Here is a 41,647-nt window from a genome sequence, read left to right as displayed (position 1 = left end):
ATAATATTATTATGTAAACTTAAGATTTTAAAAGGAAAATATAATAATTAATAGAACATGTAGAAGGAGATGCTTAAATATTTTGAAGGATGGGAGATTATTATGGAGCATTTACAATCAATAGCACAAGCTGTTATAAGTGGTAATAAGGAAAAAGTAGTGAAGTTTATAAAGGCGAGTCCAAGTATTGTTAACGAATGTAGTGAAGATGGCTAGACACCACTTCATTTAGCAGCTTATTTTGGACAGAAAGAAATAGCGAGTTTTCTTTTAGAAAGCGGTGCAGATTTACATAGTAGAGCGAAAAACGAAAATGAAAATACACCTTTGCAAGCGGCAATTGCGAACAAGCAAAGTGAACTTGTCGCTTTCTTAATTGAAAAAGGATCAGATGTAAATATTATGCAAAGTGGTGGCTGGACAGGACTCCACGAAGCAGCATTATTAGGAAATGAAGAAATAATTATGTTGCTCCTTAAAAATGGAGCTAATAAGATGATTAAGAAAAATGATGGGAAAACAGCGTATGATATTGCATTAGAAAAAGGATATAATCACCTTTTACATCATTTGAAACAGGAAGTGAACTTATGATGAATAAATGGAGTGTTGGTATATTTTTATTTAATGAAGTAGAAGTGTTAGACTTTGCAGGGCCATTTGAAGTTTTTTCTGTGACTGAGGTGAATGAAGAAAAAACATTTACTGTTTATACAGTTAGCGAGAATGGGGAAATGATTACAGCAAGGAATGGATTGAAGGTACAGCCAGATTATAGTATTGAAAATTTACCACCAGTGGATATTTTAATAATTCCGGGTGGACTAGGTGCTAGAAAATATGAAATGAAAAATGAAATAGTAATAAAATGGATTCGCCAACAAATGAAAGAAGTAAAGCTGATGACTTCAGTTTGTACAGGAGCGCTATTACTGGCGAAAGCAGGTTTACTGGAAGGTTTAAAAGCAACAACACATTGGGCTAGTATTGAAAAGTTTAAAAATGAGTTTCAAAATGTTGAAGTTATAGAAAATGTAAAGTTTGTAGATGAAGGACATATTATAACATCTGCCGGAATTTCAGCTGGAATTAATATGGCATTTCATATTGTGAAAAACTTGTTAGGTGTGCATGTTGCGGAGGACACAGCGAAGCGAATGGAGTATGATATTAGTTTGCCAAATTAAAAAGCCCGGATTGGGCTTTTTATATTGAATGAATATAGTTAAGCTCTTCATCACTCAAAATAGGGCGAACAGATGCATTTGCATTTTCTTGTGCTTGTGTTCCTGTTTTTGCACCAGGAATTACAACACTTACTGCCGGATGAGAGAGTACATAGCGAAGTGCAAGTTGCCCTAGGGTCTGATTTTTATTTGAGAGCAGCCGAAGTTTCTCTACGGTTTGTAAGTCTTCTTGAAACCAAGTTTCATTTGGCCAATCTTTGCGTAAATCTCCATCTGGAAAAATTGTTTTATTTGTGAATTTTCCAGTTAAAATGCCCATTTTTAATGGACCACGAATAACAGCTCCTAGATTTTTCTCTTGTAAGAATGGTAATATATCTTTTTCTGGTTTTCGATTTAATATATTGTAATCAAGTTGTACGATATCAATTTCGTTGTTGTTATTGAAATGATGAATGTATTGTAAATCATGAGTCGAAACACCGACTGCTCTTACTTTGCCATCACGTTTTAATATGTCAAATGCACGTAGAAATGCTTCTGTTTCTCTACGATTATGCCACCAAATATGACAAAAATAAAGATCAATATAATCTGTTTGAAGACGTTGTAAACTTGTTTCGAATACGGCGATGATTTTTTCGGGAGTATCATATACAGGAACTCCATTAGGGTCGTAGTGATGTCCGATTAAACCACCTTTCGTTGATAGGATAATATCATTACGATGTCCTTTAATCGCGGTAGCTACCAACTTTTCACTATGTCCTAAACCATACACATCCGCAGTATCAATAAAATTCACACCACACTCAATTGCTTTTTTTATAGCGGTTATAGATTGTTTATCGTTAACAGGTCCCCATTCATCACCACCGATTGCCCATGCGCCAAAACCTATTTCAGAAACAGTTATTCCAGTTTTACCTAATGTGCGGTAATGCATATTCCCCCTCCTTGTAAGCATGTTATAACATGGATATGTGGGGAAGGAATTTTGTGTGTGAAAAAACTCTTCTACAATAGTAGAAAAAGAATTACAGAAACTACTATTTTATAGCAGCATGTATAAAAAAAATCGGTGTAAATATGGAAATGTCGTCGAATGCTATCTTTAATTGGTTAATTTATGGGATATTTTTGTGAAGGAGTTTATTTTATAAGAATAGAATTTAGTTTAGTAAGAAAACGTGCCGATGGTAGTGAAAAATATGGGTTAGGGGGATTTGAATGAGGAAACTCGAGCGAGTAAATGTTCCTAATATACCAGAGCAATTATCACAACCTAGTGACAAGCGTAGGATAAATAAAAAGAAGTTAAGGCGACTTATTTTAATGGTCCTTTTTATTGCGGCAACTACTCTATATGTTCAATATATTTTAACGAAACAACAAGAAGTAATTGATAAAAAGAAAGATACGATTACGGATCAAAAGAAGCAATTAGTATCTTTAAAGAAAGATAAAGATTCTTTAAAGACTAACATAGAAAATTTAACAGACGATGAGGAAGAAATTTTGAAGTTAGCGAGAAAAGAGTATCAATTTTCTAAGTCAAATGAAACTATATTTGTGATGCCAAAGTAATAAAAACAGTTAGCCATTGAACTGCACCCCCAATTGTTAGACACCGTCTAACAATTGGGGGTGCAGTTTTTTATGTATGAATGTCATGGTACAAGGAACAATCACATATTGTAGAAATGAAGAGTTTAAGCTATTTTCATAAATATGGAATATGCACTAAAATAAATATTGTTAAAATTCTGTCAATTATATTATAATACAAGGTAAGCGGATACATTTTTTAATCAACGTTGAGTTCCTCGCTCATACGACTATTAAGAAACCCGTTATCCTCGTATAAGAAAGGAAGATAGCTGTGTACGCTTCAAATACAATTTATATCGTAGGGGATGCGAAAGCACCTCAAAATAATCCCATTACTGAAAAGTTTAAAAGCTATTTCGTAGCATTTATACTTGTTAAGGATACAGGGGAAATTGTAGATGCAGACTGCTCAGCGACAATTGCATTAACATCTCAATTTGTTAAATATTTATTTCTACATAAAAATATAAATGACCCGGCGTTAGTAATGGAAGTAAAGAACCGATATTTCGGTTCTTCTCAAAAAGCGTTACTTGTAGCGCTAAAAGATGCACAGAAAAAATATAATCAGATTGCTGCTTTGTCTACTCAATCATAGACAAAATCCAGCCGTAAGAATCATTCTTATGGCTGGATTTTTTTATTTCACATTATCGTCCTACATCAAAAGTGAACGAAAACAAAGTAGAGAGATAGAAGAGTAAATGCCCAATAGGTTTACTTAATAATCCGTGGGTATAAATCTCCGGTGGATTAAAATTTCACTTCATTGGAGAATGAAAGGATGAACAAAATGAAAATTACAGATGTAAAAGTAAATCGTAGACGTGTAAAACTGCATACATCGTTTAAAACCGCGCTTCGTACTGTATCAGAAATTGAAAGTATAGATGTTTATATTCATACAGACGAAGGAGTGATTGGTAAGGGGGCTGCAGCCGCAACGCCAGTTATTACGGGGGATTTCACCAGCGGAATGGAAGAAGCGATTTTAGGACCGATGCGTTCATGTTTAATTGGTCAAAATATCATTCAGTTTCAGCAGTTACTACAGGGCATTCAAATGAGTTGTATTGGAAATTCAAGTGCCAAAGCAGCGGTAGATATCGCTTTATATGATGTATATTGCCAATATCAAAATGTGCCGTTATATGCCTTGTTAGGCGGGAAGAAAGAAATTCATACCGATATTACAGTGAGTGTGGATGAGCCTGTATTAATGGCAAAAGAAGCGAAGAAACATATAGAAAAAGGATTTCAAACATTAAAGATTAAAGTGGGTAAAGAGGCGCATTTAGATTTGGAACGTATTGAGGCAATTCGAAATGTGGTACCAAGAAATACGATATTACGTTTAGATGCGAATCAAGGTTGGAGTCCAAAAGAAGCGGTCTCTATTATTCAAGAAATGGAAAATCGTAATTTAAATATAGAATTTATTGAACAACCAGTACACGCGAAAGATTGGGATGGGTTAAAGTATGTCAAAGATCGTGTGCAAACGCCAATTATGGCCGATGAAAGTATATTTTCAGCAAGTGACGCATTAAAGCTCGTTCAAGGAAGATATGCAGACTTCATTAATATTAAATTAATGAAATGTGGTGGTATACGTGAAGCATGGCGTATTGCAGATATCGCAGAAACAGCTGGTGTGAAGTGTATGGTGGGCAGCATGATGGAATCTTCACTTTCCGTTAGTGCTGTTGCGCATTTAGCGGCAGCGCATCCTAATATTCATTATTTTGATCTTGATGCACCGCTTTGGTTAATGGAAGAGCCAGAAGGAATGACTTATTCTGGATCAAAGGTAAACCTTCAATCGACAGTGAATAGTAAGTCTTAGGAGAAGAGACTAGTAAACTATCTTTTAAGGGGGATAAATATGAAAAAAGTAGGAACTGCATTTTTAACAACTTTATTTTTATTTTCATCGTTTACATCGGCAAATGCTGAAGAAAAGAAGGATAATAAAGCATTTATAGATGTATCTGCTGCAACGTTATGGACAGTACCTGATTCATTAAGGCCAATCGATACACCGAGTACAACAAATCCAGTGGATCTATGGAAATGGACGAAATCAATGACACTTGACGAGAAACTATGGTTAACAAATGCAAATAAATTAGAAACACAAGCGTTACTCGGTCAAGAAGTAACTGTTATTGATAAGAAAGGCGAATGGGTGAAGGTATTAGTGCATGGACAGCCAACACCCCGAAATGAAGAAGGTTATCCGGGCTGGATGCCTGAAAAACAATTAACATATAATCAAGAATTTGCAGATAAAACAAATGAACCTTTTGTCTTAATAACCAAACCAACAGCGATTTTATATATAAACCCTTCTGAAAAACATAAATCACTTGAAGTCAGTTATAATACAAGACTGCCGCTATTAAGTGAAGACACAATTTCATACCGTGTATTGTTGCCAAATGGGCAAAAAGCATGGATACGTAAAAATGATGGAACAGTTTACCAATCTCAAACTGATATTCCAACTCCGGCGGCCGATGATTTAATTAACACAGGGAAAATGTTTTTAGGATTACCGTATATATGGGCTGGTACAAGTGGTTTTGGATTTGATTGCTCTGGCTTCACGCATACGATCTATAAATCGCACGGCATTACAATTCCGCGAGATTCTGGACCGCAATCAAGAGCAGGAGTTGCAGTTGATAAAGAAAATCTACAAAAGGGAGATTTAATTTTCTTTGCACATGATCAAGGGAAAGGTAGTGTCCATCACGTCGCAATGTATATTGGTGATGGCAATATGATTCACTCACCAAGAGCTGAAAGATCGGTAGAGATTATACCGCTAAATACACCAGGATATATAGAAGAATACGCTGGTGCTCGTCGTTACTTACCTTAAAAATAGAGGGGGTTTTTAAATGAAAAAAGTTGTTCGTTACTCATTAGTTAGTACTCTATTAGTTTCTTCATTTTTAGTTGGCTGCGCAAAAGAAAAAACTGCAACAAAGCCGAAAGATGAGAAGAAAGTATTACAGTTACTAGAAACGGGTGAAATTCCGTCGTTAAATTCAGGGAAAGTAACAGATGCAGTCTCGTTTAACGTTTTGAATAACGTAATGGAAGGACTATTTCGTCTATCGAAAAATGATGAAGAAATTGAAGCCGGCGCACAAAAATATGAAGTGAGTAAAGATGGAAAGACATATACATTCCAATTGCGTGATGCGAAATGGTCTAACGGAGATCCAGTAACCGCCCATGATTACGTATACGCTTGGAAGCAATTGATTAATCCAGATACAGCTTCTCAATATGCATACATTGCGTACGATGTAAAAAATGCTGAGAAGATAAATAAAAAACAACTAGGTCTAGATGAATTAGGAGTAAAAGCGAAGGATGATAAAACATTCGTCGTAGAGCTAGAACATCCTGTACCGTATTTTACGAAATTATTAATTTTACCATCCTTCTATCCAATTAACGAAAAATATGCGAAAGAGCAAGGTGATAAATATGGATTAGAAGCAAATAAAGCGGTATATAATGGACCGTTTACATTATCAGAGTGGAAGCATGAAGCTAGCTTTACAATGAAGAAAAACGATAAGTATTGGGATAAAAAAGAAGTGAAGTTAGATGAAGTAAACTATCAAATTGTAAAAGAAATTTCAACTGCGGTAAATTTATATGAAACAGATAAAGTTGATAGAGCTGTTATTTCTACAGAATTCGTAGATAAATATAAAAATAATAAAGAGCTAAAACAATATACAGATCCAGTTATGTACTTCTTCCGATTTAATGAAAATGTACCGATTCTTAAAAATAAAAATGCACGTCTTGCGCTAAGTACAGTTTTTGATAAGAAGGGACTCGCAGATTCATTTTTAAATGATGGATCGGTTGCAGCGAACTATTACGTACCAAAAGGATTTTTAAAGGGCCCAGATAAGAAAGATTTTAGAAGTACGTCTGGTGAGTTTAATAAGACAAATGTAAAACAGGCGAAGGAATATTGGGAGAAAGCAAAACAAGAGACAGGTACAAATGAAGTGACTTTAGAATTATTAAATTATGACTTAGAAAACTTTAAAAAAGTTGGAGAGTACATTAAAGAGCAGCTTGAGAAAAACTTACCAGGATTAAAAGTGAATGTGAAATTACAGCCGCATACGCAAAAATTAGCACTTGAGAAGAAGAAAGAATATGAAATGTCGTTATCACGCTGGTTACCAGATTATCCAGATCCAATGACTTACTTAGAAGTATTCCTTTCTGGAAGCAGTGTTAATAATACAGAATATGCAAATCCAGAATATGATGCATTAATTAAGAAGATTAAAACAGAATTAGGTAATGATGAAAAGGCTCGCTGGAAAGCAATGCAAGATGCTGAAAAAATGCTACTTGATGATGCAGTAATTGCACCGGTATTCCAGCGTGGATTATCTTACTTACAAAAACCATATGTGAAAGATTTATATGTACATCAATTTGGTCCAGCTACAAGTTTAAAATGGGCAGATTTACAAAAATAAAAGAATGGGGAAACAGACTTCACGTATGTGATAGTCTGTTTTTTCTTATTTAAAGTTAGAAAAATAGTTCATGGTATAATTTATTAGTCTGTAAACAGTATTTGGAGGGAAAATGATGTCTATGTTTGAAGAAGAGAAAGTAATTTATACAAAAAGATTATTTATGAGGAAACCAATTGTAGAAGATATTGATCAGTTTTATAACATATTAAAAAAAGATACTGTTGGCAAATGGCTGGCTAAATCAAGAGGAATGTCGAAGGAAGAAACAAATGATTATATTGGGCAACTTATCTTACATTGGGAACAGTATGACTTCGGGGTATGGTTGTTATTTAATAGTGAAACAGGAAAGCTTTTAGGACATTGTGGTTTAAGAAAGGTAGATGAAACAGGTGAAATAGAAATTATGTATCTTCTTGACCCAGAACATTGGAGGAATGGGTATGCATTAGAAGCAGCAGAGGCTTCCATTAAATATGTAATAGAGACTTTGAATGTAACAAGAATAATTGCTAGAGTTAAAGTAGCAAATGAGAGCTCGAAAAAACTTTTACGAAAGCTCGGGTTTATATATACTCATGAAGTTGATCATAGCGGGCGCTTATTATCATATTTTGAACTCCATACATCATCCAAAGAATTCTAGACATTTCATATATTTTTTCATTGTTAAAAAATAAAATTATTACTAAAATTCCAGTGTGAAATTTATGTAGAATCTTGTATAATTAACATGTTTCTATGGAAACATTTTCTTGCGCTATTTATATAGGGCTTAATAGAACAAGGAAGGAAATACATACATGTATATAATAGATAAATAGAATGGAACATGTATAGAGACAAAGGAGAGAAAAGATGACGTGTCAAAAACAAGGGTTACAATTTAATAACGATAGAAAGAGGGACAGAAGATGAAAATGAAGCATGCTTTTGGTCCTATAATTTTAGCGTGTGTGCTTTTTTTCATTATCATTCTAATCCCATCGAAAAGTTTAGTATCGCTTATTAGTGATAAGAAGGTAGAAGATGCGGCAACTTCTTTACAAAAAGAGAAATTACAAAGTGTTTTCTTACAGCAAAAAATGTTAGAGAATTCACAGTATTTACCGATGTACGGTTCATCAGAATTTTTACGAATGGATGCATATCATCCGTCTAATTATTTCAAAGTAAATCCAGCTGGTTTTACACCGTTTTTAATTGGAACTGGTGGTACACAAAGTTTAGCTCATATTTTAAATATGACATCTACTATGGATGAATTAGAAGGTAAAAAAGTAGTGTTTGTTCTTTCACCACAATGGTTTACAAAGACTGGTGTATCACAAGGGGATTTCACTAATAATTTCTCCAAACAACAAGCATATCATTTTATTTTTAATGATGAGATAAATCCAGGAATGAAGAAGCAAATCGCGAAACGGCTATTAGATTATAAAGTTGTTCAAGAAGATGATATATTAAAAAATTCATTAGAAGGTATTGTATATAATGATACGAAACATAACATAAAAGCAGGTTTAGTTAAACCACTTGCTTATATGCATCGAAATATTTTAGATCATAGAGATTTATTTAACTCTTTATTTAAAATCGAACCGATGAAAGAGAAAACAAATATCGGACTTCGTTCAATTTCTTGGGAAGACGCACGTAAACACGCAGAACAAGAAGGGAAAGCAGAGTCTACTACAAATACATTCGGAATTGAAAATCCGTATTATCATAAGAATAATCTGAAGAAAAAACTAAAAGGTTTAAAAAACTTTAGAGCAAATGAAACATATGATGAATCACCAGAATACGATGATTTACAAATTATTTTAGATTTATTTAAAGAGAAAAATGTCAAACCACTCTTTATTTCTGTACCCGTAAATGGGCCTTGGTATGATTATACTGGCTTCCCGAAAGAACGCCGTGAAGTGTATTATAAAAAAGTTCGAGAACAGGTTGAGAAAGCAGGATATCCAGTAGTTGATTTCTCTGGTCATGAATATGATAAGTATTTCTTAAAAGATACGATTCATTTGGGCTGGAAAGGTTGGATTTATTTTGATGAAGCAGTGCATAAATTTAATTCTGAGAAATAAAGTATAGAAATCGGAATGGCTATGAGCCGTTCCGATTTTTTTAGTATAGAGGATTTTGGTGAGGACAATTTGGGAATGCATGTATATCTTGAATCTGTCCATAATCATAATGTTTCATTGCGAACTGGGCTTGATAAAGGTATTCATACACATATAATTGACCATCATGCGCTGAACATAATACACCAGAAGTTCCTTGCCCATTTATGAAAGAGATACCGATAGGGCGTCCGATTAAGTATGGTATTTTTTGCCGCCAATGCATAGGGGAATCACTCCTTTTTGAGATAATATACGAAAGAAATGATTGAATGGTTGCTTATCCATGTAAATGTAGATGGAAAGGTGTTATATAATTCCTGAAGATTAATATAAATAAAAAACCGCTATAATTCTGAATTTATAGCGGCTTTTTTATATTCTTAAGCAAGATTTTTACGCTTTTTTGCCCATTTTTTTATAACGAAGTATAAAAGTATAAGTACGACGCCACCAATTGCGAATGATTTCACATACGGACCAGCAATATCGTTAATATTTTCCCAATTTTCACCTAGCTTTTCACCTAAATAAATGAAAATGATAGACCAAGGGATAATCGCAAGTGCTGTTAGTGTAGTGAAACGTAGTAAAGGCATTTTTGTAATACCAGCAGGAATTGAAATCGCATGACGCACTACTGGAATGAAGCGTGCTGTAAAAATGACACCAGTTCCGTAACGATTAAACCAATCTTCTGCAGCGTCTATTTGCTTTTTATGTATGAAAATATATTTTCCATAACGTTCTAATATAGGGCGTCCACCATATCGTCCAAGCCAATAAATAAAGATTTGGGCAATAACACCGCCAATTGTACCGAATACAACTGCGCCTATAAATGAGATACTTCCATTGAATACTAAGTATCCTGCATAAGCAAGGACAATTTCACTTGGGATAATCTCAATCATAAGTCCAAGCATAATGCCCCAATAACCTAATCCTTCAAAAAACGTTAATACTGAATGAATAAAACTACTTAACATTGTTGCACCTTCTAGTTTATGAATTTTTGAGTATAAGAACCTTTTATTTAATTGCATAAAAGGTTCACCATATGTAGATTATACCTTATTTACATAGGGGATTGCTATTTCAATTCTTTTATGTCTCTCATAAGTATTATAGTAAAGTATATAAGCTACGTTTTCATGAAGGGTTAATGAAAAGATTATTAAAAATTTCTCATAAAAAAATAGAAGCATTTCTGCTCCTATTTTTTAAGGCTTCACATCTAAGTTCTGTAAAAATAAAGTTGCTGTTACGTAACGCTTTGCTAACATTTGTACATAAGCGGTATGTACAGAAAGGGTCGCAATAATAATAGCGTTACGAATTGCTTCGCGTTGTTCGTTATTAATTTGATCGAACTTACTTGCGATTTTATCAGCTTTTTCTTTTACGATGTTTTCAATTGTATGAACGGTATCTGTTGCATTTAATTGTAAGCAATTCCCTTGATTGAGTTCTTCAAATAAAGAAGAGTATGCTACATATAAATGAACAGGATTGATTAAATCATCACTTCGATCGGCTGGGTCATTTACAATAAGGCGTAATAGCTTACGAATGGATTCAAAATCAAGTGCTGTTTTTAAATCTTCGACAATAAATAGTAAGGCTGCTTGTTCGATTGAATATTTTTTCCCTTTTTGAGGAGAGCCAATCATTTCTTTTATATCTCGTTTCACCCAGTTTTGCATAGCAGTTACAGAGAAACTTGTGTTTTCAATCTGATTGCCAAGCGCAACTATTTCATTTAAAGAAAAACCGACATCAGTATCGTCAATTTTAATCAGCTTTTCAAAAATAGGTGAAAGTGCGGTAGTAATAAAAGCTGTAACGCTTTGTCCGCTTTCAATATCTTTTTTATGTGACTTTGCCCAAGCTTCTTGTAAAATACCGAGAGGCTTTTTCGTATTCCATCCTCTTAGTGATAGAAGAAGGGTAGCCATTTCGTTTCGTGTGAGATGAAATGTTTCCATCTTTTCACCTCCAAAATAATAAAAAGTTCTTATGAACTTATAATATGTTTTGTTTCATTTAAAGTCAATTCTGTTTTGCTTAATTTTTCCTTTGTGACCAAACTGTTGAAAGTAAATAATACTTGCATATTTCGACAAAAGTTCATATAATAAGTTCATAAGAACTTTTAAAATGTTCTTAAAAACAAATCTATCATTCTGAATTTACTAGAAAGATAGATTTCACATATATCTATATAAAAGGAGAATGGATATAATATGTTGAAAAAACTTGTAGCAGTAATGACAGCATTCATGGTTATCTTTGGGGCTAGCAGCTTTATGTTCGTAGATCATGCAGCAGCGAAAAGTTACAAATCTGGTAAAAAATCATTTACACCAAGTTCAGGTCAAAAGTCAAAAGTTGATTTAAACAAAAAAGACTCAAATGTAAATTCTCAAAAAACGACTCCAGATTCAAAAACGAAAGCAACAAACACGGCACCAAAAAGTAATAAAGGAAGCTTTATGAAAGGTTTATTACTAGGTGGTCTTGGTGGTTTACTAATGGGTAGCTTATTTGCAAATATGGGAGCTCTTGGTTCTGTATTAGCGTTTATGGTAAATATGTTAGTAATGGCTGGTATCGTAATGTTAGCAGTTCGTGCATTTAAATACTTCAAAGACCAACGTAAGAAGAAGGCAGATGAAGTAGCATGGAAACAATAAAAATTTCTGAACAAGAGCTTATAAATGCGCTTTGTATATATATCGCTGAAAAAAGACAAGTGGGTCCAGAAGAAGTATTAGTTGAACTCATGTATGATGACGACTACGGTTTCTCTGCGGAAGTAGAGGTAAATGGTCGCCAGCAAATTTTAATTCAAGCAAACTTAATCGAAGCTTTACGCTTATTGCTTGACAGAGAATATAATGTCAATCCATTCGCAGCGAGATTACAACTTGAATTAGATGATGAAGAAGGCATTTACGCATTAGCGAAATTTAATAACTCAGATGAGTAGAGAAGAGAGCTGTTGAGAATAATCTCAGCAGCTCTTTTTAGTATGTGCATATGTAGATGAGTAATCACGCCAAATTTCATTCATCTTTCGTCTACCGATATCTACCATCGGATTAAACTGAATTGCAGATTTCTGACGAACAAAGTGAACGTTTTGAATGGCGTGAGATAATTGTTGGTCGACTATATCACGTTTTTTGCTTGCATATTTAGCAATAGATAGACCTGCAACTGTTCCTTGCGCCATCGCAATTTTTCCGCTTTCAATGCCTGTAATATTGCCAGCTACAAATAAACCAGGAAGAGGAGTTTCCATTGTTTCGGAATGGAGAGGAACGTGTCCACCTAATTCTGAAATGTAATGGAAGGGACAACCAGCTACAGCTGCAAGTTCGGCAAGTGGGTATAATCCCCCGGCAATACAAACAAAATCTGCTTCATATATTTTCTCTGATCCATTAATAACATTTCCTTTAGAGTCAATATTAGCAACACGTACACCTTCAACTTGATCTGTTCCGATAATTTCAAGAGCTGCTTTCCGAAGGTGAAGTGGCGTTCCGTTTATTTTCATTCCGCTGTTTGGATAGAATGTTAATCCAGCTTTTCGAACCCAATCATATTTCATAAAGTGGCTACCTATTCGCAAAATAGCAGAAGGAGCGAGATGTGCTGCATTTAAAAGAGAGTTTAAAACTTCTTCAGGTTCACCAGCTTTTTGACTTAACTCGCTTTTCTCAGGGAGTACAATATGATCCACTGTAATTCCCGCTAATTGCAATTCACTTAAAATGGCGAAAGACAAAATGTTAGCACCAATAATAATTCCTTTTTTTCCAACTTGCACGCGATGAACATTTGTCATAACTTGAGCTGCTCCAATTGACATCACTCCTGGAAGTGTCCAGCCAGGAAGGGGAATAGAATATTCCGCAGCTCCAGTAGCAAGTAGTACGAAAGGCGCTTCTAACGTACCGATATTAGTATGTACAAACCAATTGTTTTCATCTCTATCTAAATTATAGACCGAAACACCGCACCTGATATGTACTGAAAGTGATTCTGCTTCTTCATGAAGTCGCTTCGATTCTTTTATTCCGTTCCACCATTCTCCAGTAGGCTCTTGATGCAACTGTCCTAACAATCTCCCGCCCGGCTTCATAAATTCATCAATAACGAGCACTTTTAGTCCGAAACGAGCACAAGAAATAGAAGCAGATAATCCCGCTGGCCCTGCACCAATAATAATTACATCACTCATCGTTTTTTCACCATCTCTCTCACGATATTCGGATGCTGTTTCCCGCTTTCAACAACCATGTTTTCTTCTACAACAGTTAAGCATGCGCGTACATTTGTTTGATTATTTACTGTCATGCGGCATTCGGAACAGTGTCCGATATTACAATAAATACCTCGCGGTGTTCCGCTATCTTCATGAACTCTTAATGTCCTAATTCCATTTGCTAACAGGGCAGCAGCTATCGTTTCATGTTCATATGCTCCGTATTGATGACCGTTAAATTGAAAGGTAATACGCTCACTACTTTGTAAAGTACCTAAAATAGGGTGATGTGTAATTCTACTCATTTACTTTCACCTACCGATCCAAAAGTAACTGCACGTATTGGTGGTTGATATTTTAACGGTAGTTCATTAAGAGTTACGTCAGGATTCGCATTTTCAATCATTCGATCTATCATTATTCTGCATGTGCGACCACCGCAAAATCCCATGCCAGCACGTGTTCTTAGTTTTAATTCTCTTGCCGAGCAGTTATATTCAGCAATTGTCGATTGAAGTTGCCCATATGTAACCTCTTCACAACGACAAACGATTAAGTTGTTTTTATTTGTCATGTGTATTCCTCCTCTAGTTCGGTTTTCACAAATTATATATGCAAAAATCATGCCAATATAGAGGAGGAGAGGGCTATCTGTAAATGCCTGATCGGTGCATACTGCTTCTTTATTGAAGTCCAAGTTTCTTTAAACGGTTATATAAAGTAGCCCTTGTTACGCCAAGTTGTTTTGCGCATTCTAATTTATTCCCATTTAAAATTCGTAAAGCCCTTTCAATAACTTTTTTCTCATGCTCATCCATCTCTTCTTGTAAAGAAAGGATTGTATTATTGTTGCTGAGTAATAGGGAATGAGCTGTATGGTTGTCTAAAGTTTCAGTCGTATGAAATGGTAAATATTCTTGTTTTATAATTCCGTCTGTTGCGAATACCACAAGCCGTTCAACAACGTTTCTAAGTTCGCGAATATTGCCTGGCCAATTGTAATGAAGCAGTTCATGCATAATGCTTGAAGGTAAGTCACGAATTGGTCTGTTATAGTTGATTGAAAAATCGTTTAAGAAAGAATAGGTTAATTCAATAATATCCTCGCGTCTTTCGCGCAGCGGTGGAATCTGCAAGCTAACTACATTTAAGCGGTAATATAAATCTTCTCGGAAAGTTCCTTTTCTCATTTCTTCTTGTAAATCACGATTTGTAGCAGCGATAATACGGAAATCAATATTAATTTCTTTTTCACCACCAACTCGGTAATAATTTCGCTCTTGCAGTACACGTAACAGTTTTACTTGCATATCAAGTGGCATTTCACCTATTTCATCAAGAAATAAAGTACCGCCTTGCGCGAGTTCTATTTTACCTTTTTTTCCTTTACTATTTGCTCCAGAAAACGCCCCACGCTCGTAACCGAATAATTCACTTTCAAATAACGCTTCTGGAATTGCCCCGCAGTTAATCGAAATGAAAGGCGCCTTCGCTGCCTCACTTGCTTCATGAATTGCTTTCGCAAATACTTCTTTTCCAACTCCGCTTTCCCCAAGTATTAAAACAGTTGATTTCACCGAACAAACTTTTCTAGCTAATTGTATCGTTCTTTGTATAACAGGACTTTTCCCATTCATCGCAAGGAATGGATCGGATTCATCTTTATACTTTGCCACTTCTTGTTCTAAACGGTGCATTTCATGTGACATATTAAATAGTTTTTCATTTAAAGCGACTTGATTTGTAACATCTGTTTCTGAAACGACTGCTCCTATAATTTCATCATTACAATAAACTGGATTTGAATTAATTAATACAAATAAATCGGGACGAGGCTGATGGAACTGAGCGACTATGCTTTTTCCATCATGTAAAGATTGTAAAATTTCCAAGTCTTTATAATCAAAAAAACGAGTAATCGGTTGCCCAATAATCTCATTATGGTTGACTGAAAATATTTTTTCAGCACCATCTGTCCAAGTTCGAACACATTCTTTACTATCAATTACTGTAACAGAAGAGTCAGTTGTTTGTATTACAGTGTCATAAAATGACTGTAGTTCATTGTAGGACTTATAAAGAAATGGAATCATTTGCTGAGAAGTTATACAGCATATCGGCTCATCGTTTTCGTTAAGGATGATAACAGCTAATTCATAAGAAAAAGCGTCAATTAATGCAGTGAATGAGTCATCTACATAAATAATTGCGCAATTATATTCTTCTGTAGTAGAAGGGAGGTAATAAAACCTTTCGTTTATTTTCTTAATGCGATCAAGGCTACATGTATGATTGATTAAAACGCTTTCCAAAAATTCTTGTATAGTCGGAAATGAAAATTCCATAATGTCCTCCTGTTATGTATAAAAATTTTGACAGTGATAAAAAAATAATACACCTATTTACTATAAGTTTAAAATATTTTTACAAATAAAAATATTATTTATAAAAATTGTATATGTACAGAATTGGCACGTCAATTGCATAAAAGAAAGTGAGAGGCTAGGAAAGGAGGAGTATATTATGAGGCACTGCGACGTTTTAATTATAGGTGGTGGAATAATAGGGTGTTCTATCGCTTATTACACTTCAAAATACGGAAGAGACGTAACAATCATTGAAAAAGGGGAATTTGTCAGCGGGACGTCTTCACGGTGTGATGGGAATATTTTGGCCATTGATAAAGACCCGGGATTTGATAGTCAAATGTCTTTAGTAAGTCAAAAATTAGTAACTGATTTAAGTGAAGAATTAGAGCATTCATTTGAATATAGAGCACCAGGAAGTATTCTCGTATGTGAGTCAGACGAAGAGATGGAAGCTGCGCAGCAATGGGTAAATCGACAAAAAGAAGCTGGATTACCGTTTCGAATGCTTGATAGGCAAGATATAAGAGAAGAGTCGCCTTTTTTTGCTGATGATTTATTAGGCGGTTTAGAATGTGCGACGGATTCAACTGTGAATCCATATCTCCTTGCTTTCTCGCTTCTGTCAGAGGCACAAAAGTTTGGCGCAAAAGCCTTTAAGCAGACGGAAGTAAAGGGTATGGAAATAGAGACGGATGGTTCATTTGTTGTAGAAACTACGAATGGAACTTTTACAGCACAACAAGTTGTAAATGCAGCCGGTGTGTGGGCTCCTAAGATTGGTCAGATGTTAAATATAAATATACCAATTGAACCGAGAAAAGGGCATATTATTGTAGCTTCAAGGCAACAACACGTAGGATGCCGTAAAGTAATGGAATTCGGTTATTTAATTTCTAAATTTGGCGGAAAACGAAAAGTGGATGCTTTAACTGAAAAATACGGGGTTGCGCTCGTATTTGAGCCTACTGAAAGTCAAAATTTCTTAATTGGTAGTAGTCGTGAATTTGTAGGATTTCATACGAGGATAAATAATGAAGTCATTAAATGTATCGCAAATAGAGCAATTCGCTTTTATCCGAAAATGGCAGATATGATGGTAATTCGTTCTTACGCTGGTTTACGTCCGTGGACAGAAGATCATTTACCGATTATTTCACGAGTGGAACATATTCCGAATTATTTCATTGCCGCTGGACATGAAGGTGATGGGATTAGTCTTGCAGCAGTTACTGGAAAAGTAATTGAAGAGTTATTAAATGAAAAAGAGACAATTATTCCTATTGAACCACTTCGTTTGAGTCGTTTTACAGAAAGGGTGTTAAACGGATGAGGTCACAAAGAGTCTTTACGACGATTGATACACACACAGGTGGGAATCCAACGAGGACATTAATTAGTGGACTTCCAAAGTTGATTGGAGAGACGATGGCAGAGAAGATGTTACATATGAAAAAGGAGTATGATTGGATTCGAAAATTGTTAATGAATGAACCGCGTGGTCATGATGTAATGTCAGGAGCATTATTAACAGACCCATGTCATCCTGAGGCTGATATAGGTGTTATATACATAGAGACAGGTGGATATTTACCGATGTGTGGTCACGATACAATCGGTGTATGTACAGCGTTAGTTGAATCAGGTTTAATTCCGGTAGTTGAACCGATTACTTCTTTAAAACTAGATACACCGGCTGGCTTAGTTGAAGTAGATATTGCTGTTCAAGATGGAAAAGCAAAAGAAGTATCTTTCTGTAACATACCAGCTTTTTTATTGAAAAATATTACTGTACAAGTGAAAGACATTGGGACTATAGAGGCTGATATTGCGTATGGAGGGAATTTTTATGCCATTATTGATGCGAAATCAGTAGATCTAGAATTAGTACCAGAAAATGCATCTACAATCATCGATAAGGCGATTCATATAAGAAACACAATTAATGAGAAGTTTGAAATCACTCATCCAGAGTATTCGTTTATAAGAGGATTAACACATGTTGAATTTTATACAGATCCTACTCATGAATGTGCGCATGTGAAAAATACAGTTGTTGTACCACCAGGCGGAATAGATCGATCTCCATGCGGTACAGGAACATCTGCGAAGCTAGCTGTATTATACGCTCAGAAAGAAATCGAAATTGGTGAAGAGTTCATTCATGAGAGTATCGTTGGTTCTTTATTTAAAGGATATGTCATGAATACGACACATGTTGAAAATATTGAAGCTGTCATAACGAAAATTACGGGATCAGCTTGGCTTATGGGTATGCATAGATTTTTTTACAATGAAATGGATCCACTTAAAGAAGGATTTTTGCTAATTCCGCCGATGGAACATGAAACGGAGGATATAAAATGAACATTCAAAAAATGTATACAGCAGTAGACGTACATGTAAATGGCGAGGCATTTCGTGTAATGAAAGACGTACCATGCAAATACTACTACAGTTTGGAGCAATTAAATGAACAATTTTCAGGTGAATTAGCAGAAGAGATGAAGCTTTTATTAAATGAACCACGTGGTTTTATCGGTTTGAATGGGTGTATTGTCGTTCCATCTATCCATAATGAAGTGGATGCAGCTGTATTATTTTTTAATCATGAAGGTTCGATTCCGCTTCATTATGGAGGCATTGTTGCAGTAATAACGATGTTACTCGAAAGTGGTTATTTAAAAAAGAGAGAGTCCAATCAATATAAAATTGAAACGTTATCTGGAATATTTTTAGTTCATGCGTATGTAGAGAATGATGAAGTTATATCGGTTTCGTTTGAAAGCAAACTATGCTATATGATTGAGGAAAATTTACAGGTTGGTAATGTAAGTTATTCTCTCATACAAGCAGATAAAGTATATGCAGTTGTAGAGAAAGGTGCGTATTCGCCAGAAATTCGCATGGAAAACATTTCTGAATTGAAAAGATGGGGAGAAGCTACACTACAGACTATACAAAAACAGTCGCTAATAAAAAGGCTTATTTTAGTAGATCCTTCGCAAAAAGAAAAGAACCATATAAAGTCGATTACATTTCATGAAGATAACTTTATCGTACGTTCGCCAGGTTTTGTTTCTACTATTGTTTCCTATGTTCATGCGTTATTTAAAAATGATTATATGGCGGATAAACCTTTTAAAAATGAAAGTATATTTAATAGTTTTATAACTGTGGAGAAAGTGAAGAAGGAGGAACTAGGATACATTTTCCGTTTTGAAAGTAGAGGGTTTATTACAGGGATGCAGACATTTCTATTAGACCCTACGGATCCGTTTCCGGCAGGTTTCTTATTAAAATAAAATGTGATAGGGAGAGATAAATATGCAAAAAATTAAAGGGGCATTTCCAGTATTAATAACACCGATGGATGAATTTCAGGAAATTAATTGGGATGGGGTAAAGCAAAATGTAAATTACTTTATCGAACAAAACGTTGCAGGTATCATCATTAATGGAAGTACAGGAGAATTTGTAAGTTTATCAAAAGAAGAACGATTTAAAATGGTAGCAACCGTGTTGAAAGAAATTGATGGCCGTATTCCAGTTATTGTTGGAACTGCAGCAGAGACGACGAAAGAAACAATTGAATATACGAAACATGCAGAAGCGCACGGAGCGGATTGTGTATTAATTATAAACTCTTACTATTGTAAACCGAAGGAAGAGGAGATTTATTTTCATTTTAAAGAAATCTCAAACTCTGTAAATATACCAATTATGTTATACAATAATCCATTTACTTCTGGTGTTGATATGAGTACAGAGCTAATGCTCCGTATTGGAAAAGAGTGTAGAAATGTTACACATATTAAAGAATCTAGCGGAGATATTCGAAAAGCGAGAGATTTAGTAAGACAAAGTGAAGGGGCTTTCCAAGTCTTCTGTGGTTCTGAAGATTTAGTTATGGAATCATATTTAGTTGGTGCCTCGGGATGGGTTTCAGTAGCAGGAAATATTGTTCCCAGTCTCGTTACAAAAATGTATGAGCATTTTCAAAATGGTGAATTAGAAAAGGCGTGGGAAATAAACGATGCTATTTTACCACTTTGCGAGTTTCTTGAAGGATCAGGGAAATATGTTCAAATCGTTAAACGTTCTATGGAATTACATGGGCAAGCGGGAGGACCTTCTCGCTATCCAAGACTAGGGTTAACTGTAGAAGAAGATCAAAAGCTTCAAACGATTTTATCAAATATTGCAGCTCATGCAGCTGTTTAAATAAGGAGGAGAACATAATGTTAAAGACAAATATTGAGCTGAAACCAAAAGTGGAAGCGTTTTTAAATGAAGAAATTAAAATGTTTATTAATGGCGAATTTGTTTCTGCTATTGGCGGAAAGACGTTTGAAACGTACAATCCAGCAACAGAAGAGGTTCTAGCAGTCGTATGTGAAGCGCAAGAAGAGGATATTGATGCTGCAGTAAAAGCGGCAAGATCTGCATTTGAATCTGGCCCGTGGGCAGAAATGACTACTGCTGAAAGAGCGCATCTTATTTATAAATTAGCAGATTTAATTGAAGAACATAGAGAAGAATTAGCGCAACTAGAAGCTTTAGATAATGGAAAGCCATATCAAGTAGCACTTGATGATGATATTTCAGCGACTGTAGAAAATTATCGTTATTACGCAGGATGGGCTACAAAAATTATTGGGCAAACAATCCCGATTTCAAAAGATTACTTGAATTATACGAGACATGAACCTGTTGGTGTTGTAGGACAAATTATTCCGTGGAATTTTCCGCTTGTTATGTCTTCTTGGAAAATGGGAGCTGCACTGGCGACAGGTTGTACGATTGTATTAAAGCCAGCAGAGCAAACGCCTTTATCTTTACTATATACAGCGAAACTCTTTAAAGAGGCTGGATTTCCAAACGGCGTTGTAAACTTTGTATCAGGCTTTGGTCCTGAAGCAGGGGCTGCAATTGTAAATCATCATGACATTGATAAAGTTGCTTTTACAGGATCTACTGTTACAGGAAAGTATATTATGCGTCAATCTGCAGAAATGATTAAGCATGTAACGTTAGAGCTTGGCGGAAAATCACCAAATATCATTTTAGAAGATGCGGACTTGGAAGAAGCGATAAATGGTGCATTCCAAGGTATTATGTATAATCACGGTCAAAATTGTAGCGCAGGATCACGTGTATTTGTTCATCGTAAACATTATGAAACTGTAGTAGATGCACTTGTGAAAATGGCGAACAACGTAAAACTTGGAGCAGGTATGGAGAAAGGAACGGAAATGGGTCCACTCGTATCTAAGAAACAACAAGAGCGTGTGTTAAATTATATTGAGCAAGGGAAGAAAGAAGGTGCTACAGTTGCGGCTGGTGGCGAACGTGCGCTTGAAAAAGGTTATTTCGTTAAGCCAACTATATTTACAGATGTTACAGACAATATGACAATCGTTAAGGAAGAAATATTTGGACCAGTTGTTGTCGTACTTCCATTTGATTCGACAGAAGAAGTAATTGAACGAGCGAACAACTCATCCTATGGCCTTGCTGCGGGTGTATGGACGCAAAATATCAAAACGGGTCATCAAGTAGCAAATAAATTAAAAGCAGGAACAGTGTGGATTAATGATTATAACTTAGAAAATGCAGCTACACCATTTGGTGGATATAAACAATCTGGTATTGGCCGCGAATTAGGTTCATATGCGCTTGATAATTATACAGAAGTGAAAAGTGTTTGGGTAAATATAAAGTAATAGGGCGTTTTACTGATAAAAATTGAGGGATGAAATAATGAAAGATGCGGACAACTAGAAAGTTTGATAATAGTTGTCCGTTTTTTTATATACAAAATTGCTTTTCCAAAGAATGATAAGGGGGATTTGGATGGAGAATTTAGTAGAATGGTTAGTAGGGCAAGTGTGGAGTATCGGTTTAGTTGTTTTTGCATTAGGGGCAGGCGTATATTTCACGATTGCAACACGCTTTTTGCAAATCCGTTATTTTAAAGAGATGATTAAACTATTATTTGAAGGAAAGAGTTCAGAGACGGGAATATCATCTTTTCAGGCATTTTGTTTAGCCTTATCAGGAAGAGTTGGAATTGGTAATATTGCAGGGGTAGCGACAGCAATTGCTTTCGGCGGTCCTGGAGCTGTATTTTGGATGTGGGTAATGGCTTTGTTAGGGGCAGCGAGCGCGTTTGTAGAATCAACATTATCTCAAGTATACAAAAGTAAAGTAGGGAATGAATATCGCGGCGGTACTCCATATTTCATTGAGAAAGGTTTGAAAATGAAATGGTTTGCAGTCATTGTAGCAGTAGTTGTAACACTTTCATATGGCGTGTTATTACCAGGTATTCAATCTAGTAGTATCGCAGTTGGATTTGAAAACTCTAATGGTATTAGCAAATATATAACTGGTATATTTTTAGTCATGTTACTAGCAGCAATTATTTTTGGTGGTGTAAAGAGAATTGCTGGCGTTTCTCAAATGCTTGTTCCATTTATGGCAATTGGTTATGTAATTGTTACATGTATCATATTAATTGCGAATGTAACGGAGATTCCAAGGATGTTTGCTTTAATTTTCTCTAGCGCATTTGGTGTAAATGAAATGTTTGGTGGAATTGTTGGTGCAGCTATTGCATGGGGCGTAAAACGCGCTGTATTTTCAAACGTTGCTGGTGTCGGAGAAGCGACGTATAGTTCGGCGGCTGCTGAAGTATCGCATCCCGCAAAACAAGGATTAGTTCAAGCGTTTTCCGTATATATCGATACAATTGTCGTATGTACAGCGACAGCTCTTATGATTTTAATAACAGGTATGTATAATGTTATACCTGAAGGGAAAACCGCCATTGTACAAAACATAGGAAATGTGGAAGCTGGTCCAATTTATACACAACAAGCAGTTGAAACTGTGATAACAGGGTTTGGTCCAATATTTATTTCAATTGCGATTTTCTTTTTTGCATTTACAACGTTACTCGCTTATTACTATATCGCTGAAACGACACTTACTTATTTAGATCGTCAACTGAAGTATGGCTGGTTAAAACCAGTTTTAAAATTTGGATTTTTAATTATGGTTTACATCGGTAGCGTTGAATCAGCGTCGCTTTTATGGAATCTTGGAGATTTAGGAATCGGTAGTATGGCATGGTTAAACTTAATCGCAATCTTACTTTTAAGTAAAACCGCATTAAAAGTGTTAAAAGATTATGAAACGCAGAAAAAAGAAGGGAAAGATCCAGTATTTAATCCTAAAAATGTGGGGATTGAAGGATTAACATTTTGGGAAGAAAGAAGTAAAGAGGTTGAAAGAAAAAGTTCTAGAGAAAAAGTTATTGTAGATGATAATTTAAAATTATAACTTAAATTAACTAAAAATTCTTAATTTAAAAGAAGGTATATTGCCTCCATTTCATCACATACTACAATAAGTATGGATAATATGACTGGAGGGAATAAGATGGAACATGAGCAACATAGTTCGATAAATGATATTCTACATCATTATAAAGAAGGTATAGGTAGTTTTACAAATCAAATTCCTGAAATCGCTGAGACATATAATGCGTTCACGCAAGCTTGTTTTCAAGAGGGTTCTTTAACAAAAAGAGAAAAACAACTTATTGCATTAGGAATTAGTTTAGCAACGCAAGATGAGTATTGTACAATTTATCATACAAAAGGTTGTCTTGATCAAGGATGTTCGGATAAAGAGATTCTAGAAGCATGTGGTGTTTCAGCAGCATTTGCTGGCGGAGCTGCGATGAGTCAAGCGGTAACTTTAGTGCAAGAGTGTTTAACAGAATTGAAAAATCAAAAGCATTGAATAAAAAAACGTTTTAAACTTTATGTTTAAAACGTTTTTTATGTGAAATTAAATTTGAGTATAAAAATTATCTAGGATGGGTTCAATTTATGGTTATACAATAATGGGAGAATTTTAAATTTAGTAGGAATGAGAAATAACAACTATTTATTTAATTTTAAGGTTTTGTAAAAAGCTTCAATTGCTTCATATAATCAATGGCTTTTGTTTTATTTTTCTGTTTAGAAACATAATGTGCCTCATTAAAATCTCTATAGTAACTGTTAACTACTTCTTCAGAAAGAGCACCGTCAGAGATAGCTCTTTTAACCGCGCAGTTTGGTTCGTTTGTATGTGAACAGTTAGAAAATTTACATCTCATAGAAATCTTTTTTATATCTTCATATCCAAATTCAAAATTCCCCTCAAGGTTTATCAAGTCAAATCCTATTTTACTAATAAGAAATCCCTCCATTTTTGAAAGAGTCTTTTAGAAACATAAATACAAATTTTATCGTTTTCAATTTGTATTTACTTTAATATTCTATATCTTCATAAATAGATTTTTCTACATCAGGAAGAACTGTGTATATACTCTTACCGATTAAAGCTTCTAATTCTTTCTTAATCGCATAAAACCCTTTCCAATGTAAAGATGTATGAGATGTTGTACCATGACGCAAACCAACAGAAATTAATCTTCTTTCCAGCGTAGTAAAGCCATCCGCATCAGCAAGAGCGTCACAAAGAGTAATTACTTTATTGTATAAGTCGTAGTTACAATGTTCATTTAATATTTCAACTAATCGGCTTCTCATATGGTCAGGAACGAGACTCCATTCTGCTGCGATATCTATATGTTCATTTTTGCATGGGAATGAGTGTGTCACACAAATAACAGCGTTTCCTGTATACCCTAAATCATTCATATACATATAACCATCATAGGAATGAATGACCGATTTGGTAAAACCTTTGTATCTTCCGATATCATGCAAAAGGGCAGCGTTATATGCTATGTCAGCATCTAGCTTGTACCCTTTTTTTATAAGTTCTATAATTATGTTTTCAGTTGCATGAGCAACATGTAGTGAATGTTCAAACCAAGGGCCCGGGTTTTGTTCATATGCCCATTCGAGTAATTCTTTTGCGTACATTCTATCTAATATATATTTCATATCGTTATCCTTTCACAAAAAATCATATCTTAACTATAAATTCCTCTTATTATTTCATTATTCCTTCTTTAAAAATTGTTACAATGAAACAAAAGGGGGATAAGTAATGCGAAATTTAGTAATTGAAGAAATTAAGAAACTAGAAAATGATATAGAAGAACTTTCGAAACTTTTGAAAATGGTTGTAAATGATGGGGCATCAATTGGTTTTTTGCCTCCACTGGAACAAAAAGATGCAACAAAGTATTGGCAAACAGTATTAGCGCCAGAAGTGATATTGTATGTGGCTAAAATAAACAACGAAGTAGCAGGGAGTATTCAATTACAATTAGTTACTAAGCCTAACGGAATTCATAGAGCTGAGATTTGCAAATTAATGACTCATCCAAACTTTAGACGAAACGGTATTGGACGATCGCTTATGCAAAAAGCAGAGGAACGAGCAAAGCAAGAAAACAGGTCTCTTTTAGTATTAGATACTAGAGAAGGAGATCCTTCCAATAAATTGTACAAATCACTAGACTACCAAGAAGTTGGAACAATACCAGGGTATGCAATTTCTCCGAATGGAAAGTTAGATGCTACGGTTCTTTATTATAAAAACATTTAAGTTATAATCAAACGGGGAGAGTGCTTAATTATTAGTAAGTGAATAATAAACGACTATTTTTAACACCGTCTATATTTTTCTGGCGGTGTTAAAATAGTTAATTATAATCTAATTAACGCACTAAATGAATTTGAGAAAGTTTTTAGAGGGTTCTTTTAGTAATGATTCTCGTCTTATAATAAATGTAGAGAAGATGACTAGCCGACTATAGTTATTTTCGCTTTATTATGGGAAGGGGATGAAAGAATGAAAAAGAATAGTTTACAAAAGATGAAGAAAGTTATTTTAAGTGGTGGCGTATTACTTACGGGATTATTAACATTTGGGTTTTCAGAAAAGGCTTCAGCTCATGGATATGTAGAATCACCAGCGAGCCGATCTTATTTATGTAAGCAAGGTGTAAATGTAAATTGTGGACCAATTCAATATGAACCACAAAGTGTAGAAGGGATAGGTGGATTTCCACAACTAGGACCTTCTGATGGACAAATTGCAGGGGCTGGTCATTTTCCCGCTTTAGATGTTCAAACTGTAGATAGGTGGAAGAAAGTTACGTTAAATGGCGGGACGAATACATTCAAGTGGAAACTAACGGCTCCTCATAGTACGAAAGAGTGGAAATATTATATTACGAAAAAAGGTTGGAATCCAAATAAACCTTTGACGCGATCAGATTTAGATTTAGTGCCATTCTATGTAAAAAATGACGGTGGAGCTAGACCAGGGACAACAGTAACGCACGAAGCAAATGTACCAACTGACCGTAGTGGATACCATCTTATTTTAGCTGTTTGGGAAATTGCAGACACTGGAAATGCGTTTTATCAAGTTATAGATGTAAACCTTTTGAATAATGGCTTATCCTCAAATTTTACTTTTAACAATGTAGTGCAAGCTCCTACACTATTTTAATTGAAACATACATTTCGATCATCTAATTCATTTTAGATGATTTTTTTTATGAAAATGATGAAAAATATAGAAGAAAGTGCAATTATTTATAAAAAAATATGCTTTAAATATTGTCATATTTGCTTCTTTAAGATATCCTTTTCATGAAGAGGTGGAAAACATGGAAAAAGTACTAGTTTTCGGGCATAAAAACCCAGATACAGATGCAATTTGTTCTGCAATTGCTTATGCAGAATTGAAAAAAGAATTAGGAATGAATGCTGAGCCTGTACGTTTAGGTGAAATCAGCGGTGAAACTCAATTTGCGTTAGACTATTTTAAAGTAGAAGGACCGCGTTTTGTTGAGACAGTAGCAAGCGAAGTGGACAACGTTATTTTAGTTGACCATAACGAGCGTCAACAAAGTGCTAACGATATCGAATCAGTTCGTGTGTTAGAAGTTATTGACCATCACCGTATTGCTAACTTTGAAACAAGCGATCCTATATACTATCGTTGTGAGCCAGTTGGCTGTACAGCTACAATCTTAAACAAAATGTACAAAGAAAATGGCGTAACAATTCGTAAAGAAGTTGCAGGTTTAATGTTATCTGCAATCATTTCAGATTCTTTACTATTCAAATCTCCAACTTGCACAGAACAAGATGTAGCAGCTGCTCGTGAATTAGCGGAAATCGCTGGTGTAGATGCAGATAACTACGGCTTAGAAATGTTAAAAGCTGGTGCTGACTTAAGCGGAAAAACAATGGAGCAATTAATCTCTCTTGATGCTAAAGAATTCCAAATGGGTAATGCGAAAGTTGAAATCGCACAAGTAAACGCTGTTGATACAAACGACGTTCTTGTACACCAAGCGGAACTTGAAAAAGTAATTTCTGCAGTAGTAGAAGAAAAAGGTTTAGACCTATTCTTATTCGTTGTAACTGATATCTTAACTAACGATTCTGTCGGTCTTGCGATCGGTAAAGCAGCAAACGTTGTTGAGAAAGCATACAACGTATCACTAGAAAACAATACAGCTACTTTAAAAGGTGTTGTATCTCGTAAAAAACAAATCGTACCAGTATTAACAGAAGCATTCCAAGCTTAATCGTATTGCGTACAGATGAACAGTAAGGACAAGTAGTCAGATTGGCTATTTGTCCTTTTTTATTTATAATAAGCAGAAATTTTTAACTTTTAAACAGTCGCATTGTGTATGCTTAATGGTATGGAAGTATTGAAAAGTAAATTACAGGGGCTTTTTGAAAAAATATTGCATCTGTTTCAAAATTAGAGAGCTGGATTTCGGAGGAACTGCGTTTAAACGCTGAAATACAGATGTTGCGTTTAACTTTTTAGAAGAAAGGATATAAAGTTTTGATTAACGAATTAAAATAAGGATAGCGTTAGCTATCCTTATAATCGTTTATTCGTAAGATTTTTTCTTGTTTATATAAAATGTGATTATCGTAGTAATGAAGAAAATAGGTATCGCATACACTTGCCCAACAAATAACTTCCAGCCGACATAATTATAGCCTTCAGATGCTGGGATGATAACGGAAATAACGCAAACGATAAAATAGACTAATAGTGCAGGAATAATATTTTTCATTTTTATGAACCTCCTTTATTGTTTTATTAATACATACTTGCATTATAATTTAGTTTCATTATTTTGAAGAAAAAATGAAAAATTTTTTATGGTATTATAATATTTGCAATGAGAGTAATCTATAGTACGCATATGGTAAAATGTGTAATTTTAACTTTCAGAATTATTATATAGTATCTCGAGAAAAAAATGTACAAAATAACGAATTTTATTTACCAAAGTAAAGGGAGTAGAAATATATATGAAAAGGCTATGTATAATTCCATGCGGAAAAAAGAAAATTTGGGATAAACATTCAGACTACGGACCGATGGAAGCAAAAGATGTATATATTAGTCCGTTCGGAAAAGCATGTCAGGCGTACGCAACTATGTTTTTCGAAAACTGGGTTATATTATCAGCGAAACATGGATTTTTAAGACCAAGTGATATTGTATTAGAAAACTATGATCTTGCATTTGATTCAAAAAGCGATGAGGTAATAAGTATAGAGCAATTACAAAAACAGATGGTAGATAAAAGTTTACTACAGTTTGACGAAATCGTCTTACTAGCAGGGAAGAAGCATAAAAAAGTAGTGACAAAGTTATATCCAGAAGAAATGATTACATATCCGCTAGAGGGGTGTAAGGGAATTGGGTATATGTTGCAGAGGTTGAAAGAAGCTGTGAAGGAAAGGGAGGAAATATAGGTGTAGTTTCAGTGATTTTAAACTCTATTTATTTAGGGAGCTGAAAAGTAAAATAGAGTTTTTAGGCATTGCCGAAAGGGTGATGCTTTTTTGTTCGTGTCGTCATTCATGTAAAAGTAATTTAGAGAATAAATCATTCGATTTATGAAGCGATAGCTTTTTTATATCGAAAACAAATTGCATCACTTTTAGAAAATATAGGACGTATGGGCACAGTTAAGATTGTAAGTGGGAATAGCAATAAGACAAGTTTTGAATAAGATATTAAGAAAGGAGATGTTGATGAATAATGGCTAGATATAGTTTGCACGGAGGACACAATAGTATTGTTCAAGGTGCTAATTTCGGGAATCGGAAAGAACACGTTCTAGATAGGCAAGTTAAAGATGCCGTGGCGGCTAAGTTAAGAGCCCTAGGACACACGGTTTATGACGATACGGACGAGGTAGGGGCAACTCAATCACAAAATTTAAATAATATCATTCGGAATAGCAATTCCCATGCTGTGGATTTAGTTATTTCTTTTCATCTTAATGCAAGTGATGGAAATGGACAGGGTGTTGAGGTTTTATATTATGATCAGAAAGATTTGGCGGCTAAAATCTCAGCTCAACTAGCAAAAGATATTGGATGGCGTGATCGAGGTGCGAAACAACGTACAGATTTAGCGGTATTAAATGGAACGAAGGCACCGGCTATTCTTATTGAATTAGGGTTTATTGATAATGAATCCGACATGGCAAAATGGAATGTTGATAAAATCGCTAATTCTATTGTATTTGCTCTTACAGGACAAACTGGAGGAGGTGCAGCGGATTTGCTCAAAGTAAAAACTGGTGGTGTAGCATTTAGTAATTTACAAGATTTGGCTCAAGCTATGGTTGATGCGGGTATTGATGGACAAATTGTCGTTCAAAAAGATGGCATTGGTTATGCTATAACGAATGGCTATCCGTCCGGGAATATCGATAAATTTACAGCTTGGTTAGATGCACGTAAATGGTACTATGAGTACGTCAGATAAAACGAAAATTGGTTTGATTAAAAACTAAAAATTGTCTTATTTTTAGTTAACAAGTATATTAAGTAACTATAAAAATATGGACAATTTATATGTAAATTAGTACACAAAACCACCTGTCAGAAAGGTGGTTTTATTTATCAAGCTATTTGCGGGAAGTAAAATTCTTACCTCAAAATTCGGATGAAGCTAAGAAATTAGGTGGGAATTACACTGCTCGTAGCCTCCTACTAATTATCGTTTCACTTTATATAGTTTAGAGTTTTGTAAATCTTTACTTATTAAACCCGTAATAATATTTTGTTTTCTCAATACATAAGCCGAATTTTAAATTATTACCCAATAATATAATACCTCTCATACTATTTATTAGTTGATAATAACAAAAAAACAAGCTTTGAATATAATAATGAAAAAGGAGATGTTAAATAATGGGTTATATTGTAGATATTTCGAAATGGAATGGCGACATTAACTGGGATATCGCAGCACCACAATTAGATTTCGTAATTGCACGTGTGCAAGATGGTTCAAACTATGTAGATCCTTTATATAAAAATTATGTACAAGCAATGAAAGCAAGGCATATTCCGTTTGGTAATTATGCGTTCTGTCGTTTCGTTTCAGTAGAGGATGCACGGATAGAAGCAAGAGACTTTTGGAACCGTGGTGATAAAAATGCAACAGTTTGGGTAGCTGACGTAGAAGTAAGAACAATGAACGATATGAGAGCGGGTGCACAAGCTTTTATTGATGAATTACGCAGATTAGGAGCTAAGAAAGTCGGTTTATATATTGCTCATCATATGTATGCTCCATTTGGAATGGAAAATGTCAATTGTGATTTTGTATGGATTCCTCGTTATGGTGGTAACAAACCGGCGTATCCATGTGATATTTGGCAATACACAGAGACAGGCAATGTGGCTGGTATCGGCAAGTGTGATTTAAATAAGCTGATTGGAAATAAGCCGTTAGCTTGGTTTACAAATCAAATTGTTGAGCCGATAAAAAAACAAGAAGGGGTTGGAATTATAGTGAATAAATATAGCAAAGTAGTTACTTATGAATTTGGTGTAAATTTAATTTCTGACATGATTCAAATGATGGATAAGCTTGGATATACTTCTAAAATAATATCTCGTGGAGATAACCAAGGGCTTGTGTATTTCGAAACAGATTATCGTCAAGGGAACGAACTGGACAAAGCAACTGCTTGGTTAGATATGAAAGGAATTAAATATTTTTATACAAAAGAGTAGTTTGCAAAAATAAGAGCCGTCATGTGACGGTTTTTATTTTTATTTAATCTTTTAACTCTACTTATAATATGGAGAAAATAGACTAATAAACAAGCCTTTGTATACTTTCAAACATAGAATATGATGAATTCTATCAAGGAGGAAGCATATTTATGAGAAATACTTGTCATTGTGGACATTTTCAAGATTGTAATAAATTTTGGGATGATTTAATGTTTGGGAGATGTAGATGTAAGCGCAATGATTTTCACGAGTGTTGTTGCAAAGAGAAACCGAAGTGTGAGTGTGAAAAATGTCATTGTAAAACAAAAGCGAAATGCCATTGTAGGCATGAAGAGGAAGGGTATTAATAATAAAAAAGAGTACGATGTGTACTCTTTTTTTGGGTGATTATATTCCATCTTGAACAGATTTCTTTACAATTACCCATTTGTCTTTCTTTTTAACCGTTATAGCTACATTAGTTCCATTAGATTCCTTATAAAAGATATATCCATTGTTTGAGTTTACATATGTAACTGGTTCACCTATGCAATCTCGCGAGCAGGATTTGTTGACTAGTTCAATTAAGGATAGTTCACTTGGATCGGTTTTACTGGCTTCTATAACAGCATCAAGGCTTGTTTTTCGATAACCTTGCAAGTTTATATGAAAAAGCTGCTCTATTTCTCCTGTAATGCTAGTGTTCATTACTTCTACTGAATTCTTTTTTTCTTGAAGAAAGCCGTTTTCATAAAGTAATTTTGTATAGCCAATCCATGCTATTAACACTAGCATGAAAAACATACCCGTCATTTTAAGTATTCGAAGTCGTTTGCTTATAATTGTTTCTGAGTATTTCATTCACTCTAATCCTCCAATGTTTTTAATTTAAAATATGCTTGGATACATACTTTTAGAAGAGGATGAAAGTTAATGAGTTTTTAATAAAAAAGAAAACATCCAGGGTTAGATGCTTTCTTTTTTTGGTATTTTTGGCTATCTGTTAGTTACTTGTTTCATAAGTGGTCTTATTTCTTTAACTGGTGGTTTCTTATCATAGGCATCAACGTAAGAAAAGTAATAGTTTAAGTTTCTTAGAAGACCTTTTCCTATTTTTGCACTTAAGAAAGGAAAGACTTGTCCGGTATAATCATCGAGAGATTTACAGTAATATTTTTCATCTAAATATATACTGTATTTACATGTTAGTTCTACTAAAGGATTCCCTTCATCATCAAATACTTCTTTAGAATCAATAATATCTATTAGTGCAAATTTTTCATTTAAGTAAACTTTCTTTTTTTTCTCGTGTTTATTTGTAAGTATAAAAACGAGACCAATCGCGTTAATCAAACTATTTCCTCCTATAAAAAACGGATATTAATAAAATATATCGATATAAGCTAAATGTAAAGAGGAGAGGTGAAATATCATGGAGAGAAAACTAAATAAGCCGATTGGTGAGAGCTGATAATCAGTGGGGGATGAACAAACCCCTCACTGATTAAAGTTTCACTTTATTGAAATACTTGCGGGAATTGTTTTACGATTGCGTTTGTTATCATGTCAGCCATTTCTAATGCTTCTTTTTCAATTTTATCGTAAAGTTTTACTCCTGCTTCATAATCTTTATTTAGGAAGGCAAGTGCTTCTGCTTTCGTTAGTGCTAAATGTTCATAAAACATTTTTCTAAATTCTTCTTTATCTATATATGGGTTGATTCTGTTAAGGAATTCAATAATTGCGTCACCATTAGCGTACCATTTTTTCTCTATAGCGGCCGCTGCATTTTGATTACCAGCTTTTGCGGCTTTAACAAGATCCGCTGCAATTACTAAGTGATCTTTAATTAATGCACTATATTTTTTCACTGCATCCTCACCGTAAAATGGTTCAAGTGATAGTCCCATATGTGTTGCGTTTTGTAGAAGTCGTCCAACAGTAACATTAACATCTGGTAAATTAAATACTATACTTATAATAGCCAATCTCGTCCAAGCGACGTGTTGTTCCCATAAAGAACGCATATACCCTTTTAAAAAATTCTCATTTTTACTAATTCGGTAGTTCCGTACGGATAAATCATAGTTTACATAAGGGTTATGGTAGGGGGAGTAATACGATTGCCAATAAGAATACATAAATAGTAACACTCCTTTGAACATGTATAACTCAAAGTATGATGAAGATTTATTTTTAGTTACGTGTCCTAGATTATTTTTAGGGAATTTGAAATGGAGAAATTCAATGAATGGTGTTGTGGTATATATGAATAAATTGAATATAAAGTAAAAGAGGGTCTGTAAGGGAAGTTGCAGACCCTCAAAAGGGTATTGCCGAGATGTCGGACTCGACTACGTAATGTTATCATAAAATTCTTTTGAAAAAACCTGGTAAATGTGTCCAAATGAAATTGGGACCTTCATACAGTCAAAGGGACCTGCTTCCCGCGGCAGGCCCCAATAACTAGATAATGTCGATGAGCAAAAAACTCATCTGGAGTACTTTTATAGTAACAAGTAAAATGTGTTTTGTGTATTGAGAAAGAAGAATTGCATAATTATATGTGAACAATTTAAATCCCAACAATTTATGATTATCATTAATTGTTGGGATCTAAATATGGTTATAAAATGGAGAAAAGACTTGGAAGTGAGATCGAGGTACACAGAAGTATGTAATCATGAAAAAGACCTGCTAATATAAGCAGGTCAACTTAAGGGGTTTATCCAACAGATTATTATATATGGTAACAACTGAATTGTAGTAAGTCTATACATTTAATATTGAGAAAAATTCTGTGAATGATATATTTTTTGCACATATATTAACGTCTAAAAAGTTGAGAAAGAAAATTAAAAAGCTTTTTATAAGAGAATAATGGCTGGTACTTATAGTATGATTCATATTTCCGCGCATCATTATTAGAGAATTGGAGTTTTTGTGTTTTCGTTTTTGCCTTGATGGAACTCATATTACGATGTTTCATATAGTAACCTCCTGAATTTATATGTATACGATTAGTAGTATTCAAGAAAGGGAAATAAAATGAACATTTAAATTGAAACTCTTTCTTCTTGTGTACTGGATTTACGTTATAAATGTTGTAAAACATATAAAATAATGATGCTAATTCATATTAAATAAGTGAAGAAACATAGAATAATGAAAAAACAATAAGCATCTAATCATCCCTTTCAAGTCGCATAAGTGATTGATATAATAGAAGTAGATGAAAGATAAAGAAAAGCGGGTGACTCTTTTTTGTTTACTAAAGCACAAGAACTTTTAGCGTCCTACTTTGGTTATTCTTCGTTTCGAAGAGGACAAGATGAAACAATTAAAAATGTACTAGATGGGAAAGATACGGTTTGTATTATGCCAACGGGTGGCGGTAAGTCGATTTGTTATCAAATTCCGGCATTAGTATTTGAAGGAACGACGTTGGTTATATCGCCTCTAATATCACTTATGAAGGATCAAGTAGATACATTGGTACAGAATGGCATTTCAGCTACATATATTAATAGTTCTATATCTATTGCAGAAGCAAATCAGCGAATTCAATTAGCGAAACAAGGACATTACAAGTTACTTTATGTGGCGCCTGAGCGTCTTGATTCGATGGAGTTTGTTGATCAACTTATTGATATGAAAATCCCTATGATTGCGATTGATGAAGCACACTGTATTTCACAGTGGGGACATGATTTCCGTCCAAGTTATTTACATATACATCGCATATTAGATTATCTTCCAGAAAAGCCGCTCGTATTAGCATTAACAGCAACAGCAACACCGCAAGTACGTGATGATATTTGTAACACACTTGAAATTAATCAAGAAAATACAATTATGACAACGTTTGAGCGTGAGAACTTATCGTTTTCTGTCATTAAAGGGCAAGATCGAAATGCATATTTGGCGGATTATATTCGTCAAAATCAAAAGGAATCCGGGATTATATATGCAGCTACTAGAAAAGTAGTCGATCAGTTATATGAAGATTTGATGAAGGCAGGTGTTTCTGTATCAAAATATCATGCTGGTATGAGTGATAGTGATCGAAATGAGCAACAAGAACTCTTTTTACGAGATGAAGTAAGTGTAATGGTAGCAACATCTGCATTCGGGATGGGTATTGATAAATCGAATATTCGTTACGTAATTCATTATCAGCTTCCAAAAAATATGGAAAGTTACTATCAAGAAGCAGGACGTGCTGGTCGTGACGGATTAGATAGTACATGTATATTGTTATATTCTTCTCAAGATGTACAAGTACAGCGTTTTTTAATTGATCAATCAACTGGAGAATCACGTTTTTCAAATGAACTTGAAAAATTGCAAAATATGACCGATTACTGTCATACAGAACAATGTTTACAATCATTCATTTTGCAATACTTTGGAGAAGAACCGAAAGAAGATTGTGGACGCTGTGGTAATTGTACAGACAATCGCGAGAGCATCGATGTGACAAGAGAATCACAAATGGTTTTATCATGCATGATTAGAACGAACCAACGCTTTGGAAAGCAAATGATAGCGCAAGTATTAACTGGGTCGAAGAATAAGAAAGTTATTGAATTTAATTTTCATACTTTACCAACGTATGGGCTTTTATCGAACCGTAGTGTAAAAGAGGTCAGTGAGTTTATTGAGTTTTTAATTTCAGACGAGTTAATTGCAGTTGAACATGGCACTTATCCGACGTTAAAAGTAACTGAAAAAGGGAAAGAAGTATTACTTGGTAAAGAGAATGTTTTACGAAAAGAACGAGTAGAGACAAGACAAATTGTTCAAGACCATCCTTTATTTGAAGTGCTTCGTGAAGTACGTAAAGAAATTGCACAAGGAGAAGGTGTACCTCCGTTCGTTATTTTCTCTGACCAAACATTAAAAGATATGTGTGTGAAAATGCCGCAAAATGATTCTGAATTGTTGACGGTAAAAGGTATCGGAGAACACAAACTTGTGAAATATGGCTCGCACTTCTTACAAGCAGTTCAGCATTTTATTGAGGAAAATCCAAATTATGCTGAAACGATTAAGACAGAAGTAGTTTCAGAGCGTAAAAAGTCAGGAAAAGCATCCGCAAATTCTCATTTAGAAACATATGAAATGTATAAACAAGGTATTGATTTGAATGAGATTGCAAAAGAACGTAACTTATCAAGACAAACAATTGAAAACCATTTAATTCGCTGCTATGAGGATGGAATGGAAGTAGATTGGCAAAGCTTTGTTCCAGCAGAGTATGAATCTCTTATTGAAACTGCCGTTCAAAATGCAGAGGGTGGGCTGAAATCTATTAAAGAACAGCTTCCGAATGAAGTGAGTTACTTTATGATTCGTGCTTATTTACAAATAAGAAAGTAGAGACATATAAAGGGGATAAGAATTTATGTATCATGTGTTCGTTTATGGCACATTAAGAAGAGGACAAACGAATGCTCATTATATGCAAGGTGCAACATGCATCGCAGACAGAGCTTGGACATATGGAAAATTATTTGATACGAATGAAGGATATCCGGCCATGACTTATTCGATTGAAGAACAGGTGTATGGAGAAGTTTATGTAGTAAATGATGAGATATTGTGTAAGTTAGATGAACTAGAAGAATATACAGGTAATGCGGAGACTGATTTATATGATCGAATCACGCAAACAGTATATGTTGCTGATAGGGAAATTGAGGCATATGTGTATATCGCTCAGAATAAAAAGATGTTAAAGAAAGTGATAGACTCTGGTGACTGGCTTATGTATCAAAAAATATAATAAGGTAGTTTTAAAAATTGGAAAGCAGATAATGACGAATTCATTATCTGCTTTTTATTGTGTGAATAATTGTCGTTCTCTTTCTATTCTTATAGTTCTTAGTACGATTCCAATTCCGAGAAATAAAACAGTAGCAGCGACCCCGCTAGTAGGATTTAACCAAAAATCACTACTGTTTGTAAGAGTAATAATCCCTGTTATTGTAACTAAAACAGTAGAAACAGCATCCTCGATCGCATGCATGATAACACATGGCCAGACGGATTTTGTAAGTCTATATATTTCAACATACATAATTGACCAACAAACCATAAGGATACAGCCAGATAAAAGCATATTTAATCTTGAGATGGATTCAAAATATTAAAAATATTCATTCGAAGAGCCTCCTTTACTTTTATTTATCCTACTATTTGTGGGCAGTAAAACGCCCATTGATTAAAGTCTTTAATTTTTACAATATTTGTTAATAGATAAATTAAATAGGAGACAAATAGAAAGTAGTATCTTTTGTATGCATCACTATACTATATGTGTATTTGTGTGATTTAGATGTTGCATATTCTTTTTAAATTAGAAAGATGAAAAGTAAGTTTTTTCGGAAAATTTAAACGGAAACTATTGACTTTATGATTGGGTTTTTAATACAATGATACTTCGACTGAAAAATTAGAACGGACAGGAGGGAATCGTCGAAATGAGCAACATATTTGAAGATGAGTTACAAAAAATGAAGGATACTTTACATACGATGGATGAGCAATTGGATAAGCTTGAAAAAACCCCGGTTTATTATGGAGAAGATTTTAAAGAGCAAATTCTTGAAAGTATGAGGGAGTCTAATAGACAAAACTTACGTATTGGTGTGCAAGAGCCGTACTTTGGAAGGTTAGATTTTCAGGAAGATGGAAAAGAAGAAGTTATGCCGATTTATATCGGAAAAGTAGGGGTTTCGGATGTGGACACGATGAAGCCAATCATTATTGATTGGCGGGCGCCTGTCGCAAGTATGTTTTATTCATTTACCGGTGGAGAAGAATTAGCATTTTATCAATCACCAGATGGGTTAGTAGAAGGTGATGTGTATTTAAAACGAAACATTTCCATTCGAAAAAGAGAACTTGAACGTGTTGTTGATACATATGTAAAAGGAAATGAAGATGTATCGCATGCCGATGATTTTCTTCTATATCGATTAGGTGAGAATAAAGATAATAAGCTAAAGGATATTGTTTCAACGATTCAATCGGAACAAAATGATATTATTCGAGCGGAAAGAAATTTACCATTACTTATTCAAGGGGTTGCAGGGAGCGGAAAGACAACAATTGCTTTACATCGCCTTGCTTTTTTAATTTATGAATATCGTGAACAACTAGAAGCAGAAAGAATGATCGTATTTGCGCCGAATAGTCTGTTTTTAGACTACATTTCGAGTGTACTTCCTGAATTAGGTGTAGGGAATATTAGTCAAACAACGTTTCCGGATTGGGCATTACGTACGTTAGATGATTCAGTGAAACTAAAGCAGACAGAAGAAAAATTGAAAGAAGCATTTTCAATTAATCGTGATGAAAAGAAGATAATGCTAGGTAAATTAAAGGGTACGTTGGAATTTAAGACGTTTATTGAAGAGAGAATGATCCAATTTGAAAATGAGTTAGTTCCGACAAAAGATTTTGAGGCGTGGGATAGAGCGATTATTCCAGTAGAAGATATTAAAAAATGGATGCAAGTTGAATATAAACATTATCCTTTACAGAAAAGAAGAGAACGATTAGTAGGACGAATGAAGCGCTGGATTGAAATTGAACTTAAAAAATTCGGGGAAACAAACGAGAAAAAATTACTTAAAAAAGAAGCGACTAAGAGACTGAACGCATATATGAAGTTTTGGCCGAAAATGAGTGCTCTTTCACTGTATAGTTCAATAGTAAAAAGTAAAGAAATACTCGAGGTATTACCTGAAGAACTTGTTAAAGAAACAGAAAAGAGTTGTCGTAAAAAAGAAGTGTATGTAGAAGATTTACCAGCTTTAATATACATACATCATCGTATAACAGGGATTGAAATCGGGCAGAAGTTTCATCACGTTGTTATTGATGAAGCGCAAGATTTTTCGCCTTTCCAAGTTTATGTATTAAAAGAAATTACATTAGGTAATTCTTTCACTATATTAGGTGATTTATCGCAAGCGATTTATGATTACCAAGGAATTGAAGATTGGAATGCTTTTAAGGAAGTATTCCAAGAAACCGGTTATTATGAATTGACAAGAAGTTATCGTTCTACAAAAGAAATTATTGAATTTGCAAATGAAATAATTAAAAATGCAGAAATCCCAGTAGGACTCGCAACACCAGTCTTCCGCAGTGGAGAAGATGTGAAAGTAATTCATGCGGAAAATCAATTTACTGAAATTGTGAAGACGGTAAAACATTTGCAAAATGCAGATGTGAAAACAATTGCGGTAATCGGAAGAATAGAAGATGAATGCCGTGATATATATGTGGAATTAACAAATGCAGGATTAACGGTAAACGTAATTGAAGCAAACCAAAGTAAATATGAAGGTGGTATATCAGTAGTACCTGTCTATTTAGCGAAAGGTTTAGAATTTGATGCGGTGCTTTTAATTGATGTGGATGAAGAACATTACAAAGACACAAAACATGATGCAAAGTTACTATATGTTGGATGTACGAGATCACTTCATGACCTATGGATTTTCCATAGTGGGGAAGCGTCACCTTTAATTAAAGGATTAAAATAAAGTGAAACTATAATCAGTGGGGAGTTTTACTGCAAGCTAATGTGGGATAAATATAAAAAGAGGGTTTCTATTACTGTCTACTTAACAGGGAGATGACTATGAAGACCCTCTTTTTATATTGAAATTAATGTTCAATTTTAAACGAATAAAGCCATTAATATTAAATCTTGATAGCTACCATCCAATTTTACACCCTTTGCTTTTCTACCCTCTTCAAAGAAGCCTAGATTCTTATATAACTGGATTGCACCTAGATTATCTTCCATTACCTCAAGACAAACTTTTTCAATCTTACTGTTATTTTTAGCCCAATTGATTAACGTTTCTAGAAGAGCTCTTCCAATACCATAATTTCGATATTCGGGTAGTATGGTCATCGCAAAAGCCCCTTGATGACTAATTTTTTCTTTGTTTCCGTTCTTAAAATCTATTGCACCGACTAACTTACCATCAACTTCAGCAATAAACTGTACATAATTTGGATTTTCATGATAAGCTTTTAACGTTTTTTGAATAGCATCGATACGCACCTTTTTTACATCCTCAACCGTACTTAGCATGTATGGAGCGTTTATTAAAGCTTTTGAAGCAGAATCTAGTATTCTTTCTGCATCCCGTTCTTTAGCTTCTCTAATTATTATTGTTTTTCCATCCTTAGATTTATAAGTAAAAACATTAGTTGATAAGATACTACACACACCCTTTCGGAATATAATTAGTTGAATTTTTTAACTATCGTGCAATTATTAAGTAAGAAAAAGTCGTATCACCTTTTTCTGCAATCGCTCTACTTCAACTTAATGACGATTATTTCAAATATTTTTAATTTTTACAAGGATTTATTCCGTTATATAGCCCGATTGTTGAATAACATGATTGGCGTTTTTTAAACAACTTTATTATCTCTGTACACGATGAATTAACGACTTGAGCTGTTGTGTAAATAATATACAATGACCTTTTCTAATTCCTTAGTTTGTTCTTTTTCCCGTACACGAACGGCATCTACTGGAATTTGTGTATGTTTTAACCAATCTAGAATAAGGTGTAGTTGTTCTTGTATTTGCCCAATGTTTTGCTCCTTTATGTCCTTATTCTGAATTCTATCAATTAATTGAAGCATATAGGGAAGTTTTTCTATACATTCACTTAAATCTCCGCAATAACCTGAAGGGAATTCATGTGTACCAAATTCTAAAGTATTGATGTAATTAGAAACTAGGTATATCATGGCTTCTTGTTCGGTATCACCACCTAATTCAATCGCTTTTCGAAGGGATTTTTCTAAATCGTCTTCTTTATTGCTAGAGTCCATATAAATTCCTATCCATCTAAAAGGTCTTGAATCAAATGGGTTGTTTTCTGTCCATCTATATAGAATGTCAATTAGAAAACTATTTAGTGAGAAAGTTAAGACCTCATCTTTTTCGTTTAATACATCTAAAATAGTAAACAGCGAAATGGCAAACTCTTCTTGATCTTTTGATTCCCATTTCTTTGCATTTGTAATAAATGTCTCTAAATGTTTAAAAGCTAATTTTCGAAGTCCCGCTTCGCGATGCTGACAGTAACAAATAAAATCATGCCAATGCTCAGTTGTATTCATATGTATAATAATAGTTTGTAATGCAGTGAGAGGTTTATCCATTATAAGTCCCCAATCTATTAAGCACGTGTTGAAAATTTAGTGTTATTATATCATTACATAAATTAAAGTAGGAAGAATTTAAGGTGGATTTTATTGGTCACGGGATCCAATCGATTGGTAATGTAGCGGTTCTAACAGGAGTCATTATTGACTTTGAAGATGAAACGTAAAAAAGTTATTATGTTTATCTGAATATTGAGGGAATACAAGAATTTTATTTATTTAATTTTCAGAAAAGATAGACTAAAACATTAATAAATGGTATAATTTCCTTGTTATTGGAATTA

At 34.3% G+C, this 41,647-nt stretch carries 43 protein-coding genes and 2 pseudogenes; 28 read left to right on the top strand and 17 right to left on the bottom strand.

Going from position 1 to position 41,647, the window contains the following annotated elements; translation table 11 throughout:
* The first annotated feature begins 102 nt into the window (after positions 1-102).
* Together ACQGSG_RS10715 and ACQGSG_RS10710 are read left to right on the top strand one after the other, a co-directional pair.
* Positions 103-594, top strand: a pseudogene (locus ACQGSG_RS10715) (ankyrin repeat domain-containing protein).
* The gene (locus ACQGSG_RS10710) at positions 591-1,187 is read left to right on the top strand and encodes a DJ-1/PfpI family protein (RefSeq protein WP_000981435.1); all 597 of its coding nucleotides are present in this window, start codon (positions 591-593) and stop codon (positions 1,185-1,187) included. Before ACQGSG_RS10715 ends, ACQGSG_RS10710 begins: the two are co-directional and overlap by 4 nt.
* 19 nt (positions 1,188-1,206) lie before the next feature.
* Here the strand turns inward: ACQGSG_RS10710 and ACQGSG_RS10705 are convergent, their stop codons facing one another.
* Complete coding sequence (locus ACQGSG_RS10705) at positions 1,207-2,133, bottom strand: aldo/keto reductase (RefSeq protein WP_000559359.1); 927 nt, start codon at positions 2,131-2,133, stop codon at positions 1,207-1,209.
* A 284-nt stretch (positions 2,134-2,417) separates the two neighbouring features.
* On the opposite strand from ACQGSG_RS10705, the gene ACQGSG_RS10700 reads away from it, so the two are divergent.
* The 7 genes from ACQGSG_RS10700 to dltD all read left to right on the top strand — a co-directional run bounded on the left by ACQGSG_RS10700 (position 2,418) and on the right by dltD (position 9,426).
* A complete protein-coding gene (locus ACQGSG_RS10700; protein WP_001228371.1) occupies positions 2,418-2,774 on the top strand; it encodes an FtsB family cell division protein in 357 nt (118 codons plus the stop codon).
* Positions 2,775-3,069: 295 nt separating this feature from the next.
* Positions 3,070-3,396 carry a DUF3870 domain-containing protein gene (locus ACQGSG_RS10695; protein ID WP_000271312.1) on the top strand — a complete coding sequence of 109 codons (327 nt, stop codon included), beginning with the start codon at positions 3,070-3,072 and terminating at the stop codon, positions 3,394-3,396.
* A 186-nt stretch (positions 3,397-3,582) separates the two neighbouring features.
* A complete protein-coding gene (locus ACQGSG_RS10690; RefSeq protein WP_325842870.1) occupies positions 3,583-4,644 on the top strand; it encodes a dipeptide epimerase in 1,062 nt (353 codons plus the stop codon).
* A gap of 39 nt (positions 4,645-4,683) precedes the next feature.
* Positions 4,684-5,685, top strand: coding sequence for a C40 family peptidase (locus ACQGSG_RS10685; protein ID WP_087875453.1), 1,002 nt, complete (start codon positions 4,684-4,686; stop codon positions 5,683-5,685).
* Positions 5,686-5,704: 19 nt separating this feature from the next.
* Complete coding sequence (locus ACQGSG_RS10680; protein WP_000758254.1) at positions 5,705-7,327, top strand: peptide ABC transporter substrate-binding protein; 1,623 nt, start codon at positions 5,705-5,707, stop codon at positions 7,325-7,327.
* Positions 7,328-7,442: 115 nt separating this feature from the next.
* Positions 7,443-7,976 (top strand): GNAT family N-acetyltransferase, encoded by a 534-nt coding sequence (locus ACQGSG_RS10675; RefSeq protein ID WP_325842869.1) that lies wholly within the window; start codon positions 7,443-7,445, stop codon positions 7,974-7,976.
* A gap of 268 nt (positions 7,977-8,244) precedes the next feature.
* Entirely contained in the window at positions 8,245-9,426 is a 1,182-nt protein-coding gene (dltD, locus tag ACQGSG_RS10670; RefSeq protein WP_000782304.1) for a D-alanyl-lipoteichoic acid biosynthesis protein DltD, read from the top strand.
* A gap of 40 nt (positions 9,427-9,466) precedes the next feature.
* Here dltD and ACQGSG_RS10665 read toward each other — a convergent pair whose 3' ends face one another.
* The 3 genes from ACQGSG_RS10665 to ACQGSG_RS10655 all read right to left on the bottom strand — a co-directional run bounded on the left by ACQGSG_RS10665 (position 9,467) and on the right by ACQGSG_RS10655 (position 11,453).
* Positions 9,467-9,691: a hypothetical protein gene (locus ACQGSG_RS10665; RefSeq protein WP_325842868.1), complete on the bottom strand. Its 225-nt coding sequence runs from the start codon at positions 9,689-9,691 to the stop codon at positions 9,467-9,469.
* Positions 9,692-9,848: 157 nt separating this feature from the next.
* Positions 9,849-10,454, bottom strand: coding sequence for a DedA family protein (locus tag ACQGSG_RS10660; RefSeq protein WP_088352022.1), 606 nt, complete (start codon positions 10,452-10,454; stop codon positions 9,849-9,851).
* A 234-nt stretch (positions 10,455-10,688) separates the two neighbouring features.
* Complete coding sequence (locus ACQGSG_RS10655) at positions 10,689-11,453, bottom strand: DUF1836 domain-containing protein (RefSeq protein ID WP_000447231.1); 765 nt, start codon at positions 11,451-11,453, stop codon at positions 10,689-10,691.
* 258 nt (positions 11,454-11,711) lie between these two features.
* On the opposite strand from ACQGSG_RS10655, the gene ACQGSG_RS10650 reads away from it, so the two are divergent.
* Both ACQGSG_RS10650 and ACQGSG_RS10645 read left to right on the top strand, forming a co-directional pair.
* Entirely contained in the window at positions 11,712-12,161 is a 450-nt protein-coding gene (locus tag ACQGSG_RS10650; protein WP_000914478.1) for a hypothetical protein, read from the top strand.
* The gene (locus tag ACQGSG_RS10645; RefSeq protein ID WP_000447747.1) at positions 12,149-12,457 is read left to right on the top strand and encodes a YxcD family protein; all 309 of its coding nucleotides are present in this window, start codon (positions 12,149-12,151) and stop codon (positions 12,455-12,457) included. The genes ACQGSG_RS10650 and ACQGSG_RS10645 overlap by 13 nt, the downstream gene beginning before the upstream one ends.
* 24 nt (positions 12,458-12,481) lie before the next feature.
* Here ACQGSG_RS10645 and ACQGSG_RS10640 read toward each other — a convergent pair whose 3' ends face one another.
* The 4 genes from ACQGSG_RS10640 to ACQGSG_RS10625 all read right to left on the bottom strand — a co-directional run bounded on the left by ACQGSG_RS10640 (position 12,482) and on the right by ACQGSG_RS10625 (position 16,086).
* Positions 12,482-13,717, bottom strand: coding sequence for an NAD(P)/FAD-dependent oxidoreductase (locus ACQGSG_RS10640; RefSeq protein WP_001286106.1), 1,236 nt, complete (start codon positions 13,715-13,717; stop codon positions 12,482-12,484).
* Entirely contained in the window at positions 13,714-14,046 is a 333-nt protein-coding gene (locus ACQGSG_RS10635) for a (2Fe-2S)-binding protein (protein ID WP_000087067.1), read from the bottom strand. The genes ACQGSG_RS10640 and ACQGSG_RS10635 overlap by 4 nt, the downstream gene beginning before the upstream one ends.
* Positions 14,043-14,315 (bottom strand): (2Fe-2S)-binding protein, encoded by a 273-nt coding sequence (locus tag ACQGSG_RS10630; protein WP_000182619.1) that lies wholly within the window; start codon positions 14,313-14,315, stop codon positions 14,043-14,045. The genes ACQGSG_RS10635 and ACQGSG_RS10630 overlap by 4 nt, the downstream gene beginning before the upstream one ends.
* 109 nt (positions 14,316-14,424) lie before the next feature.
* A complete protein-coding gene (locus ACQGSG_RS10625; protein ID WP_098290437.1) occupies positions 14,425-16,086 on the bottom strand; it encodes a sigma-54 interaction domain-containing protein in 1,662 nt (553 codons plus the stop codon).
* Positions 16,087-16,264: 178 nt separating this feature from the next.
* Here ACQGSG_RS10625 and ACQGSG_RS10620 point away from each other — a divergent pair, with 178 nt between their 5' ends.
* The 7 genes from ACQGSG_RS10620 to ACQGSG_RS10590 all read left to right on the top strand — a co-directional run bounded on the left by ACQGSG_RS10620 (position 16,265) and on the right by ACQGSG_RS10590 (position 23,919).
* Complete coding sequence (locus ACQGSG_RS10620; protein WP_325842867.1) at positions 16,265-17,440, top strand: FAD-dependent oxidoreductase; 1,176 nt, start codon at positions 16,265-16,267, stop codon at positions 17,438-17,440.
* Positions 17,437-18,474, top strand: a complete 1,038-nt coding sequence (locus tag ACQGSG_RS10615) for a proline racemase family protein (RefSeq protein ID WP_001257540.1) — start codon at positions 17,437-17,439, stop codon at positions 18,472-18,474. The genes ACQGSG_RS10620 and ACQGSG_RS10615 overlap by 4 nt, the downstream gene beginning before the upstream one ends.
* Positions 18,471-19,412, top strand: a complete 942-nt coding sequence (locus ACQGSG_RS10610) for a proline racemase family protein (RefSeq protein WP_070757892.1) — start codon at positions 18,471-18,473, stop codon at positions 19,410-19,412. Before ACQGSG_RS10615 ends, ACQGSG_RS10610 begins: the two co-directional genes overlap by 4 nt.
* 22 nt (positions 19,413-19,434) lie before the next feature.
* Positions 19,435-20,331 carry a 4-hydroxy-tetrahydrodipicolinate synthase gene (gene dapA, locus ACQGSG_RS10605; protein ID WP_426947309.1) on the top strand — a complete coding sequence of 299 codons (897 nt, stop codon included), beginning with the start codon at positions 19,435-19,437 and terminating at the stop codon, positions 20,329-20,331.
* A gap of 17 nt (positions 20,332-20,348) precedes the next feature.
* Positions 20,349-21,833, top strand: a complete 1,485-nt coding sequence (locus ACQGSG_RS10600; RefSeq protein WP_000920987.1) for an aldehyde dehydrogenase family protein — start codon at positions 20,349-20,351, stop codon at positions 21,831-21,833.
* A gap of 130 nt (positions 21,834-21,963) precedes the next feature.
* A complete protein-coding gene (locus ACQGSG_RS10595) occupies positions 21,964-23,454 on the top strand; it encodes an alanine/glycine:cation symporter family protein (protein WP_048567596.1) in 1,491 nt (496 codons plus the stop codon).
* A 72-nt stretch (positions 23,455-23,526) separates the two neighbouring features.
* Positions 23,527-23,919, top strand: a complete 393-nt coding sequence (locus ACQGSG_RS10590) for a carboxymuconolactone decarboxylase family protein (protein ID WP_002005224.1) — start codon at positions 23,527-23,529, stop codon at positions 23,917-23,919.
* 157 nt (positions 23,920-24,076) lie between these two features.
* On the opposite strand, the gene ACQGSG_RS10585 is transcribed toward ACQGSG_RS10590, so the two are convergent.
* Both ACQGSG_RS10585 and ACQGSG_RS10580 read right to left on the bottom strand, forming a co-directional pair.
* The gene (locus tag ACQGSG_RS10585) at positions 24,077-24,373 is read right to left on the bottom strand and encodes a hypothetical protein (protein WP_000398281.1); all 297 of its coding nucleotides are present in this window, start codon (positions 24,371-24,373) and stop codon (positions 24,077-24,079) included.
* A gap of 61 nt (positions 24,374-24,434) precedes the next feature.
* Positions 24,435-25,076 (bottom strand): HD domain-containing protein, encoded by a 642-nt coding sequence (locus ACQGSG_RS10580; protein WP_000874102.1) that lies wholly within the window; start codon positions 25,074-25,076, stop codon positions 24,435-24,437.
* A gap of 106 nt (positions 25,077-25,182) precedes the next feature.
* On the opposite strand from ACQGSG_RS10580, the gene ACQGSG_RS10575 reads away from it, so the two are divergent.
* From ACQGSG_RS10575 to ppaC, 3 genes are all read left to right on the top strand, one after another.
* Positions 25,183-25,686: a GNAT family N-acetyltransferase gene (locus ACQGSG_RS10575; RefSeq protein ID WP_001245250.1), complete on the top strand. Its 504-nt coding sequence runs from the start codon at positions 25,183-25,185 to the stop codon at positions 25,684-25,686.
* A 246-nt stretch (positions 25,687-25,932) separates the two neighbouring features.
* Positions 25,933-26,598: a lytic polysaccharide monooxygenase gene (locus ACQGSG_RS10570; RefSeq protein WP_000742281.1), complete on the top strand. Its 666-nt coding sequence runs from the start codon at positions 25,933-25,935 to the stop codon at positions 26,596-26,598.
* A 160-nt stretch (positions 26,599-26,758) separates the two neighbouring features.
* The gene (ppaC, locus tag ACQGSG_RS10565; protein ID WP_000416865.1) at positions 26,759-27,688 is read left to right on the top strand and encodes a manganese-dependent inorganic pyrophosphatase; all 930 of its coding nucleotides are present in this window, start codon (positions 26,759-26,761) and stop codon (positions 27,686-27,688) included.
* 318 nt (positions 27,689-28,006) lie between these two features.
* On the opposite strand, the gene ACQGSG_RS10560 is transcribed toward ppaC, so the two are convergent.
* Positions 28,007-28,195, bottom strand: coding sequence for a DUF4017 family protein (locus tag ACQGSG_RS10560; RefSeq protein WP_000789486.1), 189 nt, complete (start codon positions 28,193-28,195; stop codon positions 28,007-28,009).
* 241 nt (positions 28,196-28,436) lie between these two features.
* On the opposite strand from ACQGSG_RS10560, the gene ACQGSG_RS10555 reads away from it, so the two are divergent.
* The 4 genes from ACQGSG_RS10555 (at position 28,437) to ACQGSG_RS10540 (ending at position 31,559) form a co-directional block, all read left to right on the top strand.
* Complete coding sequence (locus ACQGSG_RS10555; protein ID WP_000824873.1) at positions 28,437-28,886, top strand: DUF6884 domain-containing protein; 450 nt, start codon at positions 28,437-28,439, stop codon at positions 28,884-28,886.
* 289 nt (positions 28,887-29,175) lie between these two features.
* Positions 29,176-29,910: an N-acetylmuramoyl-L-alanine amidase gene (locus ACQGSG_RS10550; RefSeq protein WP_000135278.1), complete on the top strand. Its 735-nt coding sequence runs from the start codon at positions 29,176-29,178 to the stop codon at positions 29,908-29,910.
* Between the two features lie 428 nt (positions 29,911-30,338).
* Complete coding sequence (locus ACQGSG_RS10545; protein WP_061666080.1) at positions 30,339-31,169, top strand: GH25 family lysozyme; 831 nt, start codon at positions 30,339-30,341, stop codon at positions 31,167-31,169.
* A gap of 216 nt (positions 31,170-31,385) precedes the next feature.
* Positions 31,386-31,559, top strand: coding sequence for a hypothetical protein (locus ACQGSG_RS10540; protein ID WP_325842864.1), 174 nt, complete (start codon positions 31,386-31,388; stop codon positions 31,557-31,559).
* Here the strand turns inward: ACQGSG_RS10540 and ACQGSG_RS10535 are convergent, their stop codons facing one another.
* The 3 genes from ACQGSG_RS10535 to ACQGSG_RS10525 all read right to left on the bottom strand — a co-directional run bounded on the left by ACQGSG_RS10535 (position 31,560) and on the right by ACQGSG_RS10525 (position 33,292).
* Entirely contained in the window at positions 31,560-32,012 is a 453-nt protein-coding gene (locus ACQGSG_RS10535; protein WP_000877571.1) for a hypothetical protein, read from the bottom strand.
* 135 nt (positions 32,013-32,147) lie between these two features.
* The gene (locus ACQGSG_RS10530) at positions 32,148-32,504 is read right to left on the bottom strand and encodes a hypothetical protein (RefSeq protein ID WP_000606231.1); all 357 of its coding nucleotides are present in this window, start codon (positions 32,502-32,504) and stop codon (positions 32,148-32,150) included.
* Positions 32,505-32,668: 164 nt separating this feature from the next.
* The gene (locus ACQGSG_RS10525; protein ID WP_000287725.1) at positions 32,669-33,292 is read right to left on the bottom strand and encodes a hypothetical protein; all 624 of its coding nucleotides are present in this window, start codon (positions 33,290-33,292) and stop codon (positions 32,669-32,671) included.
* A 1,123-nt stretch (positions 33,293-34,415) separates the two neighbouring features.
* On the opposite strand from ACQGSG_RS10525, the gene recQ reads away from it, so the two are divergent.
* Both recQ and ACQGSG_RS10515 read left to right on the top strand, forming a co-directional pair.
* The gene (recQ, locus tag ACQGSG_RS10520) at positions 34,416-36,533 is read left to right on the top strand and encodes a DNA helicase RecQ (protein ID WP_000494270.1); all 2,118 of its coding nucleotides are present in this window, start codon (positions 34,416-34,418) and stop codon (positions 36,531-36,533) included.
* A gap of 25 nt (positions 36,534-36,558) precedes the next feature.
* Positions 36,559-36,939: a gamma-glutamylcyclotransferase family protein gene (locus tag ACQGSG_RS10515; protein ID WP_000274915.1), complete on the top strand. Its 381-nt coding sequence runs from the start codon at positions 36,559-36,561 to the stop codon at positions 36,937-36,939.
* Between the two features lie 54 nt (positions 36,940-36,993).
* On the opposite strand, the pseudogene ACQGSG_RS10510 reads toward ACQGSG_RS10515, so the two are convergent.
* A pseudogene (locus ACQGSG_RS10510) lies at positions 36,994-37,302 on the bottom strand (CPBP family intramembrane glutamate endopeptidase); the annotation flags it as partial.
* 334 nt (positions 37,303-37,636) lie between these two features.
* Here ACQGSG_RS10510 and ACQGSG_RS10505 point away from each other — a divergent pair.
* Positions 37,637-39,712 (top strand): UvrD-helicase domain-containing protein, encoded by a 2,076-nt coding sequence (locus tag ACQGSG_RS10505; protein ID WP_325842863.1) that lies wholly within the window; start codon positions 37,637-37,639, stop codon positions 39,710-39,712.
* Between the two features lie 137 nt (positions 39,713-39,849).
* Here ACQGSG_RS10505 and ACQGSG_RS10500 read toward each other — a convergent pair whose 3' ends face one another.
* Together ACQGSG_RS10500 and ACQGSG_RS10495 are read right to left on the bottom strand one after the other, a co-directional pair.
* Positions 39,850-40,410: a GNAT family N-acetyltransferase gene (locus ACQGSG_RS10500; protein WP_000337114.1), complete on the bottom strand. Its 561-nt coding sequence runs from the start codon at positions 40,408-40,410 to the stop codon at positions 39,850-39,852.
* Positions 40,411-40,631: 221 nt separating this feature from the next.
* Positions 40,632-41,360 (bottom strand): hypothetical protein, encoded by a 729-nt coding sequence (locus tag ACQGSG_RS10495; protein ID WP_325842862.1) that lies wholly within the window; start codon positions 41,358-41,360, stop codon positions 40,632-40,634.
* Positions 41,361-41,647 lie beyond the last annotated feature (287 nt).

Source organism: Bacillus sp. GMa5/1, assembly GCF_050172015.1.
GTDB classification, from domain to species: domain Bacteria; phylum Bacillota; class Bacilli; order Bacillales; family Bacillaceae_G; genus Bacillus_A; species Bacillus_A cereus.
Note: the sequence above shows the minus strand (reverse complement) of the source record. Positions and strands in the feature narration are given on the sequence as shown.

What these genes read in the sequence shown, in the direction of transcription:
- ACQGSG_RS10710 (WP_000981435.1), top strand. Translation starts at nt 591, where the DNA reads ATGATGAATAAATGGAGTGTTGGTATATTTTTATTTAATGAAGTAGAA.
- ACQGSG_RS10705 (WP_000559359.1), bottom strand. Translation starts at nt 2,133, where the DNA reads ATGCATTACCGCACATTAGGTAAAACTGGAATAACTGTTTCTGAAATA.
- ACQGSG_RS10700 (WP_001228371.1), top strand. Translation starts at nt 2,418, where the DNA reads ATGAGGAAACTCGAGCGAGTAAATGTTCCTAATATACCAGAGCAATTA.
- ACQGSG_RS10690 (WP_325842870.1), top strand. Translation starts at nt 3,583, where the DNA reads ATGAACAAAATGAAAATTACAGATGTAAAAGTAAATCGTAGACGTGTA.
- ACQGSG_RS10685 (WP_087875453.1), top strand. Translation starts at nt 4,684, where the DNA reads ATGAAAAAAGTAGGAACTGCATTTTTAACAACTTTATTTTTATTTTCA.
- ACQGSG_RS10680 (WP_000758254.1), top strand. Translation starts at nt 5,705, where the DNA reads ATGAAAAAAGTTGTTCGTTACTCATTAGTTAGTACTCTATTAGTTTCT.
- ACQGSG_RS10675 (WP_325842869.1), top strand. Translation starts at nt 7,443, where the DNA reads ATGTCTATGTTTGAAGAAGAGAAAGTAATTTATACAAAAAGATTATTT.
- dltD (WP_000782304.1), top strand. Translation starts at nt 8,245, where the DNA reads ATGAAAATGAAGCATGCTTTTGGTCCTATAATTTTAGCGTGTGTGCTT.
- ACQGSG_RS10665 (WP_325842868.1), bottom strand. Translation starts at nt 9,691, where the DNA reads ATGCATTGGCGGCAAAAAATACCATACTTAATCGGACGCCCTATCGGT.
- ACQGSG_RS10660 (WP_088352022.1), bottom strand. Translation starts at nt 10,454, where the DNA reads ATGTTAAGTAGTTTTATTCATTCAGTATTAACGTTTTTTGAAGGATTA.
- ACQGSG_RS10655 (WP_000447231.1), bottom strand. Translation starts at nt 11,453, where the DNA reads ATGGAAACATTTCATCTCACACGAAACGAAATGGCTACCCTTCTTCTA.
- ACQGSG_RS10650 (WP_000914478.1), top strand. Translation starts at nt 11,712, where the DNA reads ATGTTGAAAAAACTTGTAGCAGTAATGACAGCATTCATGGTTATCTTT.
- ACQGSG_RS10645 (WP_000447747.1), top strand. Translation starts at nt 12,149, where the DNA reads ATGGAAACAATAAAAATTTCTGAACAAGAGCTTATAAATGCGCTTTGT.
- ACQGSG_RS10640 (WP_001286106.1), bottom strand. Translation starts at nt 13,717, where the DNA reads ATGAGTGATGTAATTATTATTGGTGCAGGGCCAGCGGGATTATCTGCT.
- ACQGSG_RS10635 (WP_000087067.1), bottom strand. Translation starts at nt 14,046, where the DNA reads ATGAGTAGAATTACACATCACCCTATTTTAGGTACTTTACAAAGTAGT.
- ACQGSG_RS10630 (WP_000182619.1), bottom strand. Translation starts at nt 14,315, where the DNA reads ATGACAAATAAAAACAACTTAATCGTTTGTCGTTGTGAAGAGGTTACA.
- ACQGSG_RS10625 (WP_098290437.1), bottom strand. Translation starts at nt 16,086, where the DNA reads ATGGAATTTTCATTTCCGACTATACAAGAATTTTTGGAAAGCGTTTTA.
- ACQGSG_RS10620 (WP_325842867.1), top strand. Translation starts at nt 16,265, where the DNA reads ATGAGGCACTGCGACGTTTTAATTATAGGTGGTGGAATAATAGGGTGT.
- ACQGSG_RS10615 (WP_001257540.1), top strand. Translation starts at nt 17,437, where the DNA reads ATGAGGTCACAAAGAGTCTTTACGACGATTGATACACACACAGGTGGG.
- ACQGSG_RS10610 (WP_070757892.1), top strand. Translation starts at nt 18,471, where the DNA reads ATGAACATTCAAAAAATGTATACAGCAGTAGACGTACATGTAAATGGC.
- dapA (WP_426947309.1), top strand. Translation starts at nt 19,435, where the DNA reads ATGCAAAAAATTAAAGGGGCATTTCCAGTATTAATAACACCGATGGAT.
- ACQGSG_RS10600 (WP_000920987.1), top strand. Translation starts at nt 20,349, where the DNA reads ATGTTAAAGACAAATATTGAGCTGAAACCAAAAGTGGAAGCGTTTTTA.
- ACQGSG_RS10595 (WP_048567596.1), top strand. Translation starts at nt 21,964, where the DNA reads ATGGAGAATTTAGTAGAATGGTTAGTAGGGCAAGTGTGGAGTATCGGT.
- ACQGSG_RS10590 (WP_002005224.1), top strand. Translation starts at nt 23,527, where the DNA reads ATGGATAATATGACTGGAGGGAATAAGATGGAACATGAGCAACATAGT.
- ACQGSG_RS10585 (WP_000398281.1), bottom strand. Translation starts at nt 24,373, where the DNA reads ATGGAGGGATTTCTTATTAGTAAAATAGGATTTGACTTGATAAACCTT.
- ACQGSG_RS10580 (WP_000874102.1), bottom strand. Translation starts at nt 25,076, where the DNA reads ATGAAATATATATTAGATAGAATGTACGCAAAAGAATTACTCGAATGG.
- ACQGSG_RS10575 (WP_001245250.1), top strand. Translation starts at nt 25,183, where the DNA reads ATGCGAAATTTAGTAATTGAAGAAATTAAGAAACTAGAAAATGATATA.
- ACQGSG_RS10570 (WP_000742281.1), top strand. Translation starts at nt 25,933, where the DNA reads ATGAAAAAGAATAGTTTACAAAAGATGAAGAAAGTTATTTTAAGTGGT.
- ppaC (WP_000416865.1), top strand. Translation starts at nt 26,759, where the DNA reads ATGGAAAAAGTACTAGTTTTCGGGCATAAAAACCCAGATACAGATGCA.
- ACQGSG_RS10560 (WP_000789486.1), bottom strand. Translation starts at nt 28,195, where the DNA reads ATGAAAAATATTATTCCTGCACTATTAGTCTATTTTATCGTTTGCGTT.
- ACQGSG_RS10555 (WP_000824873.1), top strand. Translation starts at nt 28,437, where the DNA reads ATGAAAAGGCTATGTATAATTCCATGCGGAAAAAAGAAAATTTGGGAT.
- ACQGSG_RS10550 (WP_000135278.1), top strand. Translation starts at nt 29,176, where the DNA reads ATGGCTAGATATAGTTTGCACGGAGGACACAATAGTATTGTTCAAGGT.
- ACQGSG_RS10545 (WP_061666080.1), top strand. Translation starts at nt 30,339, where the DNA reads ATGGGTTATATTGTAGATATTTCGAAATGGAATGGCGACATTAACTGG.
- ACQGSG_RS10535 (WP_000877571.1), bottom strand. Translation starts at nt 32,012, where the DNA reads ATGAAATACTCAGAAACAATTATAAGCAAACGACTTCGAATACTTAAA.
- ACQGSG_RS10525 (WP_000287725.1), bottom strand. Translation starts at nt 33,292, where the DNA reads ATGTATTCTTATTGGCAATCGTATTACTCCCCCTACCATAACCCTTAT.
- ACQGSG_RS10515 (WP_000274915.1), top strand. Translation starts at nt 36,559, where the DNA reads ATGTATCATGTGTTCGTTTATGGCACATTAAGAAGAGGACAAACGAAT.
- ACQGSG_RS10505 (WP_325842863.1), top strand. Translation starts at nt 37,637, where the DNA reads ATGAGCAACATATTTGAAGATGAGTTACAAAAAATGAAGGATACTTTA.
- ACQGSG_RS10495 (WP_325842862.1), bottom strand. Translation starts at nt 41,360, where the DNA reads ATGGATAAACCTCTCACTGCATTACAAACTATTATTATACATATGAAT.